Consider the following 56,587-nt stretch of genomic DNA (forward strand, 5'->3'; position numbering starts at 1 on the left):
GACCTTGCCAGCGACAATCAGGATGATACGATCCCAATCGCCGCGACATGATCTGTCTCATTTAGATCGTCGCCAGCGTCTCACTCAGATTGTCGCGCTATAGTGGAAACGACTGGGCTTGACCCACGCACTCACGAGGTGATTGAGGTTGGGGTCATCCTCGCATTGTATGATGATGCAGGGATCGGCGAAGTCATCGACGTCTACTCTGCCCTTCGCCAGCCAGACAAACCCATTTCTACCAAGATCACGCAGATCACCGGCATTACGAACGCCATGGTTGCCGGGCATCGTATCGACGCCGAGGCACTTGCGAGTTTTTTGTCTCGCGCCGATCTGATTGTTGCGCATAATGCCGCATTCGACAGGCCATTCGTCGAGCGTCTTTGTCCTAACCTTGGAGCGAGGGCATGGGCTTGCTCGAGTCAGGAAGTGGACTGGCAGGGGCTCGGCTTCGAGGGGAGCAAGCTTTCTCACCTCGTCGGCCAATGCGGGTGGTTCCACGATGGTCATCGGGCTTCAGTCGACTGCGCGGCACTTCTAAGGGTGTTGGACACCCGGTTGCCCAAGACGGACGAAACGCCTTTCCACTACCTGCTTCGCTCAGCTCGGCAAGCCCGATCGCGCATCTATGCACAAGCCAGCCCGTTCTCGGCGAAGGACCGATTGAAGGCTCGTGGCTACCGCTGGAACGACGGCAATGACGGCCGACCCCGAAGCTGGTGGATTAACGTACCCGATGCGAAACTCGAGAGCGAGATAAGATTTCTGCAGGACGAGATCTACTGTTACGAAGTCGAACCACCAGTGGTCCGGTTGACCGCATGGGAGCGCTATAGAATAGAATAGCGTCCATTCGGACTGAGTTGGCGAAATGGATCCCGTTTTATCGGATGGGCTGCGCCTGATGGCTGCGGCGCTGAGCCAACCGTGGAGCGCCCGCCCCATCAGAGTTTTGTTGAGCCCTTCCCTTCGATCAATCTCCACGCCCTTCGCATCCGGATCAGTGCGATGAGTCCGCGGACTACAGGGTTGGTCGACCAAATTGTATAGCCTGCCTGATCGGCCCCCACTGAGTGGTCCGGTTGGAAAGTTAGTTCAGGGTTGGTCGTTGCACCAGCGTTAGCTTGGCCGGCGGAGCAGGTCGGGTAAGCGACGCCGTGAAGTTGGAAAACGTTCTCGGCAAAGGCGATGCCGGCGATGTCGAGGGTCATCTCAGTGCTCCTTTCGTGTTGGCAGATCTGAAGTCTGCGCCCCGAGAGGGAGAGCCGTCCATGCCATTAAGTGGCGCAAGGAGTTTGACGGCCTGAGGGTCGACCAGGTGAAGCGGCTGAAGGATCTGGAAACCGAGAACCAGCGGCTTCGCAATGCGGTCGCCGATCTCACCCTGGACAAGCTGATCCTCAGCGAGGCCACACGGGGAAACTACTGAGCCCTGCGCGCCGGCGGGCTTGTGTCGAACACGTCATGACGGTGGCGAAGCTGTCCGAGCGGCGGGTATGCCACGCCCTTGGGCAGCACCGTTCGACACAGCGCCAAGCGCCGCGGGGCCGAGAGGACGAAGAGCAGCTCACGGCCGACCTCATCGAACTGGCCCGTCAGTATGGCCGATACGGGTACCGGAAGATTGCGGCGCTGCTGCGGGACGCGGGTTGGATCGTCAACGACAAGCGCGTGGAACGAATTTGGCGGCGCGAGGGTCTGAAGGTTCCTGCCAAGCAGCCCAAGCGCGGACGGCTCTGGCTGAATGATGGCTCCTGTGTTCGGCTGCGGCCCGAGCGGGCGAACTACGTCTAGTCCTACGACTTCGTCGAAGACCGAACGCATGATGGTCGCAAAATCCGGATGTTCAACGTTATCGACGAGTTCACGCACGAATGCCTCAGCATCCGGGTCGCTCGCAGGCTCAACTCGACGGATGTCATCGACGTCCTATCGGGCCTCTTCATCCTGCGCGGGGTGCCCGGCCACGTTCGTTCCGACAACGGGCCCGAGTTCATCGCGAAAGCCGTGCAGGACTGGATCACGGCCGTTGGGGCGAAGACCGCGTACATCGCACCTGGTAGTCCATGGGAGAACGGCTATGTCGAGAGTTTCAACGCTCGCCTCAGCGACGAACTGCTCAACGGCGAGATCTTCTACAGCCTGCGAGAGGCGCAGATCGTCATCGAAAGCTGGCGGCGGCACTACAATACGATCCGGCCGCATGGATCGATCGGCTACAAACCGCCGGCACCAGAAGCGTTCGTGCCAGCCTTCGCCGCGTGGCCGGCTGCGCTTACCCGACCTGCTCCGCCGGCCAAGCTAACGCTGGTGCAACGACCAACCCTGAACTAACTTTCCAACCGGACCACTCAGTGGGGCGCCTTCGCCGAGTTGCTGCTGGTCGCCGGACGCGGTGCCGGTGGTGGCTGAGGCCCCCATTTGGGAAGGGACTGGATCGACTGGAGCCGACGTCGCCAACGAGCCCGGTATCTGCTGGGCATGGAGCTGCACGACGCCGAAACCGATCAGCCAGAGCACGGAGTAGAACGTTAGAATGATCCTCTGCAGGTTGTGCATATCAGCTGACAGTACCGCTGGTGGCCCAGTCTCGCACGCCGCGCAAGTAGGCTCGGGCAAGGCCCGCCTCGCCGATCCGGGCTGCGGCCATGCAATCGCCCGGGTTCGATCCGAAAAACGGCTCCGTTAGTACGGTCGGCGCCTGCGAGGCGACGACCGATGAATGGCCTCTATCGCCAGACTGCAGGGGCTTGAGGCCGAAGCCGTGCCTCAGCGTAAGACCGAGAACGGCACCGACTTCGGCGACGAGTTCGGTCGCGAGTCTGCGCCCGTTCGCGCTTCCGGACGAAAACAGCATTTCCGTGCCCGTGGACTGCGCGTTCAGTGCGTTGAAATGGAGTTCGAGGATGCAGGCCGCGCCCCAGGCATCGACCTCGCGATAGACGGTTGCGATCTCTTGGCTGTACTTCCCGATATGCACGCGATTGAACTTTTCTGCGACGATATTGTAGTGACCGGCTTCCTCTATCATTTTTTCAGCGACGACCGTGTTGTAGGCGAATTCGGATCGACTAATCGGTGAAACCGCGACCGCGCCGGGCGAAATGCTGTTGTGGCCAACCACAATCGCCAATCTGACGAGGTTCGTAGCACCCGCGGTGCCGGTGGCAGCCGGGCCAGCAATCGACAGGCCTAGCAACCCCTCAGCCTCGCCGAAGAGGCCGAACACCTTGTCCATGTAGCTTGGGTCTGCCGCATAAGTCGGCGCGAGATGGCGGATGTAGCCCGCCGCGTCGTTCTTGAAATCCTCCCACTCGTCATAAGGTCCGCTGGCGATGAAGTGCCAGTAGCCCTTGATGAAGGCGTCCTCGGACGTGAAGCGGCAATATACGTCCGTGCCGTCATCGGCTGCATAGTCTACGGGCGTCGCGAAGCCCTGCATTCTGGCGCGGTATTTCAAGCCGCCGAAATTTAGGTGCTCGCTCGCTAGTCGGCTCGTTCCGCGGCTGGACTCGAGGATCCACTGCGAGAGGCAGGCGACCTTCTGCGCTTGGGTCAGGTCGGGATCGTCGCGCAGGGCTTGAACGAGGCGGCCCCAGGGCGTGCTGCTCGTGGTCGTCACGCCCGTCGCGCTCGGCGGCACACCGGCCGACACTCCCGTCGTCACGGCCGGCGGCGGCGAGGTTGCCTGAAGCGCCTCGTCGGAATAAGTCACGACAAGCTGAAACTTGTCTTCATCCTCCAGGATTTGAGCGACAGCTCCATCGTTCCTGAAGACTGCAGCTAGATCCTGCGCCTGCTGCTTAGTGAGATCGCGGTAGATTCGCTTAAATGCCATGACCGAGCCTCTCGGAACGACTGGCCACGTTGAGCCAGATCTGAACGATAGGGACGCACGTCGATAGCCTGCACCGCAGCGTGGATTGAATATCCAAACTCTAAGTGCGAAGGAAGTGATGCGATGCGAAGTATAGGTGCCGATCGGACCTTAAGTGACATGAAAGCATAAACAGCGCCGATTTGCAACTTATGTTTGGCTTGCCCGCATCAGGTGGCTCAGTCCAATTCTAATGCATAGTGGGCTTTGATCCTGCCCCGGACTTTGGCCCAGGTGTCATCAGAGTTCTGGGGCTCTTTGACCTGCCCCCGTTCCTGGACCACTTGGCCGGCCGTCATCCAGCTGCGACCGGCGGCGGGCCATGTGTCGCTGACCGGTTCACCAGTGATATCGGCGGCTTGTTGCCGATGGCGCTATGGGGTCGCACCTCGTTGTAGTCTCTACGCCAAGCCTCGCATTTCCACACTGCGTCGTCGAGGCTCATGAACCAGTGCTGGTTCAGGCACTCTGCCCGGAACTTGCCGTTGAACGACTTGGGTGTTCGCGTTGTCGGTCGGCTTTCCAGGCCGGGAGAAGTCGAGCACGACACCGCGGGTGTAAGCCCACAGGTCCAGCTCGCGCGAGACGAACTCGCTTCCCTGGTCGACCCGGATCGATGCGGGATAGCCCACCTCACCGCATACACGTTCGAGCACGTCCACGACATCCGGAGCCCGGAAGCTGAAGCGCCGCACCACCGCCGGCGAGAACCGGCTGAAGGTATCCACGACGGTCAGGATCCGCAGCTTCGGTACCGTCGCAAGTTGGTCATGGACAAAGTCCATGGCCCATACCTCGTTCGAGCAGGACGCCACGCAGCGGTCTTCCCGCAGCTTGGCCTTTACCCGGCGCTTGGGTGGTTTGTGCCGCAGTTGCAGACCCATCTCCTTGTAAAGACGATAGATCCGCTTAGCGTTTACGTCCCAGCCCTCCCGGCGAAGCAGCAGAGGGATACGTCTGTAGCCGTATCGCACTCGAGTCTCGGCGATCTCCTTCACTCGCTTCTTCGGATCGGTCTGATCGGCGCGGCGCCCACGATAGTGGTAGCTCGATCGCTCCGCCCGAAGCACACCGCAGGCTCGCCGAATGCTGACCTGCCACGTGCTCCTGACGTCGTCGACGAGTTGCCGGCGCCGGTCAGGCCTTACAGCTTTCGCGAGACGACTTGCCTAGCAGCATAGCCTTGTCGAGGCTCAGGTCAGCGACCAGCGGCTTCAGCTTGGCATTCTCCTCCACGAACTGGCGCAGTCGCCGCATTTCCGACGGCATCAGTCCCGCATACTTCTTGCGCCAGGCGTAGAACGTCGCCTCGCTGATCCCGGTCTTGCGGCATACCTCGCCGACGCTCGTGCCGTCCTCGGCCTGCTTCAGCATGAACGCTTGTCTAGAGCCTCGGAAAACTTCGAGCTCTTCATTCCTCGCTCCTCTTCCTGGCCCTCTTTAATAACTGGAATTTTCCAGCTCAAAGCGGTCGAGGAAATGGGCAGCAGGTCACCTATGGCTGGGAACTCACGATCTGCGGACCAGCGACATCGGGCAAGGCAAGGGAAAACTCCGCGATGATTTTCCGGAGCCGCGCGCCCCAGGGCGGGATTCCGACGGCGACCGTCTGGGCCGGGCGGCCGTCCTCATATTCGTAGGACACGAGAAGATCACGGCCGTCCTTTGAAAAGCCGACGCTCGACAGCCCGGAGTCCGCGACGAGCTTGTCGTCATTGCCTGCCGGCCTGCGACCGTTCTGGTCATCGTCCGACTCCTCCCTGTCAGTGAAGACGAGTTCGGGTCCGGGGCTCAATGGAGCCATGTCGAACAAGCGCACCGAAGTGGTCGAGCCGTACCAATCGCTTGACCGAGCGGCGAGCAGGCCGTCGCCGATGGCAGCGAATGCGACATTATGGGCGTAGCCCGGCGTCAGGCGGCCCTGCTCGGCGCCACTCGCTATGTCGATCAACGCCCACTCGCACTCGGAGCGTGGAACAACCGCGTGATCTTCGCCCAGTGGGAAGAAGATCGGCGATATGTCCTCAGCTCTCTGAGGCCCGCCTTCGACCACGCCCTCGCGACGAAGCGTCAGCGAGGCGCCTGTGCGCTCGAAGATGAACCACAGCCAATTCGTCTCAGTGTTCTCGTCGTTGAAGATGGACTGCATCGCCACGACGCCCTGCCAGCGTCCGTCGGGCGACTGCGATTTTGTAGCGATCAGTCCGTACTCCTCCCTAAACGCAGCGGCAAACTCGGGAAAGCGCTGGCGCATGTCGCCGATGCCGATTTTTGAGACAGGTTTCGGTTCCTTCCATTCGTCGTCCGGCTCCTCGGTGACTATCCGAAATTCCCCGTCTGCCCACTCAAAATACTGCGTAACCGTTTCTGAAAACGTGAATGCGCTGGCTTCCGAACCCTCGGGAGATCGCACTCGGTGCCAGTCGTAGGTGTTCCATAGCCGCTGCGGCCGGTCGCTCAGGATGCGGAACGGGTTACCGGTCGAGCACGCGCCGCGCTGGCTCCGCGCCGCGCGCTTGTCGAGTGCGATGGAAGCGAACTTCGTCGCATCGACCAGAGCGAACTCCAGATCATCCGCCGCCGCCGAAGTGTACCCAGCCTCGTCTCCGCGGAGGACGAGCAGCCGCCGGCCGGCGGGATCGAAGAAGAGCGGGTAACCCTCGACAGCGAATTCGAACTGGTTCGTAGCGACGTCGGACACGCGCGCCAGGCCGTCGTCATAAATTGCGATCTTATTGAACTGGCTATCGACCGTACGGTCGCCTTCGTAGTCGGTGGACCAAATCAGCTTCTTGGTCGTCCGATCGAAAAGCGCCGTTAATGGATTGCCGTTGCCGCCTCCCGTGCCCCATCGATAGTTGGAAACCAGCAGGCGATCGCCCTCGTGGCTAAAATCGATGCGATTGAATCCGGCGGAGCCGGCGATGGCCGTCTTAAAGTCGCGTCCGAACGCCAATCGGCCATTCACGATTTTGATCCTCTCGAACGCGATTGTTCCATCTAACATGCCTGCCGACACGAAAGACGCGCCGTTTGAAGCAAGCGACCGACCGCTCGTTATACTCTCGGACGAGCGCTCCACGAGCGTTTGAGTCTTTACGTCTAGCGCAACGAGTTTGTCGTTTTTACTATAAAGGTAGAAACGCGCATCTGACGGGCCTTGAAGAGACTCTAGATCGAACCCGAAGGGCGCAAACCATGCAGTGCTCGTGTCGGGCGACATCGCAAGAAGATCGCGTGCTGAAACGCTTCGCGCGGCATCGACGAGCTGCGCCTGATCTGCGCGGCCGTCGGTCAAGCAGGGGATGGCCTCGCGGCAGAGCGTCAACGTCCTCGACTTCGCCACGCCGGTCTGCGGGTCGATGACGGTCATCAGCATCGGTGGGTTTTTCGGTTCGCTCTCGTATAACTCGGTTTCCTTGCTCTGCGCCCGAGGCGGCGAACCGAAGACGATGAGCGCCTCGCCGCTTGCGTTGAAAGCGATCGACCTAGCGATGTGATTGAGGGTGAGACGCTTGAGTTGAGCACCGGTCGAGACGTCCCACAGCGCTACGTCGTAGCTCCGTGCGATCGCAAGCACATGGGCTTGAGGGTCGAAAGCCACGACGATTTCGCGGTCGGTCGTGTCGTAGTCGCTGCGTGGCAATGCTCGGCTTTTCGCGCTCGCCGAAAAAGGCAAGCGCGGGCCGTCGCGGTTCTCAAGCATAGCAGTCAGCATCTCCCGGTAGAAGGAGGCCGGCAGGTCGGCGACGTCGTTCCGTTTGGTCAACTTGAGCACCTCGAGCAGTCGGTCGCGGGCGCGGCCAGGCCGGCCCTCGCGCGTGAGCAGGGCGGCTTCTTGGGCCGAGCCTTTGAGCAGTTCCTCCTCGGCGGTGCGCGTCTGCTTCTCCGCTTCCGACCGTCGCACTTCGGCGACGCCGCGCGCGTCGCTTGCGGCCACCGCCTGCCAGACCGCGATCCCGAGGAACACAGCGAGCGTCGCGCTGGTGCCGCCCGCGATCCACTTGAGTCGCCTCTCAGCCTTGATTTCGTCCGATAGGATCTCGTCTTTCGCCCGTCCCTGGATGGCGGCGGAAAGATCCGCGATCAGACCGAGGAAGTTGTCGTCGCGATGAAGCGTATCTGCCGCGGCAGAGCGGAACGCCCTGAGGTCGACCCACCTAGGTTCATTGGCGAAGACGCCGCGCAACTCCTCCGGCAAGGGTGAGCCGGGATCGTTGAACCTGAAGTCGTGGGCGGTGTCGTCCCAGGCGATCTCGCCGTCGGTGACGACAAGGAGTATGGTGTCGGCTCCCTTCGCCTTGAGCCAGTAATCGATCTCCCGTGCGACCCATTTCGACGCCCGCGCCTCGGCGGATGCGAGCAGGATGAAGTATCTCGATTGGTCGAGCGCCGCTTCGACGGCTCCCCATAGGTGAGGGGACGCCGAGAGGCTGGTTTCGTCGAGGAACACCCGTAGCGCATGCCGGCGCAGCAGCGGCTTGCCAAGCGTCGCGAGACCTTTGCGCAGCGCACGAGCAAAAGTTCGGTCGCGCCGATGACTGTACGAGACAAATGCATCGAACATGCCGACGCTCCCTTTAGCTGTCTGGTGGGTGTCAGATCATCGTTGGGAGGTATGATTGCTTATTCGGGCGACGATTTGAAGCCGTAGATCCGATCGACGTTTGCCGCCGCGTAGAGCAGATAATCAGAGCCGTCTGTTTCAACACGCAGTCTTTGCGAGCCGCGCAGATGACTCGACAATTGGTTGGACGTCTGCCCAGCGATCCTGCTCGACGAGATGCGCTCATGCGGGAGGATAGGGGCGGAGACGTTCGATCTCTGTTTCGCGTTGAGCGGATTGACCTTGTCTCTGGAGAAGCGTGTCGCCGTCTTCCAGACGACGCGATACGCGAGGAACGAGGGCTGCTGTTATCACCTGTTTGCGTGTGAGTTCACTGGCGAAATCAGCGACATGGCTGGGTCTATCGCAGACTTGGCGCCCCTTGATTGAAGCCATTTGAAGGGACCGGAGGATGGATCGTCAGGCCATCCTATGTCTCTGATCGAAGCGTAATGGTACATGTCCACCTTCTGCATCCTAAGTATAAGCCAAATAATACGCTCTATACTCACTGTAACGATCGCAGAAACACGGTTGTCGTACAGGTCTGAATGGATAATTACGATATTTTTGGGGCGTTTACCGTCTGTATTGAAAGGTAAACGATGAACTGCACTCTCATATCATAGAAAAAATAATAAATCTCGATATCGCGCAAGTGGTGTTACTACTTCTCGGCGATAGAAATATTGTTCGTGGCGCTGAGGAAGTGCTCGTGCGGCCCAAGTCCCCCAGGCTCAAGCCGAGGCGACCATCGACATTGGCCGCCACATCAATAGCTTCGCAATTCTGTCCGACGCCATTCAGCGTTGAGATTCCTCGGGTCGCTTCAGTTCGAGAGGCAGACGTCGTAACATCGAAACCGCTCTCCACTTGCCCGGGGTAAGTCCAACATGGGTCCAAGCCGTGCTCGAAGGTTTGTGGCTGACGCAATGGACCGGTCGATTAGAATAACAAGGCTAGCTCACCTTCGCGAACATAGAAAATAGAGCCGCTGAGCAAACTAGCCGCATTTCTTCGCCAGCTCCTTGAGGGCATAGTCCAGCGCCGAAATTCTGTGCAGATCGTCGGCATTGCGCTGGGCGAGCGTGCGCGCGCGCGTCACTTCGGTCCGCAAGTTTTGGCAATCCGAGTTGGGCAATCCACGGACCGCCTGCAGCAGCGCTATTGCCGCCTGATAACCAATGAAAGGCTTTTCCAGATCGGGGTTCAATCGATCGGCCAGCCACGTAAGCTGATCAACCGCAGGAAACATCTGCAGTATGCCAATGGCCGCGAGGCGATAACCCGCTGAACTGTGTTCCATAAACGTTGTCAGCAGCGACCGAGCGGCGGGCGCCTCCGCCTTCATCTCTTCGATAATGTCAGTCATTCGGCGGGTCCGGTTGGGGCCAGGCTGCAGATCGTTGCGAACCGCATCGTAGGCTTCGCATAGCTCGCGCAGACGCTGCGACATCCTTGCATGTGTTGGAGGAGCAGGTTCTACCTCCCGCTTCGGCAATTCTTCACGCAGAATGTTTCGCACAGCCTGAAGCAGCCCAAGCCTAGCGTGCTCACTAAACTCGGCGCGCGTGGGATAGGCACCCGTCAGGCCTATCGCCTCAATGCGTTGCCTAAACTTCATGACCTTGGTCAGTTGATCGACTTCATCCGGTGACGTCGGCGGACTTGATGGCTCGCCGCTGAAATAGAACATGATTGTCGGTTTGCCGGTCTTCTCACGACGCGCCAAGGCCTGGTTGAACTCATGCACGGTGCCGCTGTCCGCGCCCCCCTTAGTGGCGGTGCCGCATCGCTTCCACATCATGCCGAAGTGGATGTCGTAGTCGGGCGGAATCTGTCGATCGATGACCGCTTGCGGCTCGTCGCCCATATCGGGATGGGCGTCGCCCTTGTAGTCGACCAACCTGAGTGTGACGTTGCGTTCGGGCGCAAGGAACATCACCACGTCGTTGATCTCGGCGACGAGGCTGCGCAGTGCTTTTCGCTCGTCTTGGATGTCGGATGGGGTCGAGACGAATATGCGAACCAGACGCGGCTCCATCGGATCATGCTCCCTGTGCCAAGAGCGTTGCCGCCCGTAGACGGACCGTTGCGGTGAGATGTCGACGCTAGATTACTTTAAGACCGGCGACAAGATCACGCTCCAAAACTGTTTTCATCCGGAGACTCAAATTCTCGCAGGCAGAAAGAACATGAAGGCGTCAAGTATTCCGTTCCATGCCGGACGCGACATGCAGACGTTCTCGCCTTCTCGTCCGCGCAGCAACGGCGCGGCCCCCACTTCGGCTGCAGTAAGGATAGACATTGCGTCTCCCATGCGCTCAGCGCATACCGAAGCAATGAGTGTTTCGCCTGAGAGCGTGACTTACTGCGCCACCAAGAAATGGCGTCTGGCACCTGTTTACGGCGTGACGCTTAGCACCGTGTCATTTTCGACGAAGGCGACAGCGTATTGCTGTTGATCAGTCGTATCAAAGGTAGCGACTTCGATACCGGTTGCGACGTCGGAAAGGTGCACGATGCCGTAGACGTCGCTCTCGGCACGCCGCATGCAGTCCTGCGACACGACACTGGAAGCGCCGAAACCGGTGTGCCTCGGCGCAGCGCATCCGCTATCGTCCCGGCGAGATCAGAACTGGCAGCGGTCTCTTCGTCGTCACGAAATACCGGCCGGACAAAGGTGGAGCCAGCGCCGGTGCCCCTGGGCGGCCGGTAGGTCTCCAGGGCAGTGTGTATCCACCGACCCCATTTCCTATCGTGGTGTCTGTAGCTGATCAACGCTTTATAGCGTTGCTCTCGCGGGTCGGCCGTGTCGCTCATCTTCGACTGACCTCTACCGCGACCTCAGTTGCTCCAGCCCGCTGACCTGATCCATGGTCGTCTTGATCATCCACTGGCTAACGCCATCGAGGGCGGTTGCCTCCTTCAGGGCGGCGTGTCCGGCGGGGTCGTCAAGCCCGAGAAGCGCCTCAGCGTGGGTCGCCCTGGCCCAATAGAGTTGCTCCCTGGCTGTAGCACTGAGCCTGCCGTCCTTGGCAAGGCGTTTGAGGATCAGGTCGGCTTCCTGACTGGCCGCAGCGACGACACGACGCCGGGTGCGGCCGGCGAACACCCGGTCAGCGATTTTCTCGTCGCCCTCATTGATGCTGGCGCGCAGATCGAACAGGAAGGCGAGATTGGCGCCGTTATAGTGATCCTGCCGGATAAGGAAGCCGCGCTCCGCCGCATAGATCGCCGTATCGAGGTCCGCCCGTTTCCGCTCGTCTTCCTGTCCGGGAAGAAAGAAGCGGCGCTTGTGTACGGCGCTCCACAACCCCAGTGTCTCCGGGTCGGTGGTCCGCTCCGGGTCAAGGAGACGCAGCAGGTCAATCGCCTCTGCATAGGCACTCGCGGCAGCTTCTGGATCTCCCGGCAATTGTTGTTCGCCCAGCTTGTAGGTGACAAATGCAAGTTCCCTCAGCACGCGAGGGCGGACGGGGCGGGCGCCCTTGTCGGGATCCAGCGGGAGCTGGTTGTAGACATCGAGCAGGATCGCGCGTTCAGCGGCGAAATTGCCGGCGATGCGTGCCGCTTCGACCTTCTGCCAGATCTCGGCATAGGTGTCGCCCCGGTCGGCGCCGCCATCCTGCACATCCATCGGCCTGGCCGCAGCGCTGAGCTGGACCGGCGGCTGCAGTTTGAGAAACGTGTACACAGGGCTATCAGGACTGTCGTTGGCTTGGATTGCGGCGATGGCCTTCTTGATTTCACCCTGCATCCGGCCCGCTTCTCCAAAGCCGATATCGCTCCCCAAATGCGTGTATTTCCTTATAACGACGTGGTTGATGTCGAACGGGCTTCTGAATTCGCGCTCGGCGATCACAATGGTGGAGCGCGGCCGAAGCGCATGCCGAACACCAAGCTCGAATACTGCATTAAGATTCGACGTCGAGACGTCGGCTATGACGAGGTCGGCGTTGAAAAGCTGCTCGTACATCGGCTTGTCGATGACACCGGAATGGTAGATTTCGTCCGCTCTAACACAGCCATACCCGCTGTCCTCGACAGCGGGCTTGATGATGTGATGGTAAGTCGCGTCGAGATTAAGTTTACGCCCGGTTTCGGGGTCGGTCTTTTCCCCAAAACCCATGATGACGAAGCATTCCGGCATATTGGTCTCCCTAGTCATTCCGAGGCAAGCTTAACGGATCCGCTGACGTAATTGAGGCGCGGAGTTTCTCTGCCTCTTGGACCAATTCGGCCGTACCCCCCTCCCTCCCGCGCTGGCCGTCCCACAGCACTAGGAGGTGGATGTCGCCTACCTTGCGTGCCCGATTCAGTAGTCGCAGGTTGCATGCCGTGTAGGCGGCCGCTGTTGTAATCGGCAGATTCATGATTTCGCGCCGGATCGGTGGCGTAGCATCCCACAATGCTTGGAAGCGACGTTCCCAGTCGCCACCAGCGCTGGCGACCGACGTCCCAACGAAAATTTCTGGAGGGAAAGGCAACACGATTGTCGCCTCGACCGAGACGTGCTGGCAGGCTTCTAGGAAAAGGATATCGCCACCGTTGGCACCGCTGCTGAACGCTTGGATTGCATTAGCCTGATCGGCAATCCGGCCGACCTCATGCCGTAACCACGCCGCCGCCGCCGCTTCCCGAGCGGCGGGAAAGCGTTGAACCGGCCTCTCAACCGCATCAACCATGTGGCCGCTTCCCACCAAAGCGATCGGAGTTCTCATCACGAAGTAACCTCCCCACCGGCAGGAGATAACATCGTAGCTTGAGAGTCAAATATTCTGCATCGGTTAGAAACTTCGCTTTAGACGCGGACGATTACCTGTTAAAAATCAATTTAATTGTGTTATCAGTAATATAAAAGCAATACCGTGTAGACTAATCGCGACGGGAACCGCTTTGAACTACGTATTCCGGTACGCCAGCCAATGTTCTGTTGCCGTCGGTCCCCACATATGGTTCTTCAAAAACGCGGCGTGCTGTTGGTTTGCGACAAATGGCTTAACCTGCCTGTCTGGGTTCGTGACCGAGCGGCCCTTATTCAATTCCTATTCCCTGGATTGGACTATGCGGAGATGCGGGATCTGGCCTTGAGTGTTCGGCCCGTGATAGCATTGACCGACTGCACCTTTCTCTGATCGTCTTTCGCGGTGGCGGCAGTGGACAGAAGTCACGATATGCTTGCAGCCTGCCGCGACCGTGGGCTCTATAATCACGGGTACTTCGACAATGCCAGCGACCTGCTCGCACTTGCGAACGTGGCGCTGGAGCTGCTTGGCGCGCAATAGGAGACTCAGATGGCCGCTAGGGAAACCATCGGCGACTACAAGAAGGGCGACAGATTGAACACCGATAGCATCGGTGAGAGCCTGCCGCCCGAGGCGGCGGAGCTTCGGGGGATCCTTAGGAGCTCCGAGGTCGAAGGAGCCAACAAGACTAGACGCGATTTCAGCCAGAGGGCCGGGAGTTACAAGGATCAGTCGCGCGTTCTTGCCGCCGTAATTGTCGGTGGCTCCGGCATCGCAGCGCTTGCGAGCGGATTGCTGCTCTATGGCCAGGAGCGCACGGATGCCGCGGTTGCTGGCGGACTGCTGGACTTCGCGACGAAGTACCAACTGGGTATCATCGTCGTGCAGATCGTCGCGCTGCTCGCCGCAACGGCCGCGACGACGATCGTCTCGGGACGGGATTACGGCAAACTCTGGACTGAGGCGCGTCGCAAAGCGGAACTCGGTCGTACCGAAATCATGAACGGCATTTTCGCCAAGGTCCAAGAGCGGCCAGGCACTGGCCCCAATTCTTTGTTGGCGCAGTTCTTGCAACTCTTTGTCCGCTATCAGCTTGACCTGCAGATCGACTACTACGTGACTGAAGCGAAAGGTGCGGAGAGGAGCAGCACCTTCTGGCTCTACCTCAGTGCCGCCTTCAGCGGCCTCGCGGCCGTGATTGGGATGATCGGCGGGCTTAGCATTCCCGGCGCGCTTGTCTTGGCTGCATTCTTGGGCGTCGCGACACCGATCGTGCTGTCTGCGCTGCAGTCCTGGGTCACGGCGACTCAGCCGGAGGCAAAGGCGGCATCGTACCGCTCGGCCGAAGAGGAGTTGCGTCGGCTGCGTCGTAGCCTCGATACGGTGCGGGCCGCTGCAGCAGCCGGGGACACCACCAAGGTAAAGCTTTTTGTTGATAGCACACAGGCCATCATGGCGGCCGAGAACGGCGAGTTTGTGGGGCTCGGAAAGCTCGAGCTGCAGACCGACGAGTGAGGGGATGACGATGAGTGCAAGGTCGGGCCTGCCTGCTTGGAACGTAGTGCTGCAGTTCATGACGGGGCCTGGCGTCAGTCCCGCCTCGAGTAGCTGTAAGCGTTTCGCGATCGCCGGATTGCAGCGGCCGATCCGTATCCTGTTCCTGCCCTGCCACCCGAGCGCCGTCCCGATGGCGCTGGCTGCGCATGATATCCTCGACGCCCAGTTGACCGCCCGGGGAGTGGCTATGCCGTATTTTTGCGGCGTGGCCCGAACAGGCGACTGTATGGCCTGGAGCGAGCCGGCTTGCGAGCAAGTCCTCGTGCCAGTCATTGGGGCGGACTTGGCGGCCCCAGCCCAACCCCACGGCGGTGCCAGCAACGCAGCCGACTTCATCGTTGACTGGCTGGCCTGCGGGCCGATGGCCCGCCTGTTGCCGGCGGTCATGCCTGGGGTTTCAACGGGGTCAGCACTTGCGAAGGTCCCACTGCAAGCCTCACGGGCCAATGCCGTGCCTTGGGGCGGCAGCCCACAACACTTGGCGGCCATCGCCTTCCGTTGGCAGCGGCGGAGCGCCTTCCTAAGCTACCGTCGCCAGGATGCGGCGCCTGTTGCGGACCAAATTTTTGATGGCCTCGGTCGGGCAGGATACCGCACCTATGTCGATCGTTTCTGCGGTACGGCCGGCAGCTATTTTCCTGACGAGCTCGCTGAGGAACTCGCCGACAAAGACGTCGTCGTGGTCCTCGAGAGTGCTAATATCCGGAAATCGACATGGACGATGTGGGAGGTGGCGTTCGCTCACCGCTACCGCATAGGCGTTGTCGCGATCCAACTGCCCGGCGCGCCGGCGCTGAAGCGGATCACCGATCGCAAAAGCATCGCCACCCTAAACAGATCGAACCAGTTGTTCGGTGCCGACCTCGACGACGTCATCGAGTTCATCGCGCTCAACACTGCTTTGGGGACACCGCGCCGGGCCGCCTTCTACGAAGCGATCGTCGCCTCGGCCGCAAGCTCCGGCGGCGGCTCGTCCCAGAGCCTCGGCGACGGCCTGCTGCAGGTCGTCGACCGCAAAGGCGTGTCCAAGGCCGTGGTGCTAGCGCATGGACGTCCGGGCATCCTGTCGGACGTGCGCCGGCTCGACGTTCCGGCTGCCCAGGCGACCGGGGTGACACCGCTGCTGGTTGGCCAGCATGAGCACTTGCCCGCTACTGCTGCCGACGACCTCAAGTGGATCGCAGGCCAGCGCGGTATCTCGCTGCGCGGCCGCTTTGACACATACATGCACGTGAAAAACTTGTGCTGAGGCCGCCATGGATATACTGATTTTTGTCGATCCTGATGCCCACGAGCAACGACTGGCGCTGGAGATCGCGGCGACAGTCGCCGAGTTCTGCGCCGTTGAGCGGCGGTCTGCATCTGTTCTCGCTGATGAGCCGACGGCGGTGGAAATCGGCATCGGCCTCCTTGGGCTGATCGATCCGCCGACGGTCGAGGGTGGCGGCCGCGCCGGTTCCACCATCACGCTGCTCCCTCCCATCTATCGATACGACGAGGACTACGTGCATGCCGATGGCGAGGTGCCCGACAACTCGTTCAGGACCCTACTCGATGCCGGGGTGTTCGCCCGGCCCGCGGATGGCGACCGGACGTCCAAGGTGGCTGGCGACCCACTAAGTGACGCCATTGTGGAAGGGCAGCCACTGATTCTGCTAGGACTGGGACTAGCCTCGGAATACTGGAAGACAGTGCAGGCTCGCCTTCTCGACCGATCCAATACCGAGGTGTTGTTGATCGATGGATTGGCGCCTCTTCTTGACGATCGTATCCTCCAGAAGCGTCTATCTCAACCAAGACTGTCTTTGGCCGAGCGGCGCACGTTCGAAGACGACCGTTTTCACGAGGCTGAGAGGGAAGCTTATCACGATGGCCAAACGGTCGCCGGAGTTATCGAATTTCTGCGCGAACGGTTCGATCGTCCGGCGCGGCGGCGCGGCGGCTGACCCGTTGCGCCGTATCCTCGTGCATGCGATTTAAAGGCGCTGGACCTAAAGCGTCATCCATGCCCCCTGCGAACGGATTCTCATGCCGCCGATGCGTCCCAGTCTCGCGAGGCGCAACTAGGATCGGTCGGTCCGCAGGGAATGCGGATTTTGCAACTCGATCTCCCAAGCGCGACCCTCATCCTACTACCGCAAGTTCTCAAGGACTGCGACTCGCTGGCGGAGCCCTGACACCGGATGCAGCCCCGAGACTTCGCCTCCGGCAAAAAGGTACCGAGAGCCAGCGTCATCGGCGATCGCGGCGTTGCCCGCACGATCGACCAGGCTCTGAAGATCGGCTTCCGTTTCCACGAAACCCGGCCCACGGAGGTGGGAGTCGAGGGCTACATGGAGTGGGTAGATCCGGCTACCGGCAGCGAAACGGGATTGAAGCGCTCGACGCTCCTCTCGGTCGCGACGACCTCTTCGCTCCGCTTGACCGCGTTCCGGACGATCTGAAGATTGAAGATGCGCTGCTCGAAGAGCTTCTGAATCGGCTTCTGGGTCAGCCGGGTCCGCCGCTGCACCTCGATCCGGGTCAGCGCGGCCGGCTTCTCCCGCGTCGTCAGCTCCACCACCTCGGCTTGGGGCACCAGGACCGAGTCCAGAACCTCGGCGCCCCGAGAATTGCAGACCCGCAACAACCTGCCGACCAGGACGAGCTTCAGCACCTCGGGAAACGTACAGATCACGGCTTGCCGGGCATCGGCGAGGGTCGCCATGCCGGAAGGGATCCTCTCGACCACCTTCCCCCAGAAGAGCTTCCATGGTGCTGTCGACATTCCTCGCGCCGAAGCGGTGCTGGGCGTTGTAGACCCTGCCGGCATCGGTGATGCTGACGAAGTCGCCGGCCTGCACGATCGCCTCTATGTGGCGCCTGGTAAGGTCCGTCCTATTCATGACCCCGCCCGTCGATGCCGACGTGGCGGGTGTCGAACCAGTGTGTGCGGTCGATGTTCTCGTTGTCCAGGAAGCGCACCGGCGGCAGCTGCTCCTGCAGCTCGACGACGCGAGGATCGGCGATCAGCACGTTGCGCCACTGTTCCTCGAGACCGCTCTCGAATACGAACTCACGTTGACGGAAGGGATCCACGACGAAGTCGACGCGGGATCCGCGCTTCTTCGCGGACGGACGGCGAGATGCGGTGGAATCATCGATCATGGGCGTGCTCAGTTGGTGGCGGCGATCGGCATTCGGGGGAATGCTCGGCACTCCGGTCCCGACGCCACGCTGCCTCCTTCTCCGGAGGCAAACGGCGCAGCCAATCGCTGGAGGGATGCCTGAGGACAGGCACACCCCCCAAACTAGCGTGCAGTTGGGTATGGCAGGGAAGCTTTTCGTCATGCGTATCAGCCGTAGGGAACTGTACGAGCGCGTTTGCCAGAGTCCGTTGAGCAAGATCGCACCGGACTTCAGCATTTCCGGGACAGCGCTGGCTGCCATCTGCCACAAACACCGGATTCCCTACCCGGGATCAGGGTACTGGACGCGCAAGGGCTTGGGACTTGCTGTTGAGCTGCCGCCACTGCCCGATAGCATCGATGAGACCATCGAAATCATGGCAGCGCCGGCGAAGCCAAGACTGAAACGGCTGGAAGGGGAGGCGGCGGCCTCAACAAGGAAGCGAGCCTCCAGGCCTCCGCTTCCACCTCGGCACCCCATCCTATTCGGCGTTGAAGAGCACTTCCGCAAAACACGGGCGGCGGAACGGGGCGAGTTCCTTCGGCCGTATAAGCGTATCCTGCCAGACGTGCGATCATCGGAGGCTTCGCTCTCACGAGCGCTATCCATCGCGAACGACGTCTACGTGGCGCTGAGGGATCAACAGCTTGACGTTCGAATTGCGCAAGCCGGCGATGACCTGCATGGAATTCATGTCGACGAGCAGGAGGTCGCGCTCAAAGATCGCAGATATGGTCGCTATCACTCTGGCGGTATCTGGTCGCCAGATCGCCCGACGGTCTTTACAATTGGTGCCGTGCCGATCGGTCTGGCGCTCATCGAAATGACTGAGCGCGTGACGATGCGATATTACGGTGGTGATTATCACCGCGAGGATAGCCACACGATCAGATCTGCAAGACCCTGGCAGCTGGCAAACTCCTGGACGACCGAGCAGGACATGCCGTCGGGTCGATTTCGGCTTGTTGCCTACTCGCCGAAACGAAACGTTGATTGGTCATTGCGATGGCAGGAGGCGGATGGGCGAACCCTACAGACGCTAACTGCCGCGATCGTTGAAGAGCTGAAGGCGTCGGCCGATAGGGTACAGCGCCTCATGGACGCCGAGGAGCGAGCGGCGGCTGAGCGGGCAAGGGAAGCGAAGGAGCGTTGGGAGCGTTACGAGCGCGAAGAGGATGTTCGAAAGGCTGCACAAGCAATTGTCGACAGTCAAAAGCAACTTAGTGATATTATCGAGCGATGGGGAAAGGCGGTGACCGTCGAGCGATTTTTTACAGACATAGCTCAACGGTTAGACAGCGTGGATACAGAGCGTCGAGAGTGTATCGGAGAGCGCGTCGCACTTGCCAAGGCCATGTTGGGGAGCACTGATCCGTTAAAATTCATCGAAGACTGGGTCTCTCCTGTTGAGCGGTATCGTTCGAAATTTTAAACTCTCGTACAGGCGGCCAGATCTGTTTCCCAAACCCGAAGCTCCATCAATCCCCATATTTTCTTGTACCATCCGCTGTCTCTGCGGAGTCACTTGTAGGACGGCTGCAATGCAACGTAGCGAATAGGATCTCCAGCCGGTCGAAGCTCGCTCGTGAACCGGAAATCGTGTCATAACTTAACTGCTTCACCCGCGGATGTCTGCGAAGCGCCCATGCCGGTCATTGTCGCGGCTTAAACTGGATCCCGAAATCGGTCGTTCGTTCATCGCGATCAGCGCACCAGCGATCAAACCGCAGCGCTGATCGGTACGACCAGCGCATCGAGATCGGCGACCTGATCATGATCTCGACGGTCATTGTCGCTTACCCCGCGATTACCGCCGGATCTTCAAACGGATGGATGAAGGTGAGGCCACAGGTCCGGAAAAGCGTGCGGCTTCCCAGACATGGCGTATTTTCGATCGCGCCGGCGAGTCGAGCCGCCGAGTCTAAGATGTCCGTGATGGTGGGAGGCGAGCTGGTCATGGTTCCCCGGGGGACACGACCTCGGAAGCGGCGCTGGTGAGGTACGCCCCGATGCCGGTAGTTGACGTGCATGGCGATCAAAAATCCCCGCCACAGCACAAGACGCGCAGCAGCGCGCCATCGTCAGTATTTTGTGGCCGCCGGCCGTTGCTTGATGGCTCACTTCTCAGCGGACCGGTTATTGCTCCTCCGCGAACCCGGCGCGGATTTCGCCGCTGAGCTTCGCCGCCTTTGCCGCCGCTTTTTCTGGCGTCCGCAGGTCGCACTCCCATGCCACTAGAACCTTCCAGCCCGAAGCCTGCAATTCGACGGCGGCAGCGGCATCGCGGGCGACGTTACGATTAAACTTGTCCACCCAGAATGATGTGTTTGTCTTCGGCGTCGTGGCGACCTTGCAACCTTCGTGCCGGTGCCAGAAGCAACCATGCACAAAGATTGCGGTCCGATATCTTGGCAGGACGATGTCGGGTTTTCCGGGCAGGCGATTGCCGTGCAGCCTGAACCTGAACCCGAGGCGATGGAGCGCCTTCCGGAGCGTGACCTCAGGTTTCGTGTTGGTCGATCGAATGCGCGACATGCGTTCCGAGCGCTGGGCAGGGGTCAGGGTGTCCACCATTACCGCTACTCGCCCTGCTTCTCGCGCCGCGCCTCCAGCTCGAAGAAGGGTAGGCCACGGACGACCTCGCCCGGAACGTCGAACGACTTGTAGAGGCATTGGTGGACCTGAAGCGCCTTGACCCGCTCGGCCATTTCTGCAGCGCCCCCCGTCAGCCCCAGTGCAGAAAGCTCGGCAGGCGTGACATTGGGTACCTTGTGGACGAACCAGCTAAGCAGGGGCTCGCGATAGTCGGTCGCGTTGACCTTGAAGTGACGGAGATATTGCGAGGCCAGGATGACCCCGGTCCCAAATTCGCGACCTTGCAGGAGGAGCTTGCGCAGGACGTCGAACTCGTACCGCATGATATTGTCGGCCTCGTCGACCAACAGGTAGGAATCAACGGCGCGGAGTTGAAGATCGCTTCCAATGAATGGCCGCTTGGGCGTCCGAAGCATGTTTTCGTAGAACATGTTCAGCATGACGGCGACGAGCATGTTCTTGCTGCGATCGTCCTGACCCAGCGCATCAAGCGAGATCACGACAACACCGTCGAGGAATGTGTCGAACGACTGGGTCTCGCTCGTTTTCGAGGCGAACACCTCCATGTCGACGAGGTCGTCGATGATCGCCATGGGCGAATCCGTCTTGCCGTCCAAAAGCTCGGCATAGGCTGAATGAACGTCGTAGAGCGTCGGCTGCTGGCCAGGGAGACACCCATCGTAGGCGGCGCGCACGGCCCGCTTGAGCTTGTCGCGCTGGACGGGCCCGATGCCAGTGTAGATCTTGTCGAGTACGTCCGCGAAGAAGCGAAAGCGGTCGAGCCATGGGGCCGCCGCCTCACCGATCGCGCTAGTGTCGAATAGGTTTAGAGGCAGTCGGTAGGGCTTCACGACGCGTGCGCCAGTCGCCTTGACGAATTCTGGGCTGCTATAGTCGCGCTTGTAGTCGAAGATCAGGAACCGCGGCCGGATGCCCCGGTTTGCCTCCGATGCATCCGAAATCTGCATGATCAGCGACTTGAGAAGTTGCGTCTTCCCGGTGCCGAGATCGCCCACGACGCCCATGTTGAGCTGGTTCAGGCGGGTGTCGGATATATTCAGCGTCACCTCGCCGGGACGGAAGCTATCCACGGTCGTGCCTATCGACAGGACGATGCCCGTCGACGCCTCGTCTTCCGCCACAGGTAATGCCGGCGCGGGCGCTACAGGCAATTCCGGCACCACCGAGACGTCCCTGGTAGCCCGATTTCCCATCTCTGCTGGCGGTACGTCGGTGGTGTCGGTCACGTCGGGATCGAGGTGCGGTTGCACGACACCGGTCGTGAACGCGCGAGCGGTCGGGAACAGGTCCCACTGCCCAACCCTTGCTCTGACGCTGTCATAGAAAGCCAACGGGTCACCGGCGACAACCTGTCCTGCTTCAGCGCTTCCTATCGTAATGGTTTCGTCGAACCCATCGTCGTCGCGATCGCGCACGCCACTTCGTGGGCTGTCGTCCACGATGATGAGGCGCCCGCGCTGGTCGACCGACACGCAAGGCAGTGGATCGAGGATCGCTGCCGCAATCCGCTCGTGGAGCAATGACCACTGCGCCTCGCGTCCGACGACGTCGGGATGCTGGCTGTAGACCCGCATGCCAAAGCCGATGATCGAGAGAAGCAGGTGCTGAAATCCCAGCGCCCACGCGACCGGCTGGCCCTCGTGGGGGAGCATATTGGCGAGCAGGCGCGAGAAAGTCCGGGCCTGTTCAAGGGCATCGTTCACCTCGGAAGGCGGGAATACCGAACCCGGGCGGCACTTCACCTCGACTGGCGTAAGGTGGATCCGGACGCCATCAGCTCCGAGCTTCACACCGACCACCAAGAGGTCGGGACGCGAAAGCGACGCGTCTTTTCGGTCCTTGCTGAGGGATTTTGCTAGGTCGGAGAAATACCCTCGGAATGGGTCGACGGGAACGATGATGCAGACGGTGACGTCCTCGCCCGTGCCGTCGATGACGGGGACAAGGCTCTCGCCGATGTTTGAAAGGCGAAACCGATCTTGGAGCAACCGAACGGCGACGAACAGGCCAAGATCACCGGTCGCCCCAGCATTGTCGCCTGCGAGGCCCCTGATCGTCGGGATGCCGCGACGCGCGATCTCAAGCAACACGTCCTGAACTTGGTTGGGCTCGATCGCGGCGCATCCTGGTAGGCGACCGAGCGCCTTCGACAGCGCCTCGCGATCTGCCTGCTTGACTCGCGACAGGAGGTAGTAGCCGTTGGTGTCGCCCGCCCGGTGGGAATAGGACGGCATGTCGTAGTCCCACAGATATGCATCCTCGAGCCAGCCGCCCATGAAGCACGCGGGATCAATTGCCGAGGAGGAGACGGCAACGAAGTCTGTCCGGCGCGTCTCGAGCATGTCGCGCATGGCGTTGACGTTGGGTGCGAACCGCATGCCCGTACGGCGATCACCGAGGCTCTCCATAGTGCAAAGGCAGGCGGAAACCTTGTCGGCTAGGACATCACCCGAGGCTGATCCTGCGAGCGACTGGCGCGTCTCGCTCAGGAAGGCACCGGGCAGCTGGCGCCGGACACGATGGCGCAGCAAGCCGCCATGGCCAAGTGGTGATCGCCCAGAAACTGGCGCCGCGCTCGGTTCCGACATGTCGAGTTGTGCAATGATCCCAAGATCGGGTCGCGCAGTGACCGGCTGGCCCTCGAACCAACGCACGCTATTGCGCGTGTCTTCGGACAGGTTGGCGATCGTGGCATCGTCGGGCCGGGAATCCCCATCCCGGTGGTCGTAGATCTCGACGAAGCGCGGCCCTGCCGCCTGTCGCGGCGCACGACTGTCGCCATCGCGATATCGATCCGAGCACCAGCTGATGAGGCCCTCGTTGCAGGTATCTGTGGTGCCCCCCGCGCTGGCCACGACGACCCCGATCACCGGCTTTGCCGCGAGCAGGCCCGACACGTCCTCCAACGCGCGACCAACCTGCGCGGCGCTAAACCCGACCGAGATGCCGCCAACCGAAATGCCGAACCCCTCGCCAAATGGGGCAATCCGCGACCGGCTGGGAAGGCGACCGAGCCGTTCGCCATTCCATAGGACGGACCAATAATCCGTGCCGTTCTCGACGGCGAGGAAATCGACCTTTTCGATGCCGCCGGGCGATCGGAGCGACAACGTTAACAGGTCGGGGACGCAATCGGGATCAAGGACGCTGACCGCGGGGCAAGGGTTCCCGCTGGACTCGGCTTCTAGGAGGACACTCTGCGCTACCGCATGCCAAGCGAGGCGTTGCGGGTGGAGCGGGGAGAGCATGATGGCGTCGGGAATCCGGGAGATCGTCCTGCGATCGTCCTCCAGGGAGGTGACGACACCGACGTCCACCCAGCAAGCCACGTCGGGTTCGGCTGCCAACCAGGCTTGATAGGCGTCGAGATATTGCTCGACGAGCACGCGAAATTCCTCGTCGGTCGCGAGCCACTTCCCGAGTTCGGCAGATTCAACCAGACCAGTTTGGTCGCCGGTGCCGCGGATGCGCGCGGCCAATTTCTGCCTGCTTTCCACGAAGCCTGCTGGCGGTTGGAATTCCGCGGCGTCCGGTCGCGGATCTTGGAGGAACCGCCCCGTGGAGAAGACCGGTCCGGCGCCCGTGCCCCACACGGGCTGGACCCAGGCTTCCACGTAGTCGTCGGCAAGCACGATCGGCAAATAGGACCTGCCAGCAGAATTTTCGGACAGCATCCAATCTTGCAAGCTCGAGGAGCGCGCGCTTCGGTTAAGCTGTACGACGGGCTTAGCTTCCGAAGGCTCGATCGCACGTCGATTTGCCCGGATCAGCCTCTCGAACTCGCTCCGGCAACCTTGCTCGACGACATCCTCTACCGCGAGGAAGATGCGGCACGTTTCATGCGACGTGGAGCCGTCGGCAGCGGGGCGGCTGAAGCCAATGTCGATCTGGTAGTTCGTCTCGGCCTCGACCTCGACCTGATGGAAGCCCTCGCGCACCGGCCGGACAATGAGTTGCTGGATCGCGTCGATGCGATCTTGCGCATCGTCCGCAGTGCCCATGGCGGCAGCGTCCAGCACGACGCCCGGGGACGTGAAGACCAGCAACTCATATCGACCGCCGCCGGGCACGACGAGGCTAGTCTCTAGCTCCGGGGCACCCTTCGCGCGACGCGTAGGCTTGCGTGGCGGCGTGAGCTTCCGGGCAAGCCGGCAGGCGACGAAGATGCCGGGCTGCCACGTCGCCAGCGATACGACCTTGATAGCGCCCGGCTTGAAGCCGTCGGCAGACGCCGCATAGCGGATCGGCGCCTTGTGCCCCGGCGGTGCCTCGTCTAGGAAGACGGCCTCCTCCTCGCCGACACGAACCTCGCCAAGCTTGTTTCCCTTGCCCCGTTCGATCGACACAACCGTGCCCGAAGCGTCCGGACCGACTGTCTCGAACGTGAGGGCGACATTCCCCTCCACGAGGATTGGCATCCCCTTGGCGAGAGGAATAAGGGCGTTCGAGCACCCCATGCGGATGTCGCCCTGCGCTGCGGCATCCTCGGTCAACAATTCCGACCACTTCTCGGTCGTGAGCGCGCGCCACCAGTCGGGCGCAACAGGTATGTCCAACCCGTTTCCAGGCGCATAATATGCGGCGGTCGCCCGCTCAAAGGCCGTCGGGAGATCGCAAGCGTCGCGCAGGTGGGCAAGGAACGCGTCCAGATGGCCGCTATCGCAGTCGCTGGCATTTTCCTGTGCGCGACGGATGCCGGGCCCGAAGCCATCGGACATAGCGTCGGCAATCTTCTCCAGGACCGCCACTTGCTCGCGGGATGACACCGTTCCATCCCGCATCGGCGGCATGCCGCAGGCAAGGCTTACCTGCTGGCCGGGCGTGATCCCTGCCAAGCCTGGCACCGCGGAAAAGAGGCGCGACAGGACCTTCCAGGCGGCCGCGCGCTGCGTCCGCTCTGGATCCATTTCGTCCGCTGCCGCGGCGGCTTTTCCTACCAACGCGCGTGCATCATCGCGCTGCTGCTGGTCCTGTATGCCCGCGAGGCCGATGCCGGCCCGAACCAAGTCCTGGATAAACTCGTCCGACCACCAATCTTCGAAGGGTACGCTCCCACCATTGTTGGCCGCCGCAACGCCGAACTCGTCCGTCGTCGACGTCACCGAGCGCATGCTGTGTTGGCCAGGGGGCACCAAAGCGAGGAACGTGGGCTGCGAAGGCGAATTTCGCAGGTTGAGCAGGTGCGTGTCGTCGCAGCGCCCGGACATCCCAACCGGCGGGTTTTCCTCGCCGATCGCCAAGCTCGGCAGCTGAAGCAAGATTGGTACTTGGGGCCCCGCGTCGGTGGGCACGGTCAGCAAGTCGAAAACTGTGGCGAGGATTTCCCGTTGCGGGCCGTGGAAGATCAACCGCACCTCGCCCTGGTCGCCGCCAGGCGATTGGGCGAGCTTGTCGCGGATGAGGTCCGCGATGGTGGAGGCCAGACGGTTCATGCAGGTTCTTCCTGGCGTTGTGGAAACGGTGGCACCAACAGCATCCCACTTTCCGCATCCGGGCTATCGAGCACCAAGCCAAGCATTCGCAACTGGTGGCCTAGGTCGTTCGTAGCGATTTCGCGGTAATCGACGATCGCCCCATAACCGGCGAGGTGTTGCGAAAGTCGCCGCACTGATCGTGGGCCTGTCGTGCCGGCCAACGAGCAATGCACGAGCGCAAGCACGCTGACCGGTCCCAGCCCAACAACCCATGGACTCGAGTTGCTCGTTCCCCGCTTTCGTAGGGAAAAGCCCTGATCATAGCCGCGCAGGACCGGGTTCGCGGCTTGCCGCTGGCCGAGCACGTGGCGGGCGAACTCCATGATGTTCGAACCAATGCCCTTCTTGCACAGCAGCGTTCGCGTTTCGCGCTCGGACACGTCGGCAAGCACGTCGCGAAGGCCAGTCGCCTCCACCTTCGCGGCATTCGCGCGGAGGAGATTGCACACGTCGGCTAGTCCCCTCGCAGACGAAAGCGATGCTACCTGGATGCCCGCCGCTTCAAGCCCCCAAAGCGTCGTATTGAGGCCGAGCCGAGCCTGCAAGAAGGCAGATGCCCGGTCCTTGATACCAGGCAGAGCCCGATCACCATATGATAGGAACTGGAAAGCCTTGGGATACATCAACGCGCGTGCCGCGTCCGCGTCCGCCGGCCCATTCCCATCGAGCGCCGCCTTGATGCACTCCCATGATTTGGCATGGACGTCGCACAACCACGTAACGTGTGCGACGGCCGCGAGCCGGACTATCGCCTCGAGGAGGCTCGTCCACTGGCGCCGCGTCATTGAATCCTTGGCGTCGATGATCGAGCCAAGGTCCCGGACGAAGCGCCGTGCAGGATAGTCGAGGCTTTCTCGGTCTGTCGGATCGAGCAGCGCCTGTTCGGCCGAATCGACAGCCGCCCAAGTCGGCTGGGGGCACCAAGCCTCGATTTCGGCCTGCAGGAAACGCGCGAAGATGTCGTCGTCGTCCGTGATTGATAGCGCCCCGAACAACGACTGCCAGATTGCGGCGGCAGATGCCTTATCTGGCGATCCCAGCCACACCATCCGCCGGATCAAGGCGCCCGCTGGCCAGGAATTACTGCTCAGTCGCGCCGATCCGGAAAAGACCGCGGCCTGCGGCACTAGCGGGGTAACCTGGACGAACCGCTTCGACGATTGGTTGGGGAGCTTCGGGCTTTCCAGCACCGAATGGAGCAATGTGTGGAAGGTGTCGGCATCCACCGCGGCGGTATCCGGCTTGCGCGCACGGTCACGATACCATTGGACTTCCTTGTCGAGATCCCTCCCACGCTGGGGCACCGTGCGCTCCGTCGCGCCTTCCAGGCCGGCATGGCGATACAGGGACGACAGGATAACCTCGGAACTCGCATATTCCGGCGCCGGCGACATGGCGAGCGCCGAGTCTTGGTAGGCACCATGCGAGGTACGCCACGGCTCTTCTCGAAACCTTGCAAGCGTCATCGGCCACCATCCTTGCGGATGGCGAAGCCTGATCGCCGTTGGACCACCGAAATGCCGCTAGATCCAATCCGGATACGCGCACGATCCAACACAAGCTTGTCTCGGACAATCGGACCCGAAAGCCGCGCGCGCGTCGTATCAAGCATGGCGAGGACGGCGCGGGGAAGCGAGGCCACCGACATGCCCTTCTCGAGTTCCTTCACCGCCTTGAACAGATCGTAGGTCAGCGCGATTGGCTGCCCCGATCGGCCATCGCCGACCTTTAGGAAGCAAATGGGGGAAGCCGGTCTTCCAGCCTGCTCGGCATCGAGCGGCTGGACAGACCGGGACGGCACGACCAGTGTCGCCCGCCGGATCATGGGTGGCAGGGGCTGCCCGAAAGTCGTGGTCAGGGAAATCTCGAAATCTTGGTTTCGGTTCAAGAGCTGCTCGACCTCCTGTGCTACGTCGAACAGGTCATCCCCTGCGGTGTCCTCGATCACTCTCTGGAAATTCCTGAGGATCGGCGCGTCGAGCACGGCAGCGGTCCTCGTACCAAGCGCGCGACGAACGAGCCGGCAGGCAAAGTCGCGCACGAAGCGCTGGACATTGGTGGCGGAAGCGGGCCGCCGACGTCGGACGCCACCAGCCGAAAGCTCCGCATCGAGCTTGGCCAGACGCTCGAGCAAGTCGACCTCGAGCCTCGACAGCACGTGCAGCTTCCGAATGTAGTCGAGGCCTTCCAGAACCGACCGGCTGAACCTGACATCGAGCTCGCGGAGCGCAAATCGCGTATTCTTCGTGGCCTGCACTTCCGTATCCGGGTCGGTGAGGGCGGGGTCGAGCAGCTCGGCAACGCCTTCTAGCGCGCTTCCGATCATGGCAGGCAGGTAGGCAGTACGGCGAGACGTGAGGAACCACTGCAGCCCCATCGCCGTGTTGTCGTCGTCGAGCTTCAGTTCCTTGATGTCCCGCAGGAGTGCTGGGCCAGCATCTCGCTCCCAGCGGTGGAAAAGCGCATGCTGATATTGGGACGCTACCAGCTGGAAGATCGCGGTCGATTGATCCTTCGCTGGCTTTCCGCCGCGGCGGGCGATCTCGTCGAGTCCGGCCATCCTCCCGGCCCATTGGCAGGGCGCGAGGCTCGCTTCACGCGGCGACACGCGATGCCCGGCAAGCAAATAGGACGCCAACGAGAAAAGATCACGGAAGCTCCAGCGCTTCCCGCTCGCCACTTCGAACCATCGCAGTATTTGGAGAAGCGACGTCTCTTCGCGTTCGCGCGCCAGACGTTCGCGACTTCCGCAGAATGGGCAGGACGCACCACCTGCGCACGAGCCCAGTGCTGGCCACTTCTTGTCGTCGAGCGCCGTGCGCAACAGGCTCCGCGCGGGCTCCTCGCCACCTGCGACAGGCGTCAGCAACAAGGATTCAGCATCCATTGGCCATACGGCCACTTCGGCAAAGCCAGCAAGGGGCCAGCAGGAGGGCGCGTCCGGGGCGAGGCTGACGGCGCGCGTAACGGCTTCCAACAAGCGGCGCGATGCGTCCCGATCATTGTCGATCGCCTCGATCAGGGCATCGTCGAGCACGCCGCGGTTCACGCAGCACAAATATGCCTCAGTCGGGCCCGCCGCTTGCATCTCATCGAGTTCATCGAGCAGCAGTTGCGCAGCTTGCTTGCCGGTCGTGCCCACCACTGCCGAGGCGTCCTGCACGATCGACAACCCGAGCGTGCGTGAACCGGGGCCAAGGTGCGCAGTATCCACCCTGACAAGCCGCGGGACGGGCGTGCCCTCCGGCGGGAAGAAGGATTTCTTGAGTTCGTCGGCGATCTTTCCGCCGGCGGCGAGTGCCGAGTCGAGCCACCCCACGGTCGATTCGATCGCCTCGGTCTTCCCATTCCCAGGACCGCCGACGAGCAACAAAATGCGGGGGACGCTGCCAGGCCCGGCAGCGATCGATCCAGCCCAGGCTTCGAGCCTGTGCAGCAGGTTCGTCTCGAAAACCATCTGGCCCGGCCGACCGCTTCCAGCATCGAATAGGCGGCGCACGCCGCCCGACCGGTTTCCTGACCAATTCAAGAGTTGCGCCGGAAAAGGCGCCTCGATCGCTTCCCCCATCATCATACCCTCTTAGGCCGTCGCCGCGACTGCGCGGTTAGCAGCTCGATCGCCAAACACGGATTTCGTGATCGCGACTTCCTGGAGCAGGTTTCGGACAGCCACGCCGATTGCCCGGGCGAGATACGGCGGCACCGCATTTCCGACCTGCGTGTAGCGCGGGCATTCCTTCGTTCGACGGTCGCCGCCAGTCGTGAACTTGCCCTTGAACTCGAACCAGTCCGGGAAGGATTGTAGCCGAGCAGTCTCGCGGACCGTGAGTATGCGCGGCTCGCAATAGTGAAGGATGTCGTCAGGCAGCGTCGTCACCGTAGGTGCCGGCTCGCCGCTCGCCATCGGATAGATCCGGTGCTTCTTCAAGCCGTAGGTTTTGCGGCTTTCATCATCCATCCTCACGCCCTTGCGACACTCGACGATAATGCGGGCAAACCGTTCCCGCACGTCGTCCCGGTGCCGGGCAAGCCGCATGCTATCCATCTTACCGTCGCAGCCGGCCTGCATGAGCCGCTGGTACGTCGTCGTCGGCTTGGAATATCTAACCTCGCGAAATCCTCGGCCGGATTCCGGGTCAGTGCAATCGACCATCGTTCGACCGACGGTCTCCAAGTCCGACAAGGCGCTCGACGCGCTGACCGCCTCGGGAAGTCCCAGCTCCTTCAGTTGCGCGAGGCGTGCCTCCTCTAGCAACTCGAACATTCTTGCGATGCCGCCCTCTAGCCACTCGCACAGGTCCTTGCGGATGCCGACGGCAATGAGGCGCGAACGGCGTTGGGGCACGCCAAACCGCGATGAATCGACCAGCATCGCTTCCATCTTGTACCCAGCGGCGTCGAGGCTATCGACGAGCTTGTCATAGAAGGACTTCGGTTTCGCAAGAGGCTCGCCCGCGACGGGCAGCTCGACGACGTTCCTGCGCGCATGGGCGACTTTCATCCCGGGCACGTTCTCCAGGATCAGCGCTTGCGGCTGCAGCGCGTCGACAACCTCGACGTACTTTTCGAACAAGAGGTTGCGCGGATCTTCCTCGACGCGGCGACCGGCAAAGCTGAAACCCTGGCACGGAGGCCCCCCCGCGAGGACGTCGATCTTCTCGCGGAGCCCGACCAAGTCGGCCTTGTGGCGGGCGAGCAATTGCTCGATGTCCCAGGCCTGTTTCTCGAGCCAATTCGGCCAGTCAAAGGCATGTCCCGCCGCAGGCTTTTCGATGAAGTTGGCAGAGAAGGTTTCGAACGCCATGGGATCGCGCTCGATGGCGAATTTTCCCTTCAGTCCAGCCTGGGACAGCCCTAGCGACAAGCCCCCGCACCCTGCGAATAAATCGGCAAAACTATATGACTTCATTGGCCACAAAATACCTCGTTGGCTTGCAGGCTATCCGGCGAGGCTAGCTTCAAGTCTCGTCTCTCGTGTCCTGGGAGATCGACACCCAGGCCGGGCCCAACCGGCGATGTCGTCTCGACGTGCTACGTCCCGCACTGAGCATAGCAACGTCGCGGCGATCCTACCAATGTGAACCGCCACTCGCCTGAAGCTCCCTGGAGTGCTGGAACGCCAACGATTCGGGGCGACTCCGGCGAGCTAGATTCCCGATCTTGCCTGGTAGCTGCGGCGGCGGAGCTGGGAACGCCTTCGATTTGCCAATCAGGAATGGCCTGATTCGAGGGACGAGGTATGGTGACGCATAAAAGCTTCTCCTCGACCAGATTCCTGCGCCCCGATGCCCAGCGTCATTGGCGAACTCGATGATGTCGCTCGCCCGATGGCGCAGGTTCTGGCCGATCTCGGAGCGACGGGGGATGCCAGCGCGGTGGCACAATGCGTGCGCTCTACCACTCTATGCAACCAGTACGATAAGGTCAGAAGTGACTGCCGGGCGATGCTCATCCCCATAGCCACACCGAGCGTATTTGACGCAGCTCGGGTCGCGATCAGACGTACGCGGATGCAGAACTCGTAGCGGAAAATGCAGAACTTTGGCGTTCGGCACACTCGTGCTGGGAAGGGGATGGTGCGGGCGGTCGGACTCGAACCGACATATCCGTGAGGACGGCGGATTTTGAGTCCGCTGCGTCTACCAATTCCGCCACGCCCGCAGCGGGCGCCGCCTTGGCCGCGCCGCGATCCTCTTGCCAGAAAAGCGTGAATGCGTCCATAGCGCCCCGGCAGGCGGGCGGCGTGACGCGGCGGCATCGGAGCGGAGTTTCCAAAGGCATGGCGGGGCAGGTCACATTCCAGGGTCGCACGGGGTTCCGGCAGACCCTTTCGGCAGCGTTGCTCGCGGGCGGCATGGCGGCGACGGTCGGGGGGGCGCTCCTGTTCCAGCACGTCGGCGGATACATGCCCTGCGCGCTCTGCCTCGAACAGCGCACGCCCTACTACATCGGCATTCCCGTCGCGCTGGCGGCGCTCGTGGCGGCAAAGCTCCGTGCACCGGCCGTCGTGACGCGCGGCCTCCTTTTCGCGGTCGGGCTTCTGATGCTCTGGGCGGCCGCGCTCGGCGTCTACCATGCCGGCGTCGAGTGGGGGTTCTGGGCAGGGCCGGCAGACTGCGCCGCGGCGGGCGCGGTGGATCTTTCCGTCGATCTCCTGTCGTCGATCGATGCGGTGCGCCCGCCCTCCTGCTCGGAGGCGGCGCTGCGCCTCCTCGGCGTGTCGCTCGCGGGCTGGAACGCGCTGATCGCCACCGTGCTCGCGGCGCTGGCCCTGCGCAGCGCGCTGGCGCGGGGCGATCGCTTCGCCTGAACGAGAAAAGCCCGCCGACTTGCGTGTCGCGCGGGCTTTTATTCGGCTTCCAGTTCGGTGTCCCAGTAGAGATAGTCGAGCCAGCTTTCGTGTAGGAAGTTCGGCGGAAACTGCCGGCCGTTGTTGTGGAGGTCGTGCACCGTCGGCTGGTAGGGCGTCTGGTGCGGGTGCATCCCGGCGTCGCGCGGCATCAGGCCGCCCTTCTTCAGGTTGCAGGGCGAGCAGGCGGCGACGACGTTTTCCCATGTGGTGAGGCCGCCGCGCGAACGCGGTATCACGTGGTCGAAGGTCAACTCGTGCGGCGAGCCGCAGTACTGGCACTGGAAGCGGTCGCGCAGGAACACGTTGAAGCGCGTGAAGGCCGGGTGCCGGGCCGGCTTCACGTAGGACTTCAGGCACACGACCGAAGGCAGCCGCATCGAGAAGGTCGGGCTGTGAACGGCCCGGTCGTATTCGGCCAGGATCGTCACGCGGTCGAGGAACACGGCCTTGATCGCGTCCTGCCACGACCACAGGGACAGCGGATAGTAGCTCAGCGGGCGATAGTCGGCGTTGAGGACAAGCGCCGGAGACAAGGAAGACGGCACTGCGATCGTCAAGGAGCTTCTCCTTCACGCAAGGCAGAGGTTTCGCAAGAACGGGAGCCGGTTTTGCGAAACCGTATGCTCATGCACGTTTCATATGCGTCACCTTTATCGTGGCCTATCGTGTCGCCTTTGTGAAGCCTTTGGCGCCGCTTGCAAAACGCCATGCACAGACAGGTCGGGCCCCTGCGGCGTCACGCCTCGCCCGGCGGCGCCGCAACGGGCGCGGCATCGCGCCGGAGGAGTGCGGCGTAATAGGCCCAGAACAGCCGCGCGGCGACCGAACGGTGGGGCGACCAGGCGGCGGCCGCCTGCGCCACCGCGCGCTCGTGCGGCCGCTCCCCGAGCCCGAGGCCCCGGCCGACAGCGATTCGCAGCGCGAGGTCGCCCGCGGGGAAGATATCGGGATGGCCGACCCCGAAGAGGAGATGGCACTCCGCCGTCCAGCGCCCGATGCCCGGCAGCGCGACGAGCGCCGCGACCGCCTCGTCCGCCGGCATGAGCGCCACCCGGTCGAGCGCGAGGTCGCCGCGCAGAATCGCCACCGCGACCGCCCGCAGCGTGCGCATCTTGGCGGCCGACAGCCCCGCCTCGCGCAGCGTCTCGTCGGATGCGTTGGCGAGGGCGTCCGCATCCGACAAGTCGACCAGCCGCGCGAGGCGGCCGAGGATCGCGGTCGCGCTGGCGCGCGAGACCTGCTGGGCGACCACGGTCGCGACGAGGCCGTCGAGACCGGGCGAACCGGGACGAAGGGGAACGGTGCTGGCCTTGGCGGCGATCGGCCGAAGGCGCGCGTCGAGCACGAGAAGGGCTGCGAGGTCGCGCTCCACATCTCCTTGTGTCCTGATCATCGCCCGCTCCTTTTCGCCGCCCGGACCGCGTGAGATAGGGGAGCATGGTCGCCGCTCCGCCCGTCTTTCGATTCGCGCCGAGCCCGAACGGGCTCCTGCATCTCGGACACGCCGCATCGGCGCTCCTGAATGCCGATCTCGCCGCTGCGAGCGGAGGGCGCCTTCTCCTGCGTCTCGAGGACATCGACCCCGTCCGCTGCACGCCGGAGCTGGAGGCGATGCTTGTGGAGGACGTCGCCTGGCTCGGCATCCCCTTTGAGACGCCGGTGCGCCGGCAGAGCGAGCACTTCGACGACTACCGCGAGGCGCTCGACGCGCTCATTGCGGAAGGTCTCGCCTATCCTGCCTTCATGACGCGGGGCGAGATCCGCCGCCATGCCGCCGCCTTCGAGGCGCGCGAAGGGCGCCCGTGGCCGCTCGATCCAGATGGTGCGCCGCTTTACCCCGCCCTCGACCGATCGCTCGGCGGCCAGGAGCGTGAGCGAAGAATCGCGTCCGGCGCGCCCTTCGCCTGGCGTCTCGACATGTCGGCCGCGCTGCGGCGGCTCGGGCGACCGCTCGCCTTCCTGGAAACCGGCGGCGGCGAGGCCGTCGAGGTCGCGGCCGAGCCGGCGCTCTGGGGCGACGTGGTGCTGGCGCGCCGCGAGACGCCGACGAGCTACCATCTGTCGGTGGTGGTGGACGATGCCCTCCAGGGCATCACCCATGTCGTGCGCGGGCGCGACCTTCTGGCCTCGACCTCGGTACACCGGGTGCTTCAGGCGCTTCTCGACCTGCCCGCGCCGGTCTACCACCATCACGACCTCGTCCTCGGGCCGGACGGGCGCAAGCTGTCGAAGAGCCGGGGCGACGTGGCGCTCAGGGCGCTGCGCGAGGCCGGGCTTTTGCCCGCCGACATCCGCCGCATGGCGGGGCTCACCGAACGAGCGCCAGCCATCCCGTCAGCGTCAGCGCCGACAGAAGCGTCGACAGGACGATGACGCTGGCGGCCAGCCGCTCGCCGGTGCGGAAGAAGGTCGCAAAGAGATAGGCGTTGACGCCGACGGGGCAGGCGGCGGCCGCCACTGCGACGGCCAGCCACAGCGGCGGGAGGATCGCGACGCCGACGGCATAGACGATCCCCGGCTGGACGAGGAGCGCCAGCGCGGTGAGGGCGAGCGGGGCCGAGCGGTCGGAGCCGACGGGAAAGCGCACCATCGACATGCCGAGCGCAAAGAGCGCCGTCGGCCCGGCGGTTCCCGCCACCAGCCGCACCACCTCGCCGTGCGGGCCGTCGAGCGGCAGGCCGGTCCAGCGCCAGAGCGCGCCGAGAGCTAGCCCCACCACCAGCGCGTTGCGCGACAGGTTGCGCGCGACCTGCCCGACGACGCGGCGCGGCGAGAACGAGGCCGCCTCGCCCCGGTCGCGCGCGTCGCCGAGCGCGGCCCGTTCCAGAAGCAGCGTGGAGACCAGCATCATCGTCGGCAAGTGGATCGCGAGCAGCAGGGCGAGGACGTCGAGCCCTTCGCGCCCGAACGCGCGCTCGGTCATCGGCACGCCTACGAAGATGAGGTTGGAGAAGCTCGCCGAGACGCCGGCGATCACCGCGCCCCGACGGTCGGTGCCGGCAAAGCGGCCTCCGATCCACATGCCGGCGGCATAGACCGGCGCAACGCCCGCGAAATACGCGATCCAGAGAAGGAGCGGGTTCGCCCCGCCGAAGTCGGCCGTGGCGACCGTTCGGAACATCAGGGCGGGCACGGCGACCTTGAACACGAAGCCCGACAGCGCGTCGCCGGTCGATCCCGGCAGGTAGCCGGACTTCGCCGACAGGGTGCCGAGCGCGATCAGGATGAAGATCGGGGCGACGACGGAGAGGACGAGCGTCATGGCATCTCGGCTGCGGCGGATCGTGCCTCCCGTTACCGCGCAAGACCGGGCTAGGCGAGGCGCAATCGAACGCGTCATGGGGTTGACGCATGCCGCCCGGCTGGTATCGCGGGCTTGTCGCCAGAGCGATCGCGAGATCGTGCGGCGCTCCATGATAAGGATCCTCGGGCCTTGCGCCGGCTTCTTCCCTTCTTTCCGGCCATCTTCGTGTTTCTGTGGTCGACCGGCTTCGTCGGCGCGCGCTACGCCATGCCGCATGCCGAGCCCTTCACGTTCCTGTCGATGCGATACGCGCTGGCACTCGTGATCCTCGTGCCGATGGCCGCCTTCGCGCTGCGCGGGGCCAAGGGCGTGACGGTGCCGCGGCTCGCCCATGCCGCCTTTGCCGGCAGCCTGATCCACGGGCTCTATCTCGGCGGCGTGTTCTTTGCCGTGCGCCACGGGCTGCCGGCCGGCGTGACCGCGCTGGTGGCGGGGCTGCAGCCGCTCCTGACCGCGCTTCTCGCCGCCTCGCTTGTCGGCGAGCGGGTCACCGCGCGGCACTGGATGGGACTGGCCGTCGGGCTCCTCGGCGTCGGGCTCGTGGTCGCGCCCAAGCTTGGGGGCGCCGGCGGCTTCACGATCGGGCAGCTGATGCCCGCGCTCGGCGCCGTCGCCGGCATCTCGCTCGGGACCGTGTGGCAGAAGCGGTTCGTCGGCAGCCTCGACCTGCGCGTCGGCACGGCGGTGCAGTATGTCGGGGCGCTGCTGCCGACCTTCATGGCCGCCTACGCCTTCGAGACCATGCAGGTCGACTGGGCCGCCGAAATGGTGCTCGCGCTCGTCTGGCTGACGCTGGCGCTCTCGATCGGGGCGATCTTCCTGCTTCTCTACCTGATCCGCGAAGGGGCGGTCTCGCGCGTGGCCTCGCTGATGTATCTCGTGCCCGCCGTCACCGCGCTGCAGACCTTCGTTCTCTTCGGCGAGCAACTCACGGCGGTGCAGCTTCTCGGCATGGCACTGGCGGCGGGCGGCGTCGCGGCGGCCACCGGCGCGCTGAACATTGGGAAGCGCGGCCGCGAGGCATGACGTCGCGGTGCTCGCGCACGCGCGCGTGAACGCCTATATCGTGCCCAGCGGCCAGCAGCCGGAAAGAAGCCAGATGTCGACGATCTTCACCATCCTCGCCGTGATCTTCATGATCGCGGTCGCCGTGGTCCTCGTGATGGGCCTTGCCAACATGATGCGCGGCGGTCCGGGCAACACCTCGCAGAAGCTGATGCGCGCGCGCGTCATGCTGCAGGCGATCGCGGTCGCCGTGATCGTGGGCGCCCTCTACTTCGCACGCTGAGCCGTTCACGTGCGCCGGCCGCGTCCTAGATGCGGCGCGACACGGCGACGGGGACACACGCATGGTTCGGCTCACCAAGATCTACACGCGCACCGGCGACAAGGGCACGACGGCGCTTGGCAGCGGCGAGCGGCGTCTCAAGAGCGATCTCCGCATCGAGGCCTACGGCACAGTGGACGAGGCGAACTCGCTGATCGGCGTCGCGCGCCTCGACGCCTCGCCCGACCTCGACGCCAGTCTGTCGCGCATCCAGAACGACCTCTTCGATCTCGGCGCCGACCTCGCGACGCCCGAGACCGACGAGCCGCTGCCGTTCGAGCGGCTGGCGATCGTGGCCGCGCAGGTCGACTGGCTGGAGCGCGAGATCGACCGGCTGAATGCCGATCTTCAGCCTCTGAACTCCTTCGTCCTTCCCGCCGGCACCGCGACATCGAGCCGGTTGCATGTCGCGCGCACCGTCGCGCGCCGGGCCGAGCGGCACATGGTCGAGCTTTCGCGCCGCGAGGGCGAGCGCGTCTCGGATGCCGCGCTGAAATACGTCAATCGCCTGTCGGACTACCTCTTCGTCGCAGCGCGCCATGCCAATTACGGCGGGCGCGGCGACGTCCTCTGGGTGCCAGGCGCCAACCGCTGAACGCTTTGACCTTTACGTCAAAGGAATATAGCTTCCAGCGCGATCCATCGAGCCGAGCGGCCATCCGCTCGCTTGAACCCGCTTCGCCGTCTCCTTAAGACAGTCGGAGCTTGAGAGGCCGGCCCGAAGCGCGACTCGAAACGGGCCAAGACAGGGAAAGCCCCGCATGAAGATCCTCGTCTGCGTGAAGCGTGTCGTCGACTACAACGTGAAGGTCCGCGTGAAGGCGGACGGGACGGGCGTCGAGCTCGCCAACGTGAAGATGTCGATGAACCCGTTCGACGAGATCGCGGTCGAGGAAGCGCTGCGGCTGAAGGAGAAGGGCGCGGCCACCGAGATCGTCGTCGTGTCGGCCGGCCCGACGCAGGCGCAGGAGACGATCCGGACGGCGCTCGCGATGGGCGCCGACCGCGGCATCCTCGTCAAGGCGGACGGGCGCCTCGAGCCGCTCACCGTGGCCAAGCTCCTGAAGGGTGTCGTCGAGGCCGAGAAGCCCGATCTCGTGATCCTCGGCAAGCAGGCGATCGACGACGACTGCAATCAGACCGGACAGATGCTCGCCGGCCTCCTCGGCTGGGCGCAAGGCACGTTCGCCTCGAAGGTCGAGGTGGCGGACGGCACCTTGAACGTCACGCGCGAGGTGGACGGCGGTCTCCAGACGGTCGGCCTCACCTTGCCCGCGATCGTCACCACCGACCTTCGCCTCAACGAGCCGCGCTATGCCTCGCTCCCCAACATCATGAAGGCGAAGAAGAAGCCGCTGGAGGAGAAGGACGCGTCGGAGTTCGGCGTCGACCTCGCGCCCCGCCTCGAGGTCGTGAAGGTCGCCGAGCCGAAGGGCCGGCAGGCGGGCGTCAAGGTCGGCTCGGTGGACGAGCTGGTCTCGGCCCTCAAGGGCGCCGGGCTGGTCTGAGCCGCCCGCGACCGACGCCCCGTTCCCTCTTTTTCGCGAGATCCGTTCCATGACCACGCTTCTGATCGCCGAGCACGACAACAAGACCCTTTCGGGCGAGACCGCCAAGGCCCTGACGGCCGCCGCTCAACTCGGCGGCGACGTCCATGTCCTCGTCGCCGGCGAGGGCTCCGCCCCTGTCGCCGAGGCCGCCGCCAAGCTCCAGGGCGTCGCCAAGGTGCTGCATGCCGACGCCCCCGGTCTCGGCCATCACCTTGCCGAGCCGCTGGCCGCGCTCGTCGTGCAGCTTGCCTCGAGCTACGATGCGATCGTCGCGCCTGCGACCGCCTCCCTCAAGAACGCACTGCCGCGCGCGGCCGCGCTCCTCGACGTGATGCAGGTGTCGGATGTGATCGCCGTGCACGGCGCGGACACGTTCGAGCGTCCGGTCTATGCCGGCAACGCGGTGGAAACCGTTCGCTCCACCGACAAGATCAAGGTGCTGACCGTGCGCACCGCGGCCTTTGCGGCGGCGGGCGAGGGTGGCTCGGCCTCGATCGAGAGCGTCGGGGCTGCGAGCGACCCTGCCGTGTCGAAGTTCGTCTCCGAGGCCGTCGTCCATTCCGAGCGTCCGGAGCTTTCGGGCGCCAAGGTCATCGTGTCCGGCGGTCGGGCGCTGGGCTCGAAGGAGAAGTTCGAGGAGGTCATGCTGCCGCTCGCCGACAAGCTCGGCGCAGCCGTCGGCGCGAGCCGGGCGGCGGTCGACGCCGGCTACGCCCCGAACGACTGGCAGGTCGGCCAGACCGGCAAGGTCGTGGCGCCGGACCTCTATGTCGCCTGCGGCATCTCGGGGGCGATCCAGCATCTCGCCGGCATGAAGGACTCGAAGGTCATCGTCGCCATCAACAAGGACGAGGACGCCCCGATCTTCCAGGTCGCCGACTACGGCCTCGTCGGCGACATCTTCCAGATCGTGCCCGAACTGACCGCCAAGGTCTGACGGGGCAAGGTCTGACAGGGACGGACACGGAGGGCGCGATGACGAGCATTCGGACGGTGGGCGTCATCGGCGCCGGGCAGATGGGCGCGGGGATCGCGCAGGTCAGCGCGCAGGCGGGCTACGACGTCGTGCTCTACGACGTCAGCCTCGATCTCGCGACGAAAGGGATCGAGAAGATCGCCGCCGGTCTCGATCGGCTCGTTGCCGCCGGCAAGCTGGACGCCGGGGCACGCGAGGCGGCGCTGAAGCGCCTGAAGCCCGCCGACGGGGTCAACGATCTCGCCCCCTGCGATCTCGTGATCGAGGCGGCGACCGAAAAGGAAGAGATCAAGCGGCGCATCTTCGCGCAGGTCTGCCCGGTGCTTCGCCCCGAGGCGATCCTCGCGTCCAATACGTCCTCGATCTCGATTACGCGCCTGGCGTCCGGCACCGACCGGGCGGAGCGCTTTCTCGGCATCCATTTCATGAACCCCGTTCCGGTCATGAAGCTCGTCGAGCTCGTACGCGGCATCGCCACCGACGACGCCGTGTTCGAGGCGTCCAAGGGCTTCGTCGCCAGCCTCGACAAGACCATGACGATCTCGGAGGACTTTCCGGGCTTCATCGTCAACCGCGTGTTGATCCCGATGATCAACGAGGCGATCTACACCCTGCACGAGGGCGTCGGCTCGGTGGAATCGATCGACGCCTCGATGCGGCTCGGCGCCAACCATCCGATGGGCCCGTTCCAGCTGGCCGACTTCATCGGTCTCGATACCTGCCTGTCGATCATGCAGGTGCTGCACGACGGCCTCGCCGATTCGAAGTACCGGCCGTGCCCGCTCCTGGTGAAATACGTCGAGGCCGGATGGCTCGGCCGCAAGGTCAAGCGTGGCTTCTACGACTATCGCGGCGAGACGCCCGTCCCGACGCGCTGAAAAGGCTCCGACGTTTTGAGCGACACGACCCGCGATTACAACGGCGCGCCTCTGTCGGACGGCGACAGCGTGACCCTGATCAAGGACCTCAAGGTGAAGGGCACCAGTGTCACGCTGAAGCGCGGCACGCTGATGAAAAATATCCGCCTCACCGGAGACCCGGATCTCGTCGAGTGCCGGGCCGAGAAGGTGAAGGACCTCGTGCTGCGCACCGAGTTCCTGAAGAAAGCCTGATCGTCAGACGCCGCCGCCCTTCAGGGCGTCGATGAGGCGCAGGCCGTCGGGGCTCGCCCATTCCGCCGGCCCGTTCATCGCGGCCCGCGCGCAGCCCCCCGCGTCGACCAGGAGCGTCACCGGCAGGCCGAGCGCCACGCCCTGGCGCTTCAGGTCGTTGAAGACCCCCATCGTCTCGTCGCGGTAGTAGGGCAGGGACTTGAGGCCGGTCTCGGCATAGAAGCCGCGCGGCTTGGCGTCGTCACCCATGTCGACGTTGATCGGCACCACCGCGAAGCTCTCGTCGCCCGCCTCGCGCTCGAGTTGGTCGAGCGCCGGCATCTCGGCCCGGCACGGCGCGCACCACGTCGCCCACAGATTGACGAGGAGCGACTGGCCTTTCAGGGCGGCAAGGCTCGTGTCGCGGCCATCGCCATCCTTGAAGGCAAGGCCCGAGACGTCGAACGGCGACTCCAGCGGGCGCATCGCCGCGACCTCGCCGCGCGCCGCCCCGTCGAGCGCCGCCGAAAGGGCCGCCGCCGCCGGGCAGGCCGCCACCGCTTCGTTGCCAGAGCGCGTTTCCATCACGTATACGCCGAGGGCCCCGGCGAGCAGTCCGCCGGCGAGCGCAATGCTCAAGATCCGCTTCGTGCCCCAAGGCCGGGGGGCGGGGGACGGGGTCTGCTTCGGGTCGGACATCGGCAGGAAAGGCCTTTTCGTGGACAAGACGACGAGCAACGAGATGTGGGGCGGACGCTTCGCCTCCGGTCCCAGCGCGATCATGGAAGCGATCAACGCCTCGATCGACTTCGACAAGCGCCTTTACCGGGAAGACATCGCCGGGTCGATCGCCCATGCCGAAATGCTCGGGAACCAAGGCATCATCTCGGCCGAAGACGCGGCGGAAATCAGGCGCGGTCTGGAGATGATCCGTACCGAGATCGACGAGGGGCGCTTCGCCTTCTCGAAGGCGCGCGAGGACATCCACATGAACGTGGAGGCGCGGCTCGCCGAACTCATCGGCCCGGCCGCCGGTCGCCTCCACACCGCGCGCTCGCGCAACGATCAGGTGGCCGTCGACTTCCGCCTGTTCGTGAAGGGCGCGGCGAAGGACCTCGACCGGGCGTTGCGCGGCTTGCAGGAAGCGCTTCTCGCGCGTGCGGAGGAGCATGCGGCGAGCGTGATGCCGGGCTTCACCCATCTTCAGGCCGCCCAGCCCGTCACCTTCGGCCACCATTGCCTTGCTTATGTCGAGATGGCCGGCCGCGACCGCGGCCGCGTGCAGGACGCGATGCGGCGCATGGACGAATCGCCGCTCGGCGCCGCCGCGCTGGCCGGCACCGGCTTTCCGATCGACCGCCATCTCACGGCAGAGGCGCTCGGCTTCCGCGAGCCGACGCGCAACTCGCTGGATTCCGTCTCCGACCGCGACTACGCGCTGGAATTCCTGTCGGCCTCGGCGATCTGCGCGACCCACCTGTCGCGCTTGGCGGAAGAGATCGTCATCTGGTCGACGCCGCAATTCGACTTCGTGCGCCTGTCGGACGCCTTCTCGACCGGCTCGTCCATCATGCCGCAGAAGAAGAACCCGGACGCGGCCGAACTCGTGCGCGCCAAGACGGGCCGGATCGTCGGCTCGCTGGTAGCGCTCCTGACCATCATGAAGGGGCTGCCGCTCAGCTATTCCAAGGACATGCAGGAGGACAAGGAGCAGGTCTTCGACGCCGTCGACAGCCTGGCCCTCGCGCTCGCGGCGATGACCGGCATGGTGAGCGATCTCCAGGTGAACGCGGCCAAGATGCGCGCGGCCGCGGGCGCCGGCTTCTCCACCGCGACGGATCTCGCCGACTGGCTGGTGCGCGAACTCGGACTGCCGTTCCGCGAGGCCCACCACGTGACCGGCCGCGTCGTGGCGCTCGCCGAGGAGCGGCGCGTCGCGCTGGAGGATCTGCCGCTCGCCGACCTCCGGTCGATCGAGGCGCGGATCGGCGAGGAGATCTATTCGGTCCTCTCGGTGGATGCCTCGGTCGCCAGCCGGACGAGCTTCGGCGGCACGGCGCCGGACGGCGTACGCGCACAGGCCAAGGCCTGGCGCGAGCGGCTCGCCGCCGAAGGCTAGAGATTGGCGCGCCGACGCGCTAAGCACGGGGAAGCCGGGCCGCGCGCCCGGAGCATGGGCGACGGGGTTCCGGACAGCATGACCAAGCCAGCTTACGCGATCTGTCTCGGCCTTTGCGCCGCCTTGGCGCTTGCCGGTTGCGGGCGCAAGACCTTCCCGGTGGCAACGCGTGCCGACGGGCAGGTGTCGCGCGCCGTGGTGCCGGACGCGGCGGGCACCGCGCGCCTGCCCAAGGTCGCCCCGCTCGCCAGCGACCGGTCGGTGCTGCCGACCGAAGTCACCACCAATCCCGATGCCGACAAGAAGCGTTTCGTCCTCGACGGCCTTCTGAACTAGACCGCCCAAGGCGACGCCATGAACCATTTCGAATACCGGGACGGCATCCTCTATGCCGAGGGCGTCGACCTCAGGGCGATCGCGGCCGACGTCGGCACGCCGTTCTACTGCTATTCCACCGCGACGCTGACGCGGCACTACCGCGTTTTCGCCGACGCCTTCGCCGACATCGACGCCACCGTCTGCTACGCGATGAAGGCGAACTCCAACCAGGCGGTGCTGAAGACGCTGGCGGCGCTGGGTGCCGGCGCCGACGTCGTGTCGGGCGGCGAACTCGCGCGCGCGCTTGCCGCCGGCATTCCGGCGGAGACGATCATGTTCTCCGGCGTCGGCAAGACGGCGGCCGAGATCGACGCCGGCCTCGACGCCGGCATCTTCTGCTTCAACGTCGAGTCCGAGCCCGAGCTCCACGCGATCTCGGCGCGCGCTTTCGCCACGGGGCGCACCGCCCATGTCTCGTTCCGCATCAACCCGGACGTCGACGCCCGCACGCATGCGAAGATCTCGACCGGCAAGAAGTCCGACAAGTTCGGCATCGCCTTCGAGCGCGCCGAGGCGATCTACGACCTCGCGGCGACGCTCCCCGGCATCGCGGTTTCCGGCATCGACATGCATATCGGCTCGCAGATCGTCGAGCTCGAGCCCTTCGACCTTGCCTTCGCCAAGCTCGCCGAACTCGTGCGCCGCCTGCGCGGGCGGGGCCACGACATCACCCATATCGATCTCGGCGGCGGGCTCGGCGTGCCCTACCGCCAGTCCAACGAGCTGCCGCCTGGGCCCCCGGCCTATGCCGAGATCGTCAAACGGCATGTGCGCGATCTCGGCGCCAAGGTGATCTTCGAGCCGGGCCGGCTGATCGCCGCCAATGCCGGTATTCTCGTCACCTCGGTGATCTACCGCAAGGAGGAGCCGGGTCGCACCTTCCTGATCGTCGACGCCGCCATGAACGACCTGATCCGCCCGACGCTCTACGAGGCCTGGCACGAGATCCGGCCGGTGGTGGAGCCGACGGGCGATGCCGATTTCGTGACCGCGGATGTCGTCGGCCCGGTCTGCGAGAGCGGCGACTTCCTCGCCAAGGACCGCTCGCTGCCGGCCGCGAACGCCGGCGATCTTCTCGCCGTCGCCTCGGCCGGCGCCTATGGGGCCGTGCAGTCCGGCACCTACAACACGCGGGCGCTGGTGCCCGAGGTGCTGGTGAAGGACGACGCCTATGCCGTGGTGCGCCCGCGCATGGAGGTCGAGGCCCTGATCGCGCTCGACCGCCTGCCGCCCTGGCTCTGACTGCCGGCTGCCGGCGCGGCATCACGCCCGCGTCGGCGCCTCGCCTTCGCCTCAAAAGCTGTTAGTCTGTTGAATGACTTGAGGGACGCCCCGCGCCATCGTGCACCGGCGGCGCCCTCGGCATTGAGGCGCGGAGCCCGGAGCCGGCGGCGGCACGGCCCGCCCGTTTCGAAAGCGGCTTCATGGGTCCTGAAACCTCCGGCTTCGACATGGCGCGCACCGCCTCCGTGCGCGGTGCGGCCTTTGCCGCGCTTCTGGTCGAGCGGATCTGGCCGGTCGTGGTGCGTCTCGTGGCGCTCATCGGCATCTTCCTCGTCCTCGCATGGTTCGGCATTCTTGCCGCCGTGCCGGATTGGCCGCGCGTCGCGCTTCTCGTCGTCCTCGCTCTCGGCGGTCTCGCCATCCTCTGGGGCGCGCGGCACGTGCGCCTGCCCACCAAGGTTGAAGTCGCACGCCGCGTCGAAGCCGACAGCGCGCTCCAGCATCAGCCGCTCCAGGCGCAGGAGGACCGGGTGCCGGCGGGCGACGATTTCGCCGCCGCGCTCTGGCGCGAACACCAGCGCCGCATGGCCGAGCGGCTTCGGGGGCTGCGCGCCTCGGGTCCGCGCACGCGCACCTATGCGATCGACCCCTACGGCCTGCGCGCCGTCCTGGCGCTCCTCGTCGTCACCGGTTTCGCCTTCTCCTTCGGACCGCGCGGCGGGCGCATCGCCAATGCCGTGGCGCCGTTCGAGACCGCGCTTGTCGCGGGCGTGCGGGTCGATGCCTGGGCGACGCCGCCGGGCTACACCGGCCGCGCGCCGATCCTTCTCAGCGCCGACGCCGCCCCGACCGGCCCGATCGCGGTGCCGCAAGGCACCGTCCTGTCGCTGCGCGTCTCCGACCGGCGCGGCACCGACGTCACGTTCCGGCCGGAGGGCGGCGAAGGGGCGCCGATCGCGCCCGTCGTGCCCGAAGGACAGGCGCCGGCCGACGCCGCGGCGCTCGAGGACGCCGACGCGCCCGTGGCCGGCGAGTACGAGCTTCCCCTCCAGGCCAGCGGCACCGCGCGCATTGCGACGACGTTCCGCGAACTCGGCGCCTGGACCTTTTCGGTCACCCCGGACCATGCGCCGACCGTCGCCTTCCGCGGTGAGCCGAAGCCGGGGCGCAACGGCTCGCTCGATCTCGCCTTCGCGGTGAGCGACGACTACGGCGTCGCGTCGGGCGAGGCGAAGCTCGCCACGCGCGAGCCCGTGGCGCCGGGCGCCCGGCCGCTGATCGCGCCGCCCGAGCCGGCCCTCTCCCTGCCGCGCCGGCGCGCGGGCGAGGCGGAAGGGCGCACCAGCCTCGCGCTCGCCGACAGCCCCTATGCCGGCACGCGCGCGGCGCTGACGCTGACCGTGCGCGACGATGCCGGACAGGTCGGCGAGACGCCGCCGCTGGAGGTGACGCTGCCCGAGCGCCGCTTCACCGACCCGATGGCGCGTGCCGTCGTCGAGCAGCGTCGAATCCTCGCGCTCGACGCCAACGCCGTGCCGCGCGTCGTCTCGATGCTCGACGCGATCACGCTGCGCGGCGACGAGTTCATTCCGAACCCCTCGCACTATCTGGCGCTGCGCGCGGTGCGCGAGCGCATCGCCCACGCGCCGGACGACGAGACGCTGGTCTCGGCGGTCGATTTCCTCTGGCAGATCGCCGTCGGCATCGAGGACGGCGATCTCGGCGCTTCCGAGCGGCGTCTCCGCGACCTGCAGGAGCAGCTCAGCCAGGCGCTCGAGAACGGCGCAAGCGACGAGGAGATTGCCAAGCTCATGCAGGAGCTGCGTCAGGCCATGCAGGAATACATGCAGGCCATGGCCGAGGCGATGCGCAACATGCCGCCGCAGAGCCTGTCGCAGATGGGCGAAGCGCAGGAGATCCGCCCGCAGGACCTCGACCGGATGCTCGACAAGATCGAGGACCTCGCCCGTTCCGGGTCGAAGGACGCCGCGCAGCAGCTCCTGTCGGAGCTGCGCGAGATGATGGACAGCCTCCAGGCCATGCGCCCGAACCAGGGCCAGCAGCAGGCCGGCCAGCAGAGCCCGATGCAGCAGCAGATGAACCAGCTCGGCGAGATGCTGCAGCGCCAGCAGAAGCTGATGGACGAGACGTTCGAACTCGGCCGCCAGCAGATGCGCCGCCAGATGGAGAACGAGCGCGGCAGCGATCCGGGCGAGCAGGGCCAGCAGCCTCAGCAGGGCCAGCAAGGGCAGCAGGCGCCGATGACGGCGGAAGAGCTGCGCGCCATGCAGGAACGCCTGCAGGCCGAGCAGGGTCAGCTTCAGAAGGACCTCCAGGCCCTGCAGGAGGCGATGCGCCGCGAAGGCTTGCAGCCGAGCGACGATCTCGGCCAGGCCGGCGAATCGATGGGACGCGCCGAGGGCGCGATCGGGCAGGGCGACGACGGCGAGGCCGTCGGCCAGCAGGGCGAGGCGATGAACGCGCTCCGCCGCGGGGCGCAGGATGCGATGAACCAGATGCAGGCGATGCAGGGGCAGGGCGAGGGTCAGCAGCCGGGGCAGGGCATGCAGCCGGGTGGCCCCGGCCAGTTCGGGCAGGCGCCCGGCCAGCAGCGCTCGGGCCGCGATCCGCTCGGTCGCGAGCGCCAGACGCAGGGACCGGACTTCGGGCAGGACGTCGGCGTGCCCGACGAGATCGATATCCAGCGTGCGCGCCGCATCCTCGACCAGATCCGCGATCGCCTCGGCCGTCAGCTGTCGCCCGAGCAGGAGCGGCAATACCTGGAGCGTCTGCTCCAGACCCCCTAACGGGCGGAGGACGGGTTGGCGGAGGGCCGAGGCGGGCGTAAAAGCGGGCATTGACGCGCCCGAAGGATCACCCGCCATGGCCGACTGGAACCCGGGTCTTTACGCCCGCTTCGAGGACGAACGCACTCGGCCGGCGCGCGATCTTCTCGCCCGGTGCCGGATCGGCGGGGACAGGCGCGGTGCGGGCCTGCGGATCGCCGACCTCGGCTGCGGCCCCGGAAACTCTACCGCACTCCTCGTCGAGCGCTTTCCGGAGGCCGAGATCATCGGCTACGACATGTCGGAGGCGATGCTGGAGGCGGCGCGCCGACGCCTGCCGGGCGTGCGCTTCGAGCGGGCCGACATCGGCGCCTTCGCGCCGGGCGCCTCCTTCGATCTCCTGTTCTCCAATGCCGCCCTGCAATGGGTGACGGGCCACGCGCGGCTCTTACCGGCGCTGTTCTCGCATGTGCGCTCCGGCGGCCTCCTCGCCGCGCAGATCCCCGACAATCTCGGCGACTCCTCGCAGGTGGCCATGCGCGACATCGCGGCGGACGTGCCGTTCTCGGCGGTTCTCGGCGCGATGGACGAGGCGCGCGAGACCATCGCCCCGCGCGAGGCCTACTACGACTGGCTGGCGTCGGAGGCGTCGGAGGTCGACGTCTGGACGACGGTCTACAACCACCCGATGGAATCGCCGCAGGCGATCACCGACTGGTTCACGTCGACGGGGCTGAAGCCGTTTCTCGACCCGCTGGACGCGGCAATGAGGGCGGCGTTCTCGCGGCGCTACACGCAGGAAATGGACCGGCGTTACCCGCCGCGCGCCGACGGGCGGCGGCTCCTTGCCTTTCCGCGCCTCTTCGTCGTGGCGCGGAAGGCGTGACGCGTCAGGCATAGCGGCGGAGCGGTTCGGCCGTCTGAGTGGTGGCGGCCGAGCCGCGCAGCGCCTGCGCCACCCGCTGGCGGATCTCGGCGATCGTGAAGGGCTTCTCGACGACACCGAGGATGAAGGCCGACAGATCGTCGGCCGCTTCCTTCTGCTCGGCATAGCCGGTCATCAGGAGGATCGGCAGATCGGGAAAGGTCGCATGCGCCGCGTGGGCGAGCTCGATGCCGGTCATGCCCGGCATGCGGATGTCGGACAGGAGGAGATCGAACGCGCCGTTCTCCTCGGCCAGAATGTCCACCGCCATCTCGCCGTCCTCGGCGACCAGCACCTCGTGGCCTTCGAGGCGCAGGGCACGCGCCACCAGAAGCCGGATGCCGGTGTCGTCCTCGGCGATCAAGATTCGGGCCATGGTGTCCTCTTCCTCGCATGCGCCGGAAAGCACCGGCCGGACAGGGCAAGACCCGGTCCGTGGCACGGAGTATGCGGGGCGATCCTTGTCCGAACCCTTACCGAACAGGGCTAACCGTTGGTGAAGGCGCTCCGCGCGCCCTCAGCCCTTGAACTCGACCGTCGTCTTGGCCGGCTGGACGAGCTTGGCGAGCGCTTCCGCATCCCAGTTGGTCAGGCGGACGCAGCCGTGGCTGCCGGTCTTGCCGATCTGCGAGGGCTCGGGTGCGCCGTGGATGCCGTAGGTCGGCTTCGACAGGTCGATCCACATCGCGCCGACGGGACCGTTCGGGCCGGCCGGGATGGTGAGCTTCTTCTTGTTCTTGCCCTGCTGGAAGTTCTTGTCCGGATCGTACTCGTAGGTCGGGTTCGGCGCGCTGCCGTTGACCTTCATCGTGCCGCTCGGTGAGGGCGTGTCGTCGGAGCCGATCGTGGCGGGGGCGGACATCAGGACGCGGTTGTCGGCGTCGAAGGCGAAGAGTTCGCCCTTCGACTTGTCGACGATGATGTGATCGACCTTGCCTTCCGGCGGCGGGCCGGGGTCGGCGACGAGGAGCTTCGTATCGGTGGACTTGAAGTCGGCGCCGGGGTTGAGGGCGAGAAGCAGCTTCTCGTCCATATGGAACCGCTCGGCGAGCATTTCCGCGGGGCCGCGGTAGCAGAGGCAGTCGAGCTTGGCCATCGCGCCGTAGTCCGACGGAATCTCGGAGATGTAGCGCTGGTCGATGTCCTCGCGTGTCAGCTGGTAGGTCTTCACCGCTGCGCCGCCGTCCACTGAGAGCGCCTTCCAGAGCGCTTCGTCCACCACGCCGTCGACGCTCATGTCGTGCGCCTCCTCGTAGGCGCGGATCGCCTTTTCGGTGTTGCCGCCCGAGCGGCCGTCGATGACGCCCGGCGACGCATGGGCGCGGTCGAGAAGCACCTGGACGCGGATCATGAACGGGTCCGGCGCGTCCTCGGGCTCGGCTTGCGCCTCCGTCGGCGGCTCGGCGGTCGGGGTTGCCGTCTCGGAGCCCGTCGGCGGGGCGGGTTCGTCGCCGTCCTCGACCGGGGCGTCGTCGTCGCCGTCGGCCGGCTGGTCGGCCGGGTTTTCGGCCGCGGCGTCGGCGGCCTGCTGCCGTGCCGTCCAGTCCTCGAAGCTCGCCCCGTTGATCGCGCTTTCCGAGAGGTCGGGCATCGGGGGCGCTGCGAGCGCGCTCTTGCCCATCGCCAGGACCAGGGCGAGGGTGATCCATGACGGCTTGGGCATTGGCGTCGTCTCCTGATCCGATTGGAGGCGACAACGCGTCAGCGACGCTGCGGCTCCACGCGCGAAAGCGCGCAGAGCCTTAAATGTCCCCGGTTCGTGTTCAGTCCACGACCCGGCCGACAAAGGGAAGTTCGCGGAAGGCGTGGCCGACGTCCATGCCGTATCCGACCACGAAGACGTCGGGGCAGTCGAAGCCGACATGCTCCGCCTCGATCGCGGCCGCGCGCTTCATCTTCTTGTCGAGGAGAACGGCGATCTCGCAAGCCGTGGCGCCGCGCTTCAGCATCAGGTCGCGCGCAAAAAGGAGCGTGCGGCCCGATTCCAGGATGTCGTCGACGATCAGCACCTTGCGGCCCTCGATCGCGCCCTCGACGTCGCGCACGATCCTGACATCGCCCCCGACGGTGCCCGCGCCGTAGGAGGAGAGCGAAATGAACTCCATCTCGGGCGCGACGCCGTGTCGATGCAGCGCGCGGATGAGGTCGGCGGCAAAGACGAACGAGCCCTTCAGCACCGCGACGACCAGAAGATTCTCCGGCTCCTTGGCTGCGATCTCGGCCGCCATCCGGTCGATCTCGCGCGCGATCGCCTCCTCGCCGAAGAGGACCTCGAGTTCGCGCCCGCGAACCCGGATCATCGGACCACCTGCGGGGCGGCGGCGACGCGCACGCCCGTCTCAGCTGTCCCGTGGCGCACGGGTTCGCCCGGCAGGAGCGCGAAGACGGCGAGCGCCGCCAGCGCGACGCCGGCCGGCAGCGCGAAACGGGTCAGGCCCGGCGTTGCGGGCGCGAACCGGGCTGCCGCCTCCAGCGCCGCGCCCCAGCGGGGCATCGACGGCGATGCGAAGGACGAGCGGCCGCCCGTTGCGCCGCCCGATACGACGTGGCCCTCGATCACGAGGCCGCGGGCGTTGCGCCAGTCGTCCTGATGCCGGTTGCGGCGGGTTTCGCGGTGGATCGGCTCCATGCCGCCCTCCTTCCGAATGGGGATCGCGCGCGAGATCGGCGCGACAGGTCAGGATTCGGTAAGCTCCTATGGTTAACGGAAGCTTGTGGGATCGAGAACGCGGCCCGAATGCGGCCGGAATGATGGATCAGGGACGGGGTTCGGCGCCGCGCGGCGCCGATGAGACAGGGAGGCCGGGGCGGCTTGATACGGTTCGAGAACGTGGGCCTGCGTTACGACATGGGACCGGAAGTCCTGCGCGACCTGACCTTCGAGATCCGGTCGAAGTCCTTCCAGTTCCTGACCGGCCCGTCGGGCGCCGGCAAGACCAGCCTCCTGCGCATGCTGTTCCTGGCGCTCAAACCGACGCGCGGCATGATCACCGTGCTCGGCAAGGACGCCTCGACCCTCAAGCGCACCGACCTGCCGGCGATCCGCCGCCGCATCGGCGTCGTGTTCCAGGATTTCCGCCTGCTCGACCATCTCACGACCTACGAGAACGTCGCGCTTCCCCTTCGCGTGCGCGGGCGCGAGGAAGCGAGCTACCGGCGCGACGTCGAGGACCTCATCAAGTGGGTGGGGCTCGGCGAGCGCATGGACGCTTCGCCCGTCGTGCTGTCGGGCGGCGAGAAGCAGCGCGCGGCGATCGCGCGCGCCCTCATCGACCGGCCCGACATTCTCCTCGCCGACGAGCCGACCGGCAATGTCGACCCGCCGCTCGCCCGCCGCCTTCTGCGTCTGTTCATGGAGCTCAACCGCACCGGCACCGCGGTCGTCATCGCCACCCACGACCTCGGCCTGATGGATCAGGTCGAGGCGCGCCGCCTGATCCTCGCCGAGGGGAGGCTGCAGATCTATGACTGATCCGCGCGCCCTTCTCGCGTGGTGGCGCGCGCGCGCCGAGGCGCGGCCGACCCCGATCGTGCCGCCCGGCAACGTCGCGGGCCGCGCGCTCCTCACCGTGATCGCCATCATGACCTTCCTCGCCAGCCTGACGCTCGGCGCCGTCACGCTCGTCGCCGACACGGCGGCCGATTGGCAGAGCGAGATCGCGCGCGAGGTGACGGTGCAGATCCGGCCGGACGAAGGTCTCGACATGGCCGCGGCGCTGGCAAAAGTCCGTGAGACGGTGCTGGCCGTTCCCGGCGTCGTGTCGGCGAGCGCGCTCGACGACGCGGCGACCGGCCGGCTTCTGGAGCCCTGGCTCGGCGAGGGCCTCGACCTCGACGAACTGCCGGTGCCGCGCCTCGTGATCGTCGGCATCGACGAGCGCTCGCCGCCCGACTTCCAGCGCCTGCGCGAAGCGGTGCGCGCGGTGGTCCCCCAGGCGAGCCTCGACGACCACCGCGCCTGGGTCTCACGCCTCGTCTCCATGGCCCATGCGACGGTGCTGATCGGGATCGCGATCCTCGGCCTCGTGATGATCGCGACCGTTCTCACCGTCGTCTTCGCGACGCGCGGCGCGATGACGGGCAACCGCCATATCATCGAGGTCCTGCATTTCGTCGGCGCGCGCAGTGGCTTCATCGCGGGCGAGTTCCAGCGCCACTTCCTGAAACTCGGCCTGATCGGCGCGGTGACCGGGGGCGCCTGCGCCTTCCTCGTGTTCCTGGCGATCGGCCAGTGGACGCGCGCCAACCAGGCGACGCCGGAGGCCGACCAGATCAGCGCGCTGTTCGGCTCGTTCGCCATCTCCTGGTGGGGCTATGGCGGCACTGCGGCGCTGGTGGTCTTGATCGGCGTCTTGACCGCACTCACCTCCCGCATCACGGTCACCAGCCAATTGGCCGCGATCGACATGCTGTCGCCGGTGGACGGATGAGAATGAATACGAGCGACCGCTCTGAACGCGAGGCGGTGCGGTGAGGGCACTGGAGGAACGGCGCAGCCGCTGGCCGCGCCGCATCGCATGGCTCGTGCTGTTCGCGGTCCTGGCGAGCGGCGCCTATCTCGTCGGCGGCTTCGCGCGGTTCGCGAGCGACGTCGCGGCCCTCTCCGCGCCGCCGACCGCCGCCCATGCCGATGGAATCGTGGTGCTGACGGGCGGCGAGCAGCGCCTGCGCAAGGCGATCGGGCTCCTGCGCGAGGGCGAGGGGAGGCGGCTCCTGATCAGCGGCGTGAACCGTGACACGAGCGCCGGCGCCATCGCGCGCGCCACCGGCACCGAGATGGCGCTGATCGACTGCTGCGTCGATCTCGACTACGAGGCGATGGACACGATCGGCAATGCGGAGGCGACGGCCCGCTGGGCCAAGGAGCACGGCTTCGCGCGGCTGCTGCTCGTCACCAGCGACTACCATATTCCCCGCTCGCTCCTCGAAATGAGCGGCGTGTCGGACCCGCCGGCGATCGTGCCCTATCCCGTGTCGCCGGAGAAGCTCTGGCGGCGGGATGGCTGGCCGACGCGGCTCGGCCTGCGCCTTCTCGTCACCGAATACGCCAAGGTGCTGGTGGTGAAGGCGCGGCTGGCGACGGGCGTCGATCTCTCGACCTTGGGCGGCAGCACGCATCATCGCGTGGCCGAGCGGTCGGACTAGGCGCGGCCCCCGGCTTCCCTCGCGCCACCGCACCCCTTAAGAGAGGGCGCCCGCCGATGGGTCGCCGCACTTGCCGAGCCGTTCGCCCGATGATCACCCTGCGCTCCGTCCTGTTCCAGGTCCTGTTCTACACGCACCTGATCGGACAACTCCTCATCAACCTGCCGGTGTTCTTCCTGCGCTCGGAAGAAGCCCGCTGGCGGACGGTGAAAGGCTGGGCCCGCAACAGCCTGTGGCTGCTGCGCCATGTGGCGGGAACGCATTCCGTGGTCGAGAAGGCGGACCTCGTGCCGCACGGCCCGTGCATCGTCGCCGCCAAGCACCAGTCCTTCTGGGACGTGATCGCGCTGCTTCTGGCGGTCGAGCGGCCGACCTTCATCCTCAAGAAGGAGCTGATGGGCATTCCGGTCTTCGGCTGGTATGCGCAAAATCTCGGGATGATCCCGGTGGACCGCTCCCGCCGCGCGGCCGTCCTGCCCTCGCTCTTGGCCGGCGCGCGCAAGGCGGTGGCGGAGGGGCGGCAGATCGTGATCTATCCGGAGGGGACCCGCTCGGCGCCCGGCACCGCGCCGAACTATCGCCCCGGCATCCACTACCTCTACGCAGAGCTCGGGCTCCCCGTCGTGCCGGTCGCGCTGAATTCCGGCCTGTTCTGGCCGCGGCAGGCGGTGCGCCGCGAGCCGGGGACGATCCGGGCCGAGTTCCTGGAACCGATCCCGCCGGGGCTGGAGCGCGAGCCGTTCATCGGGGAGTTGCGCGACCGGATCGAGGCCCGCTCGCTCGACCTCGTCAAGCGCGCCTATGCCGAGCGGCCGGACCTGCCGAAGAGCGATCTGGTGACGCGGCTCCTCGCCGATCCCGATCCCCATCCGGTGGTCGAGGAGCGCGCGCCGGCCGGCACGCAGGGGCTCTAGAGCCGCGCGGCGACGCCTTCGAGCCAGCGATCGCTGAGGCCGAGCGCGCGGATCTCGGCGAGCGCGGACAACACATAGTCGCGGTTGGCGCCGGACTGGCCGTGCGAGCGGCCGACGAGCGCTGCCGCCGTTTCCACCGACAGCCGGCCCGCATATTGCGAGTGGCCGCGGTCCACGACATAGGCGAGCGCGCGCACCGGCCGTCCGTCGAGAAGGCGCACCGGCAGGGTCGTCTCGAGATAGACGCTGGTCACGAGTTCGCGCTCGCGAAGATACGCGATCGTCGCCTCGGCGCGGCTCGCCGCGACACGGAACGCCATGCCGACGCAGGAGCCGCCGCGGTCGAGGCCGAACACCAGCCCCGGCCGCTCGGGCGTGCCGCGATGGACGTGGGAGTAGATGCAGAGCGAGCGGTGGAAGCCCGCGAGGCGCGCCTTGGCGCGCTCCTCGTACTCGAAGCCCGGCCGCCAGATCAGCGAGCCGTATCCGAACACCCACAAATCGTCCATCGCTCTTGCCATTCCCGTTCCCGGCGCTTCATGAAGGCGCCGGTTCGGCCGTGCAGAAAGGATGCCGGGATGGCAAGGTCAAGGGCGGATGGGGAAACGGGCCGTCGCTCCGGCGCGGGCAGGGTCTTCGCGGGCGTCGCGATCCTCGTCGTCGTGCTGGCGGCCGCCCTCACCGGTGCCTGGTACTGGCTGGCGGGCGAACTCGACCGCCACGTCGCCTCGGCGCTCGATGCCGCGGCGGGCGGCGGCACCACGATCACCTGCGACAACCGCGGCGTCTTCGGCTACCCCTTCCGCATCGGCCTCTCCTGCGACAGCGTCGGCGTCGACGCGCCGGAGAACGGCATCCGCCTGTCGGCCGGCTCGCTGCGCACCGCGGCGCAGGTCTACCAGCCCTCGCACATCGTCGCCGAACTCGCCGGCCCCTTGCGCGCCACGGTTCCAGACCTTCCGACGATGGAGATGAACTGGTCGCTCGCGCAGGGCTCGACGAGCCTCTGGAGCGAGGGGATGGAGCGGGTCTCGATCGCGGTCGACCAGCCCGTCCTGTCTGCCGTCGGCGAGGCGGGGGCGCTGACGCCGCTCGCCCGCTCGGCGCGGCTCGAGACACATGCCCGCCAGAACGGGGCGGGGCTCGACTTCGCCCTGTCGGATACGGGCGTCGTCGCCACCATCCCGCCGATCGGCGACATTCCCGCCTTCGATCTCGCGGCCGACCTCACCGTCGACGGGGCGGCGGACTGGCTGCGAGACGGGGTGCCGGGCGGCCGGATCGGCCCGGCGCTGCGTGGGCAAGCCGGCCTCATCCGCACGCTTCGCCTCACCTCGTCGGTCGGGGCGACGGTCGACGTCTCCGGCCCGTTCCGCGTGTCGCAGACCGGCGAGATTTCGGGCGACTTCCGCCTGGGGCTGCAGAACCCGCAGGCGATCGCGCAGCTCGTCTCGGTGCTCGTGCCCGGCACGGCCGGCATCGCGTCCACGATCGCGGGCGGCATCGGTCTCGTCGGGCGTCAGGAGAACGGCCAGACGGTGCTCGACGTTGCGGTGCGCGACGGCGAGGCGCGCCTCGGGTTCATTCCCCTCGGCCGCCTGCCGCGCATCTGATCGAAGTCCTTATTCGCCGGGCGCGCCGGCCTCGTTCCACGGGTCCTTGCGCGGCTTGAGGCGCCCGAAGTTCGCTTCTTCCGTATCCTGGCCGGCCTGCACGATGGATCGGCGGATGGCGCGCGTGCGGGTGAAGAGGTCGAACAGCGCATCGCCGTCGCCCCAGCGGATCGCGCGCTGGAGCGAAGCGAGGTCTTCCGAGAAGCGGGCGAGCATCTCCAGCACCGCCTCGCGGTTGGTGAGGAAGATGTCGCGCCACATCGTCGGGTCGGACGCCGCGATGCGGGTGAAGTCGCGAAAGCCCGACGCCGAGAACTTGATGACCTCGGACTGCGTGACGGTCTCGAGGTCGGCGGCCGTGCCGACGATGTTGTAGGCGATGAGGTGCGGCACGTGGGAGACGATCGCGAGCACGAGGTCGTGGTGCTCGGGCGTCATCGTCTCGACCATGGCGCCGGTCGCCAGCCACAGGGCGCGCAATCGCTCCGTCGCCCCCTCGTCGGTCTCGGGCAGGGGGGTGAGGATCGTCCAGCGATTCTCGAAAAGCTCGAGGAAGCCGGCGTCCGGGCCGGACTGCTCGGTGCCCGCGATCGGATGGCCTGGTACGAAATGGACGTGGGCCGGCAGATGCGGCTGCATCTGGTCCACCACCGCCTTCTTCACCGAGCCGACATCCGAGACGATCGCGCCCGGCTTGAGGGCCGGAGCGATCGCCGCCGCCGCCGCGCCGCACGAGCCGACCGGCAGGCAAAGGATCACGAGGTCGGCATCCCGCACGGCGTCCGCCGGATCGAGATGGTAGCTCGTGCCGAGCCTGAGATCCTCGGCGCGGCG

The 56,587-nt window shown here is 65.2% G+C and carries 48 protein-coding genes, 1 tRNA gene and 2 pseudogenes (1 of these 51 cut by a window edge); 26 read left to right on the forward strand and 25 right to left on the reverse strand.

The features are described from left to right. Window positions 1-102: 102 nt before the first annotated feature. Complete coding sequence (locus tag ASF65_RS19260) at window positions 103-849, forward strand: 3'-5' exonuclease (protein WP_280137653.1); 747 nt, start codon at window positions 103-105, stop codon at window positions 847-849. A gap of 98 nt (window positions 850-947) precedes the next feature. On the opposite strand, the gene ASF65_RS21585 is transcribed toward ASF65_RS19260, so the two are convergent. Beyond that, window positions 948-1,214, reverse strand: a complete 267-nt coding sequence (locus tag ASF65_RS21585; RefSeq protein WP_156369394.1) for a hypothetical protein — start codon at window positions 1,212-1,214, stop codon at window positions 948-950. 68 nt (window positions 1,215-1,282) lie between these two features. Here ASF65_RS21585 and ASF65_RS19270 point away from each other — a divergent pair. Next, window positions 1,283-2,337, forward strand: a pseudogene (locus tag ASF65_RS19270) (IS3 family transposase); the annotation flags it as partial. Window positions 2,338-2,563: 226 nt separating this feature from the next. Here the strand turns inward: ASF65_RS19270 and ASF65_RS19275 are convergent. The 4 genes and pseudogenes from ASF65_RS19275 to ASF65_RS19300 form a co-directional block, all read right to left on the reverse strand. Further along, window positions 2,564-3,841, reverse strand: a complete 1,278-nt coding sequence (locus ASF65_RS19275) for an N-acetylmuramoyl-L-alanine amidase (RefSeq protein WP_055893050.1) — start codon at window positions 3,839-3,841, stop codon at window positions 2,564-2,566. A gap of 334 nt (window positions 3,842-4,175) precedes the next feature. Further along, window positions 4,176-5,295 (reverse strand): annotated as a pseudogene (locus ASF65_RS19280) (IS3 family transposase). A gap of 80 nt (window positions 5,296-5,375) precedes the next feature. Then, the gene (locus ASF65_RS19290; RefSeq protein WP_055893052.1) at window positions 5,376-8,447 is read right to left on the reverse strand and encodes a toll/interleukin-1 receptor domain-containing protein; all 3,072 of its coding nucleotides are present in this window, start codon (window positions 8,445-8,447) and stop codon (window positions 5,376-5,378) included. Between the two features lie 1,042 nt (window positions 8,448-9,489). Further along, window positions 9,490-10,530, reverse strand: a complete 1,041-nt coding sequence (locus tag ASF65_RS19300; RefSeq protein WP_055893056.1) for a hypothetical protein — start codon at window positions 10,528-10,530, stop codon at window positions 9,490-9,492. A gap of 58 nt (window positions 10,531-10,588) precedes the next feature. Between ASF65_RS19300 and ASF65_RS21725 the strand changes: the two genes are divergently transcribed. Next, window positions 10,589-10,951 (forward strand): hypothetical protein, encoded by a 363-nt coding sequence (locus ASF65_RS21725; protein WP_162239509.1) that lies wholly within the window; start codon window positions 10,589-10,591, stop codon window positions 10,949-10,951. A 371-nt stretch (window positions 10,952-11,322) separates the two neighbouring features. Here ASF65_RS21725 and ASF65_RS19305 read toward each other — a convergent pair whose 3' ends face one another. Both ASF65_RS19305 and ASF65_RS21595 read right to left on the reverse strand, forming a co-directional pair. Then, window positions 11,323-12,639 (reverse strand): tetratricopeptide repeat-containing protein, encoded by a 1,317-nt coding sequence (locus ASF65_RS19305; RefSeq protein WP_055893059.1) that lies wholly within the window; start codon window positions 12,637-12,639, stop codon window positions 11,323-11,325. A 10-nt stretch (window positions 12,640-12,649) separates the two neighbouring features. Continuing rightward, window positions 12,650-13,174 (reverse strand): hypothetical protein, encoded by a 525-nt coding sequence (locus ASF65_RS21595; protein ID WP_156369396.1) that lies wholly within the window; start codon window positions 13,172-13,174, stop codon window positions 12,650-12,652. A gap of 609 nt (window positions 13,175-13,783) precedes the next feature. Between ASF65_RS21595 and ASF65_RS19310 the strand changes: the two genes are divergently transcribed. Genes ASF65_RS19310 through ASF65_RS19320 form a run of 3 tightly spaced genes read left to right on the forward strand, consistent with a single transcriptional unit; the run spans window position 13,784 to window position 16,737 of the window. Continuing rightward, complete coding sequence (locus tag ASF65_RS19310; protein ID WP_055893062.1) at window positions 13,784-14,749, forward strand: SLATT domain-containing protein; 966 nt, start codon at window positions 13,784-13,786, stop codon at window positions 14,747-14,749. Between the two features lie 4 nt (window positions 14,750-14,753). Continuing rightward, window positions 14,754-16,040, forward strand: coding sequence for a toll/interleukin-1 receptor domain-containing protein (locus tag ASF65_RS19315; protein ID WP_055893065.1), 1,287 nt, complete (start codon window positions 14,754-14,756; stop codon window positions 16,038-16,040). Window positions 16,041-16,047: 7 nt separating this feature from the next. Next, window positions 16,048-16,737, forward strand: coding sequence for a hypothetical protein (locus ASF65_RS19320; RefSeq protein WP_055893067.1), 690 nt, complete (start codon window positions 16,048-16,050; stop codon window positions 16,735-16,737). A 383-nt stretch (window positions 16,738-17,120) separates the two neighbouring features. Here the strand turns inward: ASF65_RS19320 and ASF65_RS19325 are convergent, their stop codons facing one another. Both ASF65_RS19325 and ASF65_RS19330 read right to left on the reverse strand, forming a co-directional pair. Further along, window positions 17,121-17,498 carry a hypothetical protein gene (locus ASF65_RS19325; protein WP_055893071.1) on the reverse strand — a complete coding sequence of 126 codons (378 nt, stop codon included), beginning with the start codon at window positions 17,496-17,498 and terminating at the stop codon, window positions 17,121-17,123. A gap of 170 nt (window positions 17,499-17,668) precedes the next feature. Beyond that, window positions 17,669-17,938 carry a hypothetical protein gene (locus ASF65_RS19330; RefSeq protein WP_055893074.1) on the reverse strand — a complete coding sequence of 90 codons (270 nt, stop codon included), beginning with the start codon at window positions 17,936-17,938 and terminating at the stop codon, window positions 17,669-17,671. Between the two features lie 229 nt (window positions 17,939-18,167). On the opposite strand from ASF65_RS19330, the gene ASF65_RS21120 reads away from it, so the two are divergent. Then, a complete protein-coding gene (locus tag ASF65_RS21120; protein WP_244486845.1) occupies window positions 18,168-19,391 on the forward strand; it encodes a hypothetical protein in 1,224 nt (407 codons plus the stop codon). A 704-nt stretch (window positions 19,392-20,095) separates the two neighbouring features. Here the strand turns inward: ASF65_RS21120 and vsr are convergent. From vsr to ASF65_RS19360, 6 genes are all read right to left on the reverse strand, one after another. Further along, a complete protein-coding gene (gene vsr, locus ASF65_RS19335) occupies window positions 20,096-20,533 on the reverse strand; it encodes a DNA mismatch endonuclease Vsr (RefSeq protein WP_055893077.1) in 438 nt (145 codons plus the stop codon). A gap of 5 nt (window positions 20,534-20,538) precedes the next feature. Further along, window positions 20,539-26,007: a hypothetical protein gene (locus tag ASF65_RS19340; RefSeq protein WP_055893080.1), complete on the reverse strand. Its 5,469-nt coding sequence runs from the start codon at window positions 26,005-26,007 to the stop codon at window positions 20,539-20,541. Beyond that, window positions 26,004-27,515, reverse strand: coding sequence for a hypothetical protein (locus ASF65_RS19345; RefSeq protein ID WP_055893081.1), 1,512 nt, complete (start codon window positions 27,513-27,515; stop codon window positions 26,004-26,006). The genes ASF65_RS19340 and ASF65_RS19345 overlap by 4 nt, the downstream gene beginning before the upstream one ends. Next, the gene (locus ASF65_RS19350; protein WP_244486847.1) at window positions 27,512-29,620 is read right to left on the reverse strand and encodes a hypothetical protein; all 2,109 of its coding nucleotides are present in this window, start codon (window positions 29,618-29,620) and stop codon (window positions 27,512-27,514) included. Before ASF65_RS19350 ends, ASF65_RS19345 begins: the two co-directional genes overlap by 4 nt. Before the next feature lie 9 nt (window positions 29,621-29,629). Further along, a complete protein-coding gene (locus ASF65_RS19355) occupies window positions 29,630-30,958 on the reverse strand; it encodes a DNA cytosine methyltransferase (RefSeq protein WP_055893087.1) in 1,329 nt (442 codons plus the stop codon). 665 nt (window positions 30,959-31,623) lie between these two features. Next, a tRNA-Leu gene (locus ASF65_RS19360) sits at window positions 31,624-31,710 on the reverse strand. 118 nt (window positions 31,711-31,828) lie between these two features. On the opposite strand from ASF65_RS19360, the gene ASF65_RS19365 reads away from it, so the two are divergent. Continuing rightward, window positions 31,829-32,359 carry a disulfide bond formation protein B gene (locus tag ASF65_RS19365; RefSeq protein WP_055893089.1) on the forward strand — a complete coding sequence of 177 codons (531 nt, stop codon included), beginning with the start codon at window positions 31,829-31,831 and terminating at the stop codon, window positions 32,357-32,359. Between the two features lie 38 nt (window positions 32,360-32,397). On the opposite strand, the gene ASF65_RS19370 is transcribed toward ASF65_RS19365, so the two are convergent. Together ASF65_RS19370 and ASF65_RS19375 are read right to left on the reverse strand one after the other, a co-directional pair. Continuing rightward, the gene (locus ASF65_RS19370; RefSeq protein WP_055893092.1) at window positions 32,398-32,958 is read right to left on the reverse strand and encodes an HNH endonuclease; all 561 of its coding nucleotides are present in this window, start codon (window positions 32,956-32,958) and stop codon (window positions 32,398-32,400) included. A gap of 179 nt (window positions 32,959-33,137) precedes the next feature. Then, window positions 33,138-33,794: a DNA-3-methyladenine glycosylase gene (locus tag ASF65_RS19375; RefSeq protein ID WP_055893096.1), complete on the reverse strand. Its 657-nt coding sequence runs from the start codon at window positions 33,792-33,794 to the stop codon at window positions 33,138-33,140. A gap of 44 nt (window positions 33,795-33,838) precedes the next feature. Between ASF65_RS19375 and gluQRS the strand changes: the two genes are divergently transcribed. Further along, window positions 33,839-34,774 (forward strand): tRNA glutamyl-Q(34) synthetase GluQRS, encoded by a 936-nt coding sequence (gene gluQRS, locus ASF65_RS19380; RefSeq protein ID WP_055893098.1) that lies wholly within the window; start codon window positions 33,839-33,841, stop codon window positions 34,772-34,774. Here gluQRS and ASF65_RS19385 read toward each other — a convergent pair. Beyond that, a complete protein-coding gene (locus ASF65_RS19385; protein ID WP_055893102.1) occupies window positions 34,710-35,663 on the reverse strand; it encodes an AEC family transporter in 954 nt (317 codons plus the stop codon). The two genes, gluQRS and ASF65_RS19385, sit on opposite strands and share 65 nt — an antisense overlap. A gap of 171 nt (window positions 35,664-35,834) precedes the next feature. Here ASF65_RS19385 and ASF65_RS19390 point away from each other — a divergent pair, with 171 nt between their 5' ends. From ASF65_RS19390 to ASF65_RS19420, 7 genes are all read left to right on the forward strand, one after another. Further along, a complete protein-coding gene (locus ASF65_RS19390; protein ID WP_055893105.1) occupies window positions 35,835-36,731 on the forward strand; it encodes a DMT family transporter in 897 nt (298 codons plus the stop codon). A gap of 73 nt (window positions 36,732-36,804) precedes the next feature. After that, window positions 36,805-36,993, forward strand: coding sequence for a twin transmembrane helix small protein (locus ASF65_RS19395; RefSeq protein WP_055893403.1), 189 nt, complete (start codon window positions 36,805-36,807; stop codon window positions 36,991-36,993). Between the two features lie 61 nt (window positions 36,994-37,054). Beyond that, on the forward strand, window positions 37,055-37,627 hold the full coding sequence (locus ASF65_RS19400) for a cob(I)yrinic acid a,c-diamide adenosyltransferase (protein ID WP_055893107.1): 573 nt from the start codon (window positions 37,055-37,057) through the stop codon (window positions 37,625-37,627). Window positions 37,628-37,793: 166 nt separating this feature from the next. Continuing rightward, window positions 37,794-38,540, forward strand: coding sequence for an electron transfer flavoprotein subunit beta/FixA family protein (locus ASF65_RS19405; protein WP_055893110.1), 747 nt, complete (start codon window positions 37,794-37,796; stop codon window positions 38,538-38,540). 49 nt (window positions 38,541-38,589) lie between these two features. Further along, window positions 38,590-39,519, forward strand: coding sequence for an FAD-binding protein (locus tag ASF65_RS19410; protein WP_055893112.1), 930 nt, complete (start codon window positions 38,590-38,592; stop codon window positions 39,517-39,519). Between the two features lie 38 nt (window positions 39,520-39,557). Further along, window positions 39,558-40,436 (forward strand): 3-hydroxybutyryl-CoA dehydrogenase, encoded by an 879-nt coding sequence (locus tag ASF65_RS19415; RefSeq protein ID WP_055893116.1) that lies wholly within the window; start codon window positions 39,558-39,560, stop codon window positions 40,434-40,436. A 15-nt stretch (window positions 40,437-40,451) separates the two neighbouring features. Next, window positions 40,452-40,670, forward strand: a complete 219-nt coding sequence (locus tag ASF65_RS19420; protein ID WP_055893118.1) for an alkylphosphonate utilization protein — start codon at window positions 40,452-40,454, stop codon at window positions 40,668-40,670. A 3-nt stretch (window positions 40,671-40,673) separates the two neighbouring features. On the opposite strand, the gene ASF65_RS19425 is transcribed toward ASF65_RS19420, so the two are convergent. Further along, entirely contained in the window at window positions 40,674-41,348 is a 675-nt protein-coding gene (locus tag ASF65_RS19425) for a TlpA disulfide reductase family protein (protein WP_055893406.1), read from the reverse strand. A gap of 43 nt (window positions 41,349-41,391) precedes the next feature. Between ASF65_RS19425 and argH the strand changes: the two genes are divergently transcribed. From argH to tam, 5 genes are all read left to right on the forward strand, one after another. After that, the gene (gene argH / locus ASF65_RS19430) at window positions 41,392-42,768 is read left to right on the forward strand and encodes an argininosuccinate lyase (RefSeq protein ID WP_055893122.1); all 1,377 of its coding nucleotides are present in this window, start codon (window positions 41,392-41,394) and stop codon (window positions 42,766-42,768) included. Window positions 42,769-42,846: 78 nt separating this feature from the next. Continuing rightward, window positions 42,847-43,104, forward strand: a complete 258-nt coding sequence (locus ASF65_RS19435) for a hypothetical protein (RefSeq protein ID WP_156369397.1) — start codon at window positions 42,847-42,849, stop codon at window positions 43,102-43,104. Between the two features lie 18 nt (window positions 43,105-43,122). Beyond that, a complete protein-coding gene (gene lysA, locus ASF65_RS19440; protein WP_055893126.1) occupies window positions 43,123-44,388 on the forward strand; it encodes a diaminopimelate decarboxylase in 1,266 nt (421 codons plus the stop codon). A gap of 182 nt (window positions 44,389-44,570) precedes the next feature. Continuing rightward, window positions 44,571-47,177, forward strand: coding sequence for a TIGR02302 family protein (locus ASF65_RS19445; RefSeq protein ID WP_055893130.1), 2,607 nt, complete (start codon window positions 44,571-44,573; stop codon window positions 47,175-47,177). Window positions 47,178-47,253: 76 nt separating this feature from the next. Next, window positions 47,254-48,042 (forward strand): trans-aconitate 2-methyltransferase, encoded by a 789-nt coding sequence (gene tam / locus ASF65_RS19450; protein ID WP_055893131.1) that lies wholly within the window; start codon window positions 47,254-47,256, stop codon window positions 48,040-48,042. 4 nt (window positions 48,043-48,046) lie between these two features. Here tam and ASF65_RS19455 read toward each other — a convergent pair whose 3' ends face one another. The 4 genes from ASF65_RS19455 to ASF65_RS19470 all read right to left on the reverse strand — a co-directional run bounded on the left by ASF65_RS19455 (window position 48,047) and on the right by ASF65_RS19470 (window position 50,710). Next, entirely contained in the window at window positions 48,047-48,457 is a 411-nt protein-coding gene (locus ASF65_RS19455; protein WP_055893134.1) for a response regulator, read from the reverse strand. 141 nt (window positions 48,458-48,598) lie between these two features. Further along, window positions 48,599-49,744: a L,D-transpeptidase family protein gene (locus tag ASF65_RS19460; protein ID WP_244486848.1), complete on the reverse strand. Its 1,146-nt coding sequence runs from the start codon at window positions 49,742-49,744 to the stop codon at window positions 48,599-48,601. Window positions 49,745-49,844: 100 nt separating this feature from the next. After that, the gene (hpt, locus tag ASF65_RS19465; RefSeq protein ID WP_055893136.1) at window positions 49,845-50,381 is read right to left on the reverse strand and encodes a hypoxanthine phosphoribosyltransferase; all 537 of its coding nucleotides are present in this window, start codon (window positions 50,379-50,381) and stop codon (window positions 49,845-49,847) included. Then, a complete protein-coding gene (locus tag ASF65_RS19470) occupies window positions 50,378-50,710 on the reverse strand; it encodes a hypothetical protein (protein ID WP_055893138.1) in 333 nt (110 codons plus the stop codon). The genes hpt and ASF65_RS19470 overlap by 4 nt, the downstream gene beginning before the upstream one ends. Before the next feature lie 183 nt (window positions 50,711-50,893). Here ASF65_RS19470 and ftsE point away from each other — a divergent pair, with 183 nt between their 5' ends. The 4 genes from ftsE to ASF65_RS19490 all read left to right on the forward strand — a co-directional run bounded on the left by ftsE (window position 50,894) and on the right by ASF65_RS19490 (window position 54,140). Beyond that, the gene (gene ftsE, locus ASF65_RS19475; RefSeq protein WP_055893141.1) at window positions 50,894-51,553 is read left to right on the forward strand and encodes a cell division ATP-binding protein FtsE; all 660 of its coding nucleotides are present in this window, start codon (window positions 50,894-50,896) and stop codon (window positions 51,551-51,553) included. Then, a complete protein-coding gene (locus tag ASF65_RS19480) occupies window positions 51,546-52,511 on the forward strand; it encodes an ABC transporter permease (RefSeq protein ID WP_055893144.1) in 966 nt (321 codons plus the stop codon). Before ftsE ends, ASF65_RS19480 begins: the two co-directional genes overlap by 8 nt. A 40-nt stretch (window positions 52,512-52,551) precedes the next feature. After that, complete coding sequence (locus tag ASF65_RS19485) at window positions 52,552-53,226, forward strand: YdcF family protein (protein ID WP_244486850.1); 675 nt, start codon at window positions 52,552-52,554, stop codon at window positions 53,224-53,226. Between the two features lie 89 nt (window positions 53,227-53,315). Beyond that, entirely contained in the window at window positions 53,316-54,140 is an 825-nt protein-coding gene (locus ASF65_RS19490) for a lysophospholipid acyltransferase family protein (protein ID WP_055893146.1), read from the forward strand. Here the strand turns inward: ASF65_RS19490 and ASF65_RS19495 are convergent. Then, window positions 54,137-54,649 carry a gamma-glutamylcyclotransferase gene (locus ASF65_RS19495; RefSeq protein WP_055893149.1) on the reverse strand — a complete coding sequence of 171 codons (513 nt, stop codon included), beginning with the start codon at window positions 54,647-54,649 and terminating at the stop codon, window positions 54,137-54,139. The genes ASF65_RS19490 and ASF65_RS19495 overlap by 4 nt on opposite strands. A 69-nt stretch (window positions 54,650-54,718) precedes the next feature. Here ASF65_RS19495 and ASF65_RS19500 point away from each other — a divergent pair, with 69 nt between their 5' ends. Next, window positions 54,719-55,753 carry a DUF2125 domain-containing protein gene (locus tag ASF65_RS19500; protein ID WP_055893151.1) on the forward strand — a complete coding sequence of 345 codons (1,035 nt, stop codon included), beginning with the start codon at window positions 54,719-54,721 and terminating at the stop codon, window positions 55,751-55,753. Window positions 55,754-55,762: 9 nt separating this feature from the next. Here ASF65_RS19500 and ASF65_RS19505 read toward each other — a convergent pair whose 3' ends face one another. After that, window positions 55,763-56,587, reverse strand: the 3' portion of a protein-coding gene (locus ASF65_RS19505) for a prephenate/arogenate dehydrogenase family protein (RefSeq protein WP_055893155.1). Its footprint extends 132 nt past the window's final position; 825 of the gene's 957 nt are visible here — the last part of the coding sequence; its start codon lies beyond the right edge, outside the window — the gene reads right to left on this strand; it ends in the stop codon at window positions 55,763-55,765.

This window comes from Aureimonas sp. Leaf324 (assembly GCF_001423245.1).
Lineage (GTDB): Bacteria > Pseudomonadota > Alphaproteobacteria > Rhizobiales > Rhizobiaceae > Aureimonas.

Excerpts from the sequence above, each read along its gene's own strand:
- tam (WP_055893131.1), top strand. The coding sequence starts at position 47,254 with ATGGCCGACTGGAACCCGGGTCTTTACGCCCGCTTCGAGGACGAACGC.
- ASF65_RS19350 (WP_244486847.1), bottom strand. The coding sequence starts at position 29,620 with ATGATGGGGGAAGCGATCGAGGCGCCTTTTCCGGCGCAACTCTTGAAT.
- lysA (WP_055893126.1), top strand. The coding sequence starts at position 43,123 with ATGAACCATTTCGAATACCGGGACGGCATCCTCTATGCCGAGGGCGTC.
- ASF65_RS19490 (WP_055893146.1), top strand. The coding sequence starts at position 53,316 with ATGATCACCCTGCGCTCCGTCCTGTTCCAGGTCCTGTTCTACACGCAC.
- ASF65_RS19385 (WP_055893102.1), bottom strand. The coding sequence starts at position 35,663 with ATGACGCTCGTCCTCTCCGTCGTCGCCCCGATCTTCATCCTGATCGCG.
- ASF65_RS19495 (WP_055893149.1), bottom strand. The coding sequence starts at position 54,649 with ATGGACGATTTGTGGGTGTTCGGATACGGCTCGCTGATCTGGCGGCCG.
- ASF65_RS19400 (WP_055893107.1), top strand. The coding sequence starts at position 37,055 with ATGGTTCGGCTCACCAAGATCTACACGCGCACCGGCGACAAGGGCACG.
- hpt (WP_055893136.1), bottom strand. The coding sequence starts at position 50,381 with ATGATCCGGGTTCGCGGGCGCGAACTCGAGGTCCTCTTCGGCGAGGAG.
- ASF65_RS19325 (WP_055893071.1), bottom strand. The coding sequence starts at position 17,498 with ATGGCGACCCTCGCCGATGCCCGGCAAGCCGTGATCTGTACGTTTCCC.
- ASF65_RS21725 (WP_162239509.1), top strand. The coding sequence starts at position 10,589 with ATGTCGACGCTAGATTACTTTAAGACCGGCGACAAGATCACGCTCCAA.
- ASF65_RS19480 (WP_055893144.1), top strand. The coding sequence starts at position 51,546 with ATGACTGATCCGCGCGCCCTTCTCGCGTGGTGGCGCGCGCGCGCCGAG.
- argH (WP_055893122.1), top strand. The coding sequence starts at position 41,392 with ATGTGGGGCGGACGCTTCGCCTCCGGTCCCAGCGCGATCATGGAAGCG.
- ASF65_RS19300 (WP_055893056.1), bottom strand. The coding sequence starts at position 10,530 with ATGGAGCCGCGTCTGGTTCGCATATTCGTCTCGACCCCATCCGACATC.
- ASF65_RS19405 (WP_055893110.1), top strand. The coding sequence starts at position 37,794 with ATGAAGATCCTCGTCTGCGTGAAGCGTGTCGTCGACTACAACGTGAAG.
- ASF65_RS19410 (WP_055893112.1), top strand. The coding sequence starts at position 38,590 with ATGACCACGCTTCTGATCGCCGAGCACGACAACAAGACCCTTTCGGGC.
- ASF65_RS19435 (WP_156369397.1), top strand. The coding sequence starts at position 42,847 with ATGACCAAGCCAGCTTACGCGATCTGTCTCGGCCTTTGCGCCGCCTTG.
- ASF65_RS19425 (WP_055893406.1), bottom strand. The coding sequence starts at position 41,348 with ATGTCCGACCCGAAGCAGACCCCGTCCCCCGCCCCCCGGCCTTGGGGC.
- ASF65_RS19315 (WP_055893065.1), top strand. The coding sequence starts at position 14,754 with ATGACGATGAGTGCAAGGTCGGGCCTGCCTGCTTGGAACGTAGTGCTG.
- ASF65_RS19345 (WP_055893081.1), bottom strand. The coding sequence starts at position 27,515 with ATGACGCTTGCAAGGTTTCGAGAAGAGCCGTGGCGTACCTCGCATGGT.
- ASF65_RS19365 (WP_055893089.1), top strand. The coding sequence starts at position 31,829 with ATGGCGGGGCAGGTCACATTCCAGGGTCGCACGGGGTTCCGGCAGACC.
- vsr (WP_055893077.1), bottom strand. The coding sequence starts at position 20,533 with ATGGTGGACACCCTGACCCCTGCCCAGCGCTCGGAACGCATGTCGCGC.
- ASF65_RS19375 (WP_055893096.1), bottom strand. The coding sequence starts at position 33,794 with ATGATCAGGACACAAGGAGATGTGGAGCGCGACCTCGCAGCCCTTCTC.
- ASF65_RS19500 (WP_055893151.1), top strand. The coding sequence starts at position 54,719 with ATGGCAAGGTCAAGGGCGGATGGGGAAACGGGCCGTCGCTCCGGCGCG.
- ASF65_RS19470 (WP_055893138.1), bottom strand. The coding sequence starts at position 50,710 with ATGGAGCCGATCCACCGCGAAACCCGCCGCAACCGGCATCAGGACGAC.
- ASF65_RS19275 (WP_055893050.1), bottom strand. The coding sequence starts at position 3,841 with ATGGCATTTAAGCGAATCTACCGCGATCTCACTAAGCAGCAGGCGCAG.
- ASF65_RS19330 (WP_055893074.1), bottom strand. The coding sequence starts at position 17,938 with ATGATCGATGATTCCACCGCATCTCGCCGTCCGTCCGCGAAGAAGCGC.
- ASF65_RS19310 (WP_055893062.1), top strand. The coding sequence starts at position 13,784 with ATGGCCGCTAGGGAAACCATCGGCGACTACAAGAAGGGCGACAGATTG.
- ASF65_RS21585 (WP_156369394.1), bottom strand. The coding sequence starts at position 1,214 with ATGACCCTCGACATCGCCGGCATCGCCTTTGCCGAGAACGTTTTCCAA.
- ASF65_RS21595 (WP_156369396.1), bottom strand. The coding sequence starts at position 13,174 with ATGGTTGATGCGGTTGAGAGGCCGGTTCAACGCTTTCCCGCCGCTCGG.
- ASF65_RS19340 (WP_055893080.1), bottom strand. The coding sequence starts at position 26,007 with ATGAACCGTCTGGCCTCCACCATCGCGGACCTCATCCGCGACAAGCTC.
- ASF65_RS19460 (WP_244486848.1), bottom strand. The coding sequence starts at position 49,744 with ATGCCCAAGCCGTCATGGATCACCCTCGCCCTGGTCCTGGCGATGGGC.
- ASF65_RS19320 (WP_055893067.1), top strand. The coding sequence starts at position 16,048 with ATGGATATACTGATTTTTGTCGATCCTGATGCCCACGAGCAACGACTG.
- ASF65_RS19355 (WP_055893087.1), bottom strand. The coding sequence starts at position 30,958 with ATGAAGTCATATAGTTTTGCCGATTTATTCGCAGGGTGCGGGGGCTTG.
- ASF65_RS19445 (WP_055893130.1), top strand. The coding sequence starts at position 44,571 with ATGGGTCCTGAAACCTCCGGCTTCGACATGGCGCGCACCGCCTCCGTG.
- ASF65_RS19455 (WP_055893134.1), bottom strand. The coding sequence starts at position 48,457 with ATGGCCCGAATCTTGATCGCCGAGGACGACACCGGCATCCGGCTTCTG.
- ASF65_RS19395 (WP_055893403.1), top strand. The coding sequence starts at position 36,805 with ATGTCGACGATCTTCACCATCCTCGCCGTGATCTTCATGATCGCGGTC.
- ASF65_RS19415 (WP_055893116.1), top strand. The coding sequence starts at position 39,558 with ATGACGAGCATTCGGACGGTGGGCGTCATCGGCGCCGGGCAGATGGGC.
- gluQRS (WP_055893098.1), top strand. The coding sequence starts at position 33,839 with ATGGTCGCCGCTCCGCCCGTCTTTCGATTCGCGCCGAGCCCGAACGGG.
- ASF65_RS19290 (WP_055893052.1), bottom strand. The coding sequence starts at position 8,447 with ATGTTCGATGCATTTGTCTCGTACAGTCATCGGCGCGACCGAACTTTT.
- ASF65_RS19305 (WP_055893059.1), bottom strand. The coding sequence starts at position 12,639 with ATGCCGGAATGCTTCGTCATCATGGGTTTTGGGGAAAAGACCGACCCC.